The following is a 56,091-nucleotide window of genomic DNA, read 5'->3' as shown; positions in this document are numbered from 1 at the left end:
GGCGAGTCCGATGGCGCGTCCGGCGAGCGGGGACGTCACGGTGGTCATGGGAGGCCTCCCAGGGGCGGAGTTCGATCAGCCACCGTCTCTGTCTGTCCGGGACGGCGCACCGCTCAGAAGCGTAAGTCATAGGAAGAGCTGATTCCGCACGGGCTGGCGGACCTGCGACGCAGCGCAGGCAGTACGGCAGAAGGCCCGGACCGGCACGGAGCGTGCGGAGAAAACCAATTTGCCTCGCCCCAGCCCGGCCTGTACTCTCGTACTCCTGCCCAGCGCCGACGGCGCAGGGCGGCATCCGAGGAAACCAACTCCCTGTATTCGAGCCCGGGTTCGACATGTCCGCATGTGAACGAGTGGCGGAGAGCAGGGATTTCGTCTGGTAGCGTCGGAAATGCAAAACCACGAAGGGAAGCGCCCGGAGGGTCCCGGTGAAACGGGTCCGATGGAAGCGTCCGTTCTTTGAGAACTCAACAGCGTGCTAAAAGTCAACGCCAGATATGTTGATACCCCGCCCCCTGTTGGCGAGCACCTCGCCGCCGCCGGTCTGGACGTCGAGTCCGGCCTCGGCCCGCGCCATGCGTGCGGCCAGCAGCTTGGCGTAGCCCCAGGAGGGGCGCTCCTCGGTGGCACGGCCCTCGAACCAGGAGAAGTCCCAGCCCTCGGTCGGCACGGCCGCCCCTTCGGCGACAAGATCCCCGAACGTGGGCATGGCGCCCAGGATCGCAGGCCTCGCGGGCCGTACCGCCGGGGTGTTCGGGTGGGGCTGCCCGCCCGGGGCCGGCGGCCCGCGTGCGAGGCGGTTGGAGTGGGGGACATCACCGCCGGGCAGCCGGCTGGGCGTCGAACAGGTCAGCAGACCGATGCTGGAGTCGGACCGTACGAAGCGTGCGCTGGCGGAGAGCGCGGGGCGCGGGGGAGGGGACGGAGGCGGCCTCACGCTGCTGGCGTCCCTGTGGCGGAACGAGACGGCCGACGACGCGGCGGCCTGGCTGACCCGGCAGGGGTGGCCGGCGCGGCCGTACGGCCTGGTGGAGCTGGCCGCGGAGTGGGGCCGCCCGGTGCCGCCCGCGTTCGACCCGTCCCTCCCGTCCACGGCCCGCACGGCCCTGCTGCTCTCCGCACGCGCGTAACGCCTCTTCCCGCCGCCGCGGACCAGCCACGCGCCAGCGCAACCCTTCCCGCCGCCGTGGCGGAAGGTGGTTGCGCCGTCGCGAACACCGCTGGTGCGAGCAAGGACGTGGTCGCGGCACAGACAGAGGCTCAGCGCGCAGGCAGAGGCTCAGCGGCCGCGCACGAACTCCCACAGCGAGCTGATCATGTAGTCCAGCATCTCGTCCGTCAGCCCCGGGAACACCCCGATCCAGAACGTCCGTTCCGTGATGACGTCGCTGTTCTCCAGCGTCCCCGACACCCGGTAGTTCTGCCCCTGGTACGCGGGCTGCCGCGTCAGGTTGCCCGCGAACAGCATGCGGGTGCCGATCCGGCGCGACTCCAGGAAACTGACGATCTCGTTGCGGTCGAACCCGGCGTTCTCCTCGACGGTGAGGATGTACCCGAACCAGCTCGGGTCGCTGCCCGGCTGCGGCACCGGCATGACGAGGCCGGGGATCCCGTCCAGGCCCTCCCGCAGGCGCCACCAGTTGCGCCGCCGGGCCGCGTCGAACTCCGGCAGCCGCTGCAGCTGCGAGAGCCCCAGCGCGGCCTGTACGTCCGTCGTCTTCAGATTGAACCCGACGCGCGAGAACGTGTACTTGTGGTCGTAGCCGTACGGCAGCCCGCCGAACTGCTGGCAGTACCGCTTGCCGCACGTGTCGTTCTCGCCCGGCTCGCACCAGCAGTCGCGGCCCCAGTCGCGCAGCGACTCGATCAGCCGCGCCAGCCGCGGCCTGTCGGTCGTGACGCAGCCGCCCTCGCCCATCGTCAGGTGGTGCGCGGGGTAGAAGCTGACCGTGCTGAAGTCGCCGTACGTGCCGCACAGCCGCCCGTTGTAGAGGGAGCCGACGGCGTCGCAGTTGTCCTCGACGAAGAACAGCCCGTGCTCCTTGGCGAGCGCGGCGACCTCCGCGACGGGGAACGGGTTGCCCAGCGCGTGCGCGATCATGATCGCGCGGGTGCGCGGGCCGATCGCTTCCGCGACCCGTTCCACCGTGGTGTTGTACGTGCCCAGTTCGACGTCGACGAAGACCGGCGTCATGTGGTTCTGCAGGATGGGGTTGACGGTCGTGGGGAAGCCCGCGGCGACCGTGATGACCTCGTCGCCCGGCTTGAGCCGCTCGTCGCCCATCTCGGGCTGTGTGAGGGCGGTGAGGGCGAGCAGGTTGGCCGACGAACCGGAGTTCGTCAGATGCACCTTACGGCGGTGCAGCGAGCGGCCCAGCTGCCGTTCGAGCTCGATGGCGCTGGAGCCGACCGCGATCCGCATGTTGAGCGCGGCCTCGACCATGGCGACCCGGTCGTCCTCGTCCAGCGTGGCGCCGGACGGCATGACGAGTGTCTTGCCGGGAACGAACTCCCGCTGCTGCTCCTTCTCACGGTGGTACTTGCGGACGAGCTCCAGGATGTACTCCTGCGAATCACTCACCGTCGCCTCCCGGCAGTGCCACGGCGTGTGCGCCGGCCTTGTCCATCAGTGCGGCCAGCCGGAGGATCTCCTCGCCCTGCAGGCCGTTGTCCTCACCCGTGCGCACCGCGCGCGCGAAGGCCGCGAGTACGTTCCCGAACTGGTCGTCAGGCGGCAGGGTGCGCCGTTCCTGCCGGTCCTGCGTTTCGACGCGTATCACCGGAGGGTGCGTGGACGGCGGGGTGTACGCCCATTCCACGACGATCCGTCCGGCGCTGCCCCAGAGTTCGTACACGGACCGGTAGGCGTGCTCCATGCCCCAGGTCAGATGTGCGGTCGTGCCGTCCGGAGTGGTGAGCAGGGCGGCACCCGACAGGTCGACGTCGCCCTTCGCGTCCCTCCGTACGGCGGCGCCCAGCACCCGCAGGTCGTCGCCGAGGTGCAGCAGGGCGGTCGCGAACGGGTACACGCCGATCTCGGCGAGCGCGCCGCCGCTGACCGCGTCGTACCGCATGTCGCCCGCCGGCTTCGGCGGGAACGCGAACTCGGCGGTGAGGCTGCGGAGCTCGCCGATCGTGCCGCTGTCGAGGAGTTCCCGTACGGCGGTGTGCTGGGAGTGCCGTACGAACATGAGGCTCTCCATGAGCGTCAGTCCGAGCTCGTCCGCGAGCTTCACCAGCCGTTCGGCGTCAGCCAGCCCGCGGGTCAGCGGCTTCTCGCACAGGACGTGTTTGCCCGCGCGGAGGGCCCGTTCGACCCACTCGGCGTGGAGCATGATCGGCAGCGGTACGTAGACGGCCTCGACGTCGTCGCGTGCGAGGAGCTGCTCGTAGCCCTGTACGGCCTCGCCGCCGAACTCGTCTGTGAACTGCGCCGCCTTGCTCAGCTCGCGGCTGGCGACGGCCACCAGTTCCAGTTCCGGCCGTGCGGCCAGTGCGGGCAGCATCCGCCGCCAGGCGATGGAGGCGCAGCCGAGCACCCCGAGCCGTACCGGTGCGAGACCCTGACCGGAGGCAGGCGCGTCACCCGTGTCCGTGCCCGTGGCCATCAACGGGCCTCGCCGCGCCGTACGGAGCGGGCGCTGCCGCAGGGCGACGCCGGCTCCGCGCCGTGCGGCCGCCGGTGCGCCGGTACGGCCGGCGGTGCGGCGACTGCCTGGGCGGCTTCGGTGTCCCGCATGCAACAACCTCCCTCTCCCTGGGGTCATCCGGGGCCTCTCTCGGTGATCAGGCATGGTCACAGGGCGCCGCCGGTCAGCTGGCCTGCATACGCTTCCGGCCACCGGGGCCGGACCGTGAGGCGCCGTTGTGTACGCGCGGCTGTCGGGCACCGGGATGACCGAATCCTCCGCAAGGTGGATCGTGCGCCAGGCGGCCGAGCGGGAGCAAGCGAACGACTGCCGCTAACGGCTTGGTCAGAGGGATTTCCCTAAAGCTGTTCAGTCCTGGCCAAGGGAGCCGAGGGGAGTGCCGCAGCGCTCGCAGACAGCGGGCGGCGGCGCGGTGTCGGACAGCCGTCCGCACTCGGGGCACACGCGGTGCAGCGAGCAGGCGGACTCGCCGCCCTCCTCCGTGCCGCGCTGTGGCTCCTCCATACGGCCAGTATGGCGCGGCAGGTGTCAAGAGCGCGTACGGGGGCCGCCGCGCACGGGCGGTGCGCGGCGGCCCTCTTCTCAGCGGTGCACTGTCTTCTCGGCGGCGCACTGTGCGGTGGAACCCGGGCGCGCACCGTGCGGTGGTGCATCGGGCTCCGTTCGGTGGCGCCTGAGGCCGCGCCCTGTGGTCAGTAGCGCAGCCCGTGCCCGAACGCGTACAGCTCCTGCTCCGGGTCGTCGACGGAGGCGACCGCGACCGGCAGGCTGCCGCCCGGGTTCAGCTCGCCGTACAGCGCCCGCACGAGGGACTCCAGCGACGGGGCGCCGTGCGAGTAACCGGTCAGGTAGCCGGGGACGTCCGGGAAGCGGCGGATGTCGTACGGGTTGCGCAGGGCCACCACGACCACGGGCGTGCCCGTCTCCATCAGCGCCTTCACCAGTGCGGCCTGTGCGGCGCCGTCCTCCTTGCCCGCGGCGGCGGCGTTCGCGGAGACCACCACGAGGTCGGCGGAGCCGGCCGCGGCGACGGCCGAGTCGATCGCCGACTGCGCCGGGACGGCGCCGGTCGGCAGCGCCTGCGCGGTCTGGCCGGGGCGTGCGGACACCGCCTCGGCGAGCGTCTTGGTCGCCGTCGTGTCCCAGCCGGTGACGAGCACCGCGCGCGCGGTGGCGGCGGAGAGCGGCAGCAGCCCGTCGTTCTTCACCAGCGTGACCGTGCGGTCGGTGATCTGCCGCGCCGTGCTGAGGTGACTCCGCTTGCCGACGGTCCGTACGGCGCGCGATTCGCTCACGTACGGGAACGGGAACAGCCCGCGCCGCAGCTTGTGCATCAGCACACGCTCCACGGACTCGTCAACACGCTCCCGCGTGATCCGGCCGGAGCGTACGGCGTCCAGCACCGCCCCGTACGCGGTGTCCATCTCGGGCGCCAGCACCAGCTGGTCGCAGCCCGCCTCCAGCGCCCGTACGGGCGCCACGTCCGGCGGGAACTCGCCGGAGGCGCCCTGCATGTCCAGCGCGTCCGTCACGATCAGCCCGTCGAAGCCGAGTTCGCGGCGGAGCAGCCCGGTGATGATCGGGTGCGACATGGTGGCCGGCACGCCTGTCGGGTCCAGCGCGGGCACCACGATGTGCGCGCTCATGATGGTGTCGACGCCCCGCCGGATCGCCGCACGGAACGGCGGCAGGTCGATCCGGTCCAGCTCCTCCCGGGTGTGCCGGATCTCCGGCAGTCCGTGGTGCGAGTCGGTGTCCGTGTCGCCGTGCCCGGGGAAGTGCTTGGCGGCGCTGGCCACGTGGCCCCGGTGGTAGCCGCGGACGGCCGCGGTGACCAGCTCGGAGCAGAGCGCCGGGTCGGAGCCGAACGAGCGGACACCGATGACGGGGTTCGCCGGGTTGATGTTGACGTCGGCGACCGGCGCGTAGTTCTGGTTGATGCCGACGGACGCCAGCTCGGTGCCGATGATCCTTGCCGACTCCTGCACGTCGGCGGCCGAACGTGTCGCCGCCAGCGCCATGTTGCCCGGCAGCAGCGTCGCCGGCGCCGCCAGCCGGAAGACGGCGCTGCCGCCCTCCTGGTCGGTGGAGATGATGAGGGGGATGCGGCTGGCGCGCTGCAGCCCGTTGGAGAGCCGTGCCATCTGGCGCGGCTCGCGCACGTTGTCGGGCCCGCGCCGGGCGTCGAAGTAGATGACGCCGCCGGGCTGGTACTTGGCGAGCACGTCGGCGGGCGTGTCCACGCCGTACAGCTCGCGGTTCTTCGCGTGCGCGGTGCCGGCGGACTGGCCGTACACCTCGACGACGAAGAGCTGGCCGATCTTCTCCTCCAGCGACATCCTCCGGAGCAGCCCGGCGGCCTTACGGCGCACCGCCGCGCCGCTGCCGGCCGCGTCGTCCGCCGCGGCCGTCCCGGCAGCGGCGCCGCTGATCCCGAGTCCTGCCGCGACGCCGGCGGCACCGGCGAGGGTCTGTCTGCGACTCGGCTGCTGCATCGGAACGCTCCTCACATGGGCGGGTGAACTCATCCGTCTGCGCCGCCTCAACGGGCGGCGCCGGTGGGGGCTCAGTGGTACGGGTATCGGTACAGGTGTCGGTATGACTGTCGGTACGGGGGTTCGAGGCCGCCACATCGTCGCAGCGTGACAGGAGATCAGCCAGATGCCGCGCCAGCCTTTAAGGGTCTAGTCCTCTGACCGTCCGCGGCCCCGGAGGCCCGTTTTCGCCCGCGGCGATAAGCGGCGGGCGGGCCTGTACGCGCGGGCGGGCCGCGGGCACCGTGTGCACCGTGACCCTGGGTTTCAGCGGCGACGTCGCCGCCTATTACGCGGAGTTCCGCCGCGGCTATCCGCCGCCCGTCCTCGGCCACCTGTGCGCGGCCTTCGGACTGGGCGCCGCCGACACGGTGCTCGATCTCGGCTGCGGCACGGGCCAGTTGACGGTTCCGCTCGCCGCCCGCACCGGCTCCGTCATCGGAATGGACCCCGAACCGGACATGCTGAGCCACGCGCGCGCGGCGGCGGAAAACGACTCCGTACGGAACGTCATCTGGGTCCTGGGCGGCGACGCCGACGTGCCCGCGCTCGGCGCACTCCTCGGCGGCCGGCCGCTGGCGATGACCGTCATCGGGCAGGCACTGCACTGGATGGACCACGAAAGGCTGTTCCGTACGGTGCGGCCGCTGCTCCGCACAGGCGGCGGCATCGCCGTCGTCGCCAACGGGACGCCGCTGTGGCTGCAGGACTCCGACTGGTCGCGGGCGCTGCGCGGCTTCCTGGAGGAACACTTCGGGAGCAGCCTGGAGGCGTCCTGCGGCACCGGCACGCGGGACCGGGAGCGGTACGCCGAGGCGCTCCGCGCGGCCGGTTACGCGGAGGTGCGCGAGACGGACGTCGCGTACACCGACGACCTGGACTTCGGCCGGCTCCTCGGCGGCGTCTACTCCGCGATGTCTGCCGCGGACCTGCCCGCCCCCGACGAGCGCCCCGCGTTCGCCGCACGGCTGCGGGCCGCGCTGCCGCCAGGGGAGCGCTTCACGGAACAGGTCACGGTCACCACGCTGACGGGCCACGCCTGACCGGCGGGCGTACGGGCTGCCCGGCCTGCCGGGCGGCCTGACCGCCGGGCCGCCTGACCGCCGGGAGGCCTGACCTGCCGGGCGGCCCCGGCCGGCAGGTCACACGTCCCGCAGCCGCTCCAGCTCGCGCCGGTCCCGCTTCGTGGGCCGCCCCGTGCCGCGGTCGCGGCGCGGCACCGCCGCCAGCGCCTCGGGCGGAGGCGGCGGCGGGCTCTTGTCGACCATGCACTCGGCGGCGACGGCGGCGCCCACCCGCTTCCGTACGAGCCGCGACACCACCACGATCCGCTCCCGTCCCGCGTGCCGCAGCCGCACCTCGTCGCCGGGGCGCACCGCCTGAGCGGGCTTGACGCGGTCGCCGTTGACCCGCACGTGCCCCGCCCGGCAGGCCGCGGCCGCCAGCGAACGGGTCTTCGTGAGCCGTACCGACCAGATCCAGCTGTCGACCCGTACGCTCGTCGTCGCCTCGTCGGAAGCCATACGGCGATTCTAGGCGCGCCCCACGGAGAAGCGGCGGGCCCGGCGGGAAACCGTTCGACCCGCGGCACGCGCACCGCTAGCGTCGCCGTCCGTGACCCAGCCCGAGCCGGAGACGAGCACACCGCCGTGCGACCCCAAGGACGTTGTACGGCGCGGATACGACGCCGTCTCCCACGCGTACCGTGCGGACGACGCCCCGCCCGGCCAGTACGGCCCCTGGATCGACGCCCTCCGCCGCGAACTGCCCGACGGCGCCGCCGTGCTGGACCTCGGCTGCGGCTGCGGCGTCCCGGTGGCCCGCGCGCTGACCGCGGCGGGGTACGCCGTCACCGGCGTCGACCTCAGCGGGACGCAGATACGGCGCGCGCGCACGCTCGTACCGGGCGCCACCTTCCACCAGGGCGACGCCGCCGGACTGGACTGCCCGGCGGCCTCGTTCGACGCCGTCGTCTGCCTGTACGCGCTGATCCACATGCCGCTGGCGGAGCAGCCCGCGCTGCTGCGCCGTATCGCGTCCTGGCTGCGGCCCGGCGGCCGGTTCGTCGCGACGGCCGGCCACACCGCCTGGACCGGTACGGAGGACGACTGGCTGGGCGGCGGCGCCGCGATGTGGTGGAGCCACGCGGACGCGGCGACGTACCGGCGGTGGCTCACGGAGGCCGGACTCACCGTCGTACACGAGGAGTTCGTGCCGGAGGGCGAGGGCGGGCACACGCTGTTCCGCGCGGTCCGCGCCTAGACGGTTCCCCGGGGCATGCCCGAATCAGCGGTCGGACGGCCGAGAAGAAGCCTCAGGCGGCGATGTGGGCTGCGAGCCGGTCGGCGGCGGTGCGGGGCTCGCGGCCGAGGAGTTCGGACAGCAGGGGGCCGGCTTCGGCGAAGTAACCGGCGCGGGCGGCCTGGTACCAGGTGAGCATGAACCGGGCCGTCTGCTCCGGGACGCCGGCCGAGATCTGGTCGGCGACCCACTGCTCGTCGTCCACGACGGTGCGTTTGACGGTGCGGCCGGTGAGACCGGAGGCGATCTCGGCGAAATCGTCGAAGGTGACGGCGGCGGGCGCGGTGAGGGTGACGGGGCCGTCGAAGGAGCGGGTCCCGGCGAGGATGACCGCGGTGGCCTCGGCGGTGTCGGCGCGGTCGGTGTACGGCACGGGGCCGTCTTCCGGCTGGGCGATCTCGCCGGTCCGCTGCCACGGGCCGAGAACCTGGTCGAGCGGGCCGTATGCGCCGTTGCGCAGCGCCGTCCAGGCGACACCGGAGTCGCGGAGGATCGCCTCGGTGGCGGTGTGGATGTCCGACGGCGGGTACGGATTGCCGGGGACGGCGCCCTGCTGGCTCGTGTAGAGGATCCGCCGGGCGCCTGCCTCGACGGCGGCCTCGACGGCGGAGCGGTGCAGGCTGACCAGGTCGGCGGCCGGGTCGTTGCCGGACACCAGAAGGACCTGCTCGGCACCGGCGAACGAGTCGCGCAGCGCGGCCGGATCCTCGTAGGAGCCCCGCCGCACGCGCACGCCGCGGTCGGTGAGGTGCTGCGCCTTGGCGGGGTCGCGGACGCTGACGCCGATCCGGCCGGCGGGTACGCGCTCGAGGAGGTGCTCGACGGTGGCGCCGCCCAGCCCACCGGTGGCGCCGGTGACAACGATCATGTTCTCGGCCTCTTCCTGTGCCCGCGGCGCCGTCTTGGAGGCGGGCGGCACCATAAGTTGACCATGCTGGTCAGTTTCTCTCTCCGCCGACGACCGTAGGTATGCTGACCAGGGGAGTCAAGTTACGACGCGGGGCGACAGCGGGAGACGGTGAGGGCCTTGGCCGGTGCGGTGCCTACGGAACCCCGGCTGCGCGCCGACGCCAGGCGCAATTCCGAGCAGATCCGCGCCGCCGCGATCGGCGCCTTCCAGGGGCGTGGCCTGACGGTCCCGCTGGAGGAAGTCGCCAAAGCGGCAGGGGTGAGCAAGGCCACGGTCTTCAACCGGTTCGGCGGTCGGATCGGCCTCATCGAGGCCGTCATCGAAGAGGTCGTCGCCAGGGAGCTGCTCGCCGTCATCGACCACACTCGGACCATCGAAGACGTCGGCGAGCGGACCGCGTACTACCTCACCGCGATCCGCGACCTCCAGTACCGCCAGCCCGCCGTCAACGACGTCCTGCTGCAGACATATCCGAACTCGCGGCAGCTCATGGAGATCTGCCGGGCCGGGAGCGAGGCGAACGACGAACTCATCGCAGCGGGGCACGCCTCCGACGTGCTGCGGCCGGAGTTCACGGCGGGCGACCTCCAGGCACTCGTCGTCGACAACGCCCTCGCCCTCAAGCACGGCGAGCGGCCTCCCCGGGACGACTACGACCGCCGCACCACGTACCTTCTGGACGGAATCCGCGGGCGCCCGTCCGCTTCCGGCGGACGATGACAGCTGCCCTCGCCCTGTGGTGCCGCGCGGTCCGTACGGTCCGCGACCGGCGCGTTCCCGGAGCCCGTCAGCTCCCCTGTGCGCGCACTTCGGACGCCGCTCTCCGCGCCGCCACCAGGACGGGGTCCCACACGGGGGAAAACGGCGGCGCGTAGCCCAGGTCCAGTCCCGTCATCTCCTCGACCGTCATGCCCGCGGTGAGGGCGACCGCCGCGATGTCCACCCGCTTCCCGGCGCCCTCCCGGCCGACGATCTGCGTGCCCAGGAGCCGCCCTGTGCGCCGCTCGGCGAGCATCTTCACCCGCATCGGCTCCGCGCCGGGGAAGTAGCCGGCGCGGCCGGTCGCCTCGACGGTCACCGTCACGAACCGCAGCCCGGCGCGTTCCGCCTGCCGCTCCAGCAGCCCCGTACGGGCGATCTCCAGGTCGCACACCTTGCTGACCGCCGTCCCGACGACGCCGGGGAAGGTGGCGTAGCCACCGCCCGCGTTGGTGCCGATGACCTGCCCGTGCTTGTTCGCGTGCGTGCCCAGCGGGAGGTGCCGGGGGCGGCGCGTGACGCGGTCGAAGACCTCCACGCAGTCGCCGCCCGCCCACACGTTCCGCTGCCCCCGTACGCGCATCGCGAGATCGGTGAGCAGCCCGCCCGCGTCGCCCAGCGGCAGCCCGGCCGCCTCCGCCAGCGCCGTCTCCGGGCGTACGCCGATGCCCAGCACCACGATGTCGGCCTCGTGTTCGCCGTCCGCCGTGACGACCGCACGGGCCCGGCCGTCCGCGTCCGTACGGATGCCGGTGACGGCCGCACCCGTACGGACGTCGATGCCCAGCCCGGTCATCCCCTCCCGTACGAGGGCGCCCATGTCGGGGTCGAGCGTCGACATGGGCTGCTCGGCCCGGTCCAGCACGGTGACCCGGTGGCCGCGGCGGATCAGCGCCTCGGACATCTCCACTCCGATGTAGCCGGCGCCGACCACCACCGCGCGGAGCGTACGGCGCGCGCCGCCGTCCGCCCGTTCCGCCGCCGCCAGGCTGTCCAGGAGGGCCTCGCCGTCGCCGAGGGACTGCACCCCGTGCACGCCGTCCGCGTCCATGCCGGGCAGCGACGGCCGTACGGGGCGGGCACCGGTCGCGATGACCAGCTTGTCGAAGCCCGTCCATTCCTCCGCCCCGCGCGGCCCGCCGGCGGCGCCGCCCGCCGCGCCGTGCGCGCGCGTACGGACCCGCTGCCCGTCCAGGTCGATCGCGGTGACCTCCGTGTGCAGCCGCACGTCGATGCCGCGCTTGCGGTGCTCCTCGGGCGTACGGGCGATCAGCTCGTCGCGGCTGCCGACGTCGCCGCCGATCCAGTACGGGATGCCGCAGGCGGAGTACGAGGTGAAGGCGCCGCGCTCGAACGCGACGATCTCCAACTCGTCCTCCGTACGGAGCCTGCGCGCCTGCGCGGCGGCGGACATGCCCGCCGCGTCGCCGCCGATGATCACCATGCGTTCTGCCGCTGCCGCCACCGTGTGTCCCTTCGCCGGACGGTCCCGTGCGGATACCCCGTCGACGGGTCACGCTATGCGGCCGCCCGCCCCGCGCGCCGGTGGAAGCGCGCGCCGGGCGGGCGGCCGTTCACGGAGTCACTGCCTGGTCGCCGCGCCCGTCACACGCCTCCGGCCTTCAGCGCCGCCGCGATCCGTACGACGCGCTCCGCCTGCACGCGCGCCGCCGTACGGGTCGTCTCGTCCACCGGGCTCGCGCCCTGCGCGTCCACGTGGGAGGTGCCGTACGGGTTGCCGTCGGCGAACTTCGACGCGTCGGTGTAGCCGGGGGCCACCACGATGCCACCGAAGTGGTGGACCGTGTTGTAGAGCGCGAGGAGCGTGGACTCCTGGCCGCCGTGCAGGGTGGCCGAGGAGGTGAAGCCGCTGTACACCTTGTCCGCCAGCTTCCCCTCCTGCCACAGGCCGCCGAGCTGGTCGATGAACTGCTTCAGCTGCGACGTCACGTTCCCGTACCGGGTCGGGGTGCCGAAGACGACGGCGTCGGCCCACACCATGTCGTCCGGGCTCGCCTCGGGGATGCCGGCGCTGGCACGCGCGTGCTCCGCCCACGCGGGGTTGGAGTCGATGGCCTCCTGCGGTGCCAGTTCGGCGACCCTGCGGAGGCGGACCTCCGCACCGACGCGCTCCGCGGAGTCGGCGATCTCCTTGGCCACGGTGGCGTTGGTGCCGGTGGCGGAGTAGTAGATGACGGCAAGCTTGACGGGTGTGGCGGTGGCTGTGCTCATCGCTGGTGGCTCTCCGTTCCGTCGTGTTCGGACAGATCCATGGTGAATCAGGCTGCCCCGGTCGTACAAGCTTCAACCAGCCAACCATGAGTGAGCCGGGCGCGTACGGGCGGCCCGTAATCGCCCCCCGTACGGGTTGGCCGCGCACGGGTGGCCCCGTACGAGACAACCGCGCGCCCGCACCGTACGGGCATCCCCCTGCGGCAACTCCGTACGGAGCCACGCGCGCGCCCCTCCGTACGGCGGCATGCGAAAGGCCCGTCACTCCCCCCCGTAAGTGACGGGCCCTCCACGGAACGGGCACCCCGTACGGCGCGCGCCCTCCCCGGGACGCGCGCCGTACGGTCGTCGTGCCGGCCGGTGCACTCTCCGCCGCGCGGGTCGTGCACCGTGCGGTGCACGGTTCAGTGCATCGCGACCAGCACAGGCTCCTCGTCGGAGTCGCCGCGCCCGGCGCCGCCCGCGGCGGCCGGACCGGCGGTCTTCCCGCCCGCGTTGATGAAGGTGAACGCGATCAGCGCGGCCACCAGCAGGATGCCGACGGCCCACCAGATCGCCGTCGTGTAGCCCTCGACCATGCCCTGCAGGGTGACCAGCTGCTGCCCCTGCTTGGACGCTCCGGCCTGCGCCATGTGGTCGCTGACGTACGACGTGGTGGCGCTGGCGGCGATCGTGTTGAGCAGCGCTGTCCCGATCGCGCCGCCGACCTGCTGCGAGGTGTTGACCATCGCGGAGGCGACGCCCGCGTCCTTCGGGTTGACCCCGATGGTGGCCAGCGACATGGCAGGCATGAACGCCGTGCCCATTCCCAGGCCGAGCAGCAGCTGCGCCGGCAGGATCAGCCCCGCGTACGAGGTGTCCAGCTCCAGTTGCGTCAGCATCAGCATGCCGGTGGACGCGACCAGGAAGCCGGGGCCCATCAGCAGCCGCGCCGGGACGCGGGTCATCAGACGGGCGCCGATCTGCGTCGAGCCCACGATCATGCCGGTGATCATCGGCAGGAACGCGAGGCCGGTCTTGACCGGCGAGTACCCCTTCACGACCTGCAGGTAGTAGGTCAGGAACAGGAACAGCCCGAACATCGCGATGATGGCGAGACCCATCGACAGGTAGATCCCGCCGCGGTTCCGGTCGAGCAGCACCCGCAGCGGCAGCAGCGGGGCGCGGACCTTCGACTCGGTGAACACGAACGCGGCGAGCAGCACGGCCGAGGCCACGAACATGACGATGGTGCCGGTGTCCGACCAGCCCTCGGACTCGGCGCGGGTGAAGCCGTAGACCAGCGAGACCAGTCCGAGCGTGGACAGCACCACGCCGGGGATGTCGAGCGAGGAGCGGTTGCGCGCCTCGGCCGGCTCGTGGATCACGGCGAACGCGCCGAGCGCGGCGACGATGGCGAACGGGATGTTCACGAAGAACGTCCAGCGCCAGTCCATGTACTCGGTGAGCACGCCGCCCAGGATCAGGCCGACGGCACCGCCGCCGCCCGCGATGGCGCCGTAGATGCCGAACGCCTTGGCGCGCTCCTTGGATTCGGTGAACATCACCGCGAGGATCGACAGCGCCGCCGGAGCGAGCAGGGCGCCGAAGGCACCCTGGAGACCGCGCGCGCCGAACATCATCCACGGCTCGGTCGCCGCACCGCCCAGCGCCGACGCGCCGGCGAAGCCCAGGAGACCGGTGACGAAGGTGTTCTTGCGCCCCCACAGGTCGGCTATGCGGCCGCCGAAGAGCAGCAGACCACCGAAGGCGAGCGCGTAAGCCGTGATGACCCACTGCCGGTTGCCGTTCGAGATGTCGAGATCGGCCTGGGCGGAGGGAAGCGCGATGTTCACGATGGTGGCGTCGAGGACGACCATCAGCTGGGCTATCGCGATGAAGGTGAGCGCTTTCCAGCGCCGGGGATCGGGCTCTGTGACGGAATTTGGCATGGGAGTAACTACCTCACGGTACGAAACTGCTCAAACGGTGGAAAACGGACGGAAGTTGCGATGGCTGCCGTGACCGCGGACGGCGGTGGCTGCGGTCACGGTGCCGAAGTCGGTGACGGTGGCGATGCGGTGACGGTCTGGCGCCGGCGGCTGGCTGCTCGCCTGCTGTCGTCTCTTACTGACGGCCCCGGCCGGTGAAACTCATCGGCCGGGCGGCCCTTACGCGCGCTGCATGGGCACGGGGTTGCTCCTCAAGTCCTCGAGTGTGGCCGCGCTGCCGGTGAGCCGGGACCTCCTCGGCGTACGCAGCCCGTCGAGGAAGATCTGCAGGTGACGGTGGACAAAACGTTCGATCTCCGGGCAGCCGGTGCCCGGCAGCGGGCGCGCCAACTGGCTGAGCGCGACCATCAGATCGCCGAAGTCGACGTCGGACCGCAGCTCGCCGGAGCGGCGTCCCCAGTCCATCAGTGCCCAGGTCGCGTTTTCCAGTCGTTTTCTGGCGGCGACGATCTCCGGCGCGTCCCCGTCGATGTGGTGCGTCAGCATCGGGCAGAGCGCGCCGACCCGCTCGTCCGCGGCGTCGAAGACGAAGCGCCGCAACGCGTCGAACGCCTCCGGCACCTCTGTGAACGCCGCCTCCGCCCGCTCGGACACCCGGTCCATCACGGACAGCACGACGTGGTGGATCAGCGACTCGCGGTCCGGGAAGTGGCGGTAGAGAGTGGCGTTTCCCACACCCGCGTCCCGCGCGATCTCGTCGAGTGGCACCTCGGGCCCGTACAGGACGAACGCCTCCCGCGCGGCATCCACGATCCGCTCGCGGTTCCGCAGGGCGTCCGCGCGCAGCCGCGTCCCCGGCGTCCCGCTGACGGCCGCTGCTGTCATGACTGCCACGCTCCTCTCGCTCGTCCCGGCCGGTCCGTCACCGCGCCCCGGTCTGGATCCGGGGCCCGGTGAAATCCGGGGAAGGACTCCCCGGTTACGACGACGCCTGTGTAAACGGGGACGCCGTCCCCGGATATTTCGTTCAGTTCTGTGTGCTGCGTCACACGCCTACGCTGGGCCCATGCGCCTCACCGCCGCCGACCGCCGGGCCCGGCTCGCCCGCCGCCACCTGCTCGCGCCGGCCGCCCGCGCGCACCGTACGGAGGACGTCGCGGAAGCACTCGTCGGCCTGCACGTGACGGACGCGCCCACCGTGACGCTCTCGGCGTACGCGCGGCTCACCGAGCCGACCATGGCCGACATCGACCGTGCGCTCTACGACGACCGCACACTGCTGCGCATGCACTGCATGCGGCGCACGCTGTTCGCCGTACCGACGGAGCTCGCACCCGTCTTCCACTTCTCCACCGCGCAGGCCGTCGCCGCCCGCGAGCGCAGCTCGCTGCTGAAGCGCCTCCGGGAGGAGAACCCGGACTGGGATGCCGACTGGCTGGCCGCGGCCGAGCAGGCGGCGCTGGACGCCCTCGTACGCCTCGGGGAGTCCGCCGCGGGCGAGGTCGGCGCGGGCGAGGTCAGCGCCGAGGTGCCGGAACTGCGGGAGACGGTCACGCTGGCCCGCGGCAAACCGTACGAGGCGAAGCAGCGGGTCGGCGGCTGGGTGCTGCGGCTGCTCGCGATGGACGGACGGATACGCCGCGGGCGGCAGCAGGGCGGCTGGACCTCCGGGCAGTTTCGCTACTACGCGGCACCCGAGCTGCCGCCGCTGGATCCGCAGGAGGCCAGGGCGGAACTCGTACGGCGCTGGCTCGCCTCGTACGGGCCGGGGACGACGGACGACGTGAAGTGGTGGACCGGGTGGTCCGTCACCGACGTACGCAAGACGCTGGCCGCGGTGGGCGCGGTCCCCGTCGGGCTGGACGAGGGCGACGGCTGGGTGCTGCCCGGCGACCTCGCGGCGGGCACACCGGCGGACACGGGCGACGGTGCCGGGCCGCCCGAACCGTACGCGGCACTGCTGCCGGGCCTCGACCCGACGACCATGGGGTGGAAGCACCGCGACTGGTACCTGGACCCGGCCCACCGCCCGCTGCTCTTCGACACCAACGGGAACGGCGGGCCCACCGTGTGGTGGAACGGCGAGATCATCGGCGGCTGGGCCTGCCGCGCCGACGGCGAGATCGTCTGGCGGCAGCTCGCCGACCGCGGCGCGGAGGCCGCCGCGGCGGTCGAGGCCGAGGCCGCCCGGCTCCAGCACTGGCTGGGCGACGGATGCTTCGTGCCGGCCTTCCCCACGCCGCTCGCGAAGGAACTGACCCGCTAGCTCACGCGTTCTTCCTCACAGCTGCTTTTCAAAGCGCCGGACGTCGTAGTAGCGCCCGAACTTCCGCCCCGCCTGGGTGTACGTACCGCACGGCTCGAAGCCGAAGCGGCGGTGCAGCCGGACGGACGCCTCGTTCGGGAGGGTGATTCCGGCGTAGGCGCGGTGCACGTCCTCGCCGTCGAGGATCTCGAACAGCCGCTTGTAGAGCAGCGTGCCGATGCCCTGGCCGCCGGCGTCCGGGGCGACGTAGACGGTGCACTCGACGGAGGTGTCGTACGCCGCCTTCGGGCGGAAGCGGCTGCTGTGGGCGTAGCCGAGCAGCCGGCCCTCGCGGCTGGTTCCGGCCTCCCGGGCCTCTCGCGCAACCAAGAGGCGGTGTGGGCCGTCTTCACGGTGGGAGAGCAGCCAAGGGCGGCGCTCTTCGGGTGAGAAGGGCTCGATGTCGAACGTGACGGGCGTCTCACGGACGTAGTGGTTGTAGAGGTCCGTCAGAGCTTCGAGATCGCCCTCGTGTCCCGGCCTGACCACCGAATCCGCACTCTCTGTCACGGCCGTCCTCCCAGGTGGCGGTGCAGGGTACTGCATGATCCGAAAAAAGGATGTGCCTTCTGGGAATTCTGTCCGGATTCCCGTCGTTGTTTCCATCAGATGCGGGCACTCGAGAGGCCCCATCCAAGCCACCGACCAGTTAGTAGACCACGCAAGGGAGCACGCATGGCAACCCGTGCCGTCGCCCGTCGTCAGGCAGCCACCACCGGTGCCACCGACACGGCAAGCAGTGTTCGCGCCACCGGCGGCGGAGAAGTCGCGGACCGCGACCTGGTCGGCATGTATCTCGATGAGATCGCCCGCACACCGCTGCTGGACGCGGCGAAGGAGGTCGAGCTGTCGCTCGACATCGAGGCGGGCGTGTACGCGCGGCGGATCCTCGACGGGGCCGAGACCAGCCCTTCGGGCGACGCGCCCAGCGCGACCGCGAGCCGCGAGGAGCTGGAGGCGATAGTCGCGCAGGGTGAGCGGGCCAAGGACGTCTTCATCCGGTCCAACCTGCGGCTCGTCGTCGCCGTCGCCCGCCGGTATCCGCGCAGTGGACTGCCCTTGCTGGACCTGATCCAGGAAGGCAACGCCGGCCTGGTGCGCGCCGTCGAGAAGTTCGACTACCAGAAGGGCTTCAAGTTCTCCACGTACGCGACGTGGTGGATCAGGCAGGCCATCACCAGGTCGATCGCCGACCAGTCCCGTACGATCCGGCTTCCCGTCCACCTCGTGGAGGAGCTGGGCCGGATCCGGCGCGTGCAGCGCGAGTTCAACCGCGAGCACGGCCGTGAGCCGGAACACACCGAGATCGCCAAGGAGTTGGGCTCCACCCCGGAGCGCATCGCCGACGTGCTCGACTGGGCACGCGACCCGGTCAGCCTCAACATGTCCGTGGACGACGAGGGCGAGACGCAGTTCGGCGACCTCCTCGAGGACACCTCGGCCGCCTCGCCGGAGCAGTCCGTGCTGACGGTGCTGCGCCGCGAGGAGCTGGACGACCTCATCGGACGGCTCGACCCGCGCACGGCCTCCATCATCAAGGCGCGCTACGGCATGGTGGACGGCCGCGAGCGGACGCTCACCGAGGTGGGCAAGCAGCACGGCCTGACGCGTGAGCGGATCCGCCAGATAGAGAAGCACGCCCTGTTGGAACTGAAGAAGCTGGCCCGGGACACGGGCTTCGACGCGGCGGCCTGACCGGCCGCCGGACCAGCTGAGCCCCGATCGCCGCCCCCCGGTGATCGGGGCTCAGTGCTGCCCGGGAGCTGCCCCGGTGGGCGTCCGCTCGTTTCCGCCTGATTTCCGTCTGTGTCCGAACCCCGGGAAGAGCCCGGAAGAGAATGCCCGAGTGTGTTTACTTTGGCTTGGTGCGGCCGTACCCTTGCGCGCAGGTCACAAGAACGGGCATCGAACGGACATGAACCCACATGTATGCAGCTGAGCGACAGCAGGAGATCCTCCGCCTCGCCCACGAGAGCGGCCGGGTGGAGGTGCTGCCACTCGCTGCCGAGTTCGAGGTCACGGCCGAGACGGTGCGGCGCGACCTGAAGACCCTCGACCGCGCCGGACTGCTGCGCCGGGTCCACGGCGGGGCCATCCCCGCCGGACGGCTCGACTTCGAACCCGACCTCAGCGAACGCGAAGCCACCGCACCCGACGAGAAGGACCGCATCGCGAAGGCCGCCGTCGAGGAACTGCCGCAGGACGGCAGCGTGCTCCTCGACGCCGGCTCGACGACCGGGCGGCTCGCCGCGGCCCTCCCCGTCGGCTCCACGCTCACTGTCCTGACCCACGCCCTGTCCCTGGCCGCGCGGCTCGCCGACCACCCCGGCATCGACCTGCACATCGTCGGCGGCCGCGTCCGGCACCGCACCCGCGCCGCCGTCGACGCCTGGGCGCTCCGCACCTACGGCGAGATCAACGCCGACGTCGCCTTCATCGCCAGCAACGGCTTCTCCGCCGAGAACGGCCTCACCACCCCCGACCTCGCCGAGGCCGCCGTAAAACGCGCGGTCATGGGCGCGGCGCGCAGGGTGGTACTCCTCGCCGACTCCACCAAGTTCGGCCAGGAGCACTTCGCCCGCTTCGGCTCACTCGCCGACGTCGACGTGCTGATCACCGACACCGGACTCGACCCGGACGACGCCTCGGCGATCGAACGCCAGGGCACCCAGGTCAGGCGGGTGTGAGCGCCGTGACCATCCTCACCGTCACCCCCAACCCCAGCCTGGACCGCACGTACGAGATCCCCGAACTCCACCGGCACGCGGTGCTCCGCGCCGACGCGGACCGCGTGGACCCCGGCGGCAAAGGCGTCAACGTCTCGCGCGCCGTGGCCGCCGCCGGCCACCGCACGATCTCCGTGCTGCCGCTGGGCGGCCCGGAGGGCGCGCTGCTGGCCCGGCTGCTCGGCGAACTCGGCATCGAGGTCGCCGGCGTCCCCGTACGCGGCTCCACCCGCGTGAACGTCGCCCTCGCCGAGCCCGACGGCGCCCTCACCAAGATCAACGCGCCCGGCCCGGAAGTCACCGGGCGTGAGGCGGAGGCGCTGCTGGAGACCGCCCGCACGCAGGCCGCCGGGGCCGACGCGGCCTGGATCGCCTGCTGCGGCAGCCTCCCGCGCGGCCTCACCCCCGAGTGGTACGCGGAACTGGTGGCCCGCTCCCACCGCGCGGGAGCCCGTATCGCCCTGGACACATCAGGTCCCGCCCTGACCGCCGCACTGCGCGAGGGCCCGGACGTCGTCAAGCCGAACCGCGACGAACTGGCCGAAGCCGTCGGCCGCCCCCTCGCCACGGTCGGCGACGCGGTGAAGGCCGCCGAGGACGTACGGAGCCACGGCGCTCGCGCCGTCCTCGCCAGCCTCGGCGCGGCCGGCCAGCTCCTGGTCGACGGCGCCGGCACGTACTTCGGCAGCGCGCCGGTACGCGCCGTCCGCAGCGACGTCGGCGCCGGCGACGCCTCCCTCGCGGGCTTCCTCGCCGCGGGCGGCCGCGGCCCGGAGGCGCTCGCCGCGGCGGTCGCCCACGGCGCGGCGGCTGTCCAGCTGCCCGGCAGCGCCATGCCCACGCCCGCCGATCTGGACCGCGCAGCGGTCACCGTCACCACCGAGGTGCCCCTCGATCACCCCCTGTCCCACGGAGTCGTGCGATGAACCAGCTGATCACCGCGGACCTGGTCGTTCTCGGCCTGTCCGCCTCCACCAAGGAAGAAGCGACCCACGCGCTGGCGGAACGGCTCGCCGCGGCGGGCCGCGTCACAGACCTCGACGGGTTCCTCGCCGACGTGGCCGCGCGCGAGGAGCAGATGCCGACCGGCCTCGAGGGCGGCATCGGCATCCCGCATTGCCGCAGCGGCCATGTGACCGAGCCCACCCTCGCGTTCGGCCGCGCGGCCGAACCCGTCGACTTCGGCGCCTCGGACGGTCCCGCAGACCTGATCTTCCTCATCGCCGCACCCGACGGTGCCGACAGCGACCATCTGAGCATCCTGTCGGGCCTTGCCCGCCACCTGATGGACCCGAGCTTCACCGAAGCGCTCCGCGCCGCGGCCGAACCAGCGGCGGCGGCCGCACTGATACGCGGCGACGAGCCCGCCGCGTCGGACAGCCCCGAGAACACCCCCGAGAACACCCCCGAGGACACGCCCGCCGAGCCCCGCGAGCCCGCCCAGCCGGGCGAGCCCGGCACGGACCGGCCGCGCGCTGAGGACCCGGCACACCCAGCGGACGCACCGCGCCCCGAGGCCGGTCAGCCGCGTGAGCAGGACGGCACCGGAACCGGACCGGGGCCCGCCACGGCGGAGCCGTTCCGGATCGTCGCCGTCACCTCCTGCCCGACCGGCATCGCCCACACCTATATGGCTGCCGAGTCCCTGGAACGCGCCGCCGAGGAGGCCGGGGCCGCCATCGTCGTGGAGACGCAGGGGTCGGCCGGTTTCGAGCGGCTGAGCCCCGCCGTGATCGCCGCCGCCGACGGCGTGATCCTCGCCCACGACGTCGAGGTGCGGGAGAAGGAGCGGTTCGCGGGCAAGCCCACCGTCGACGTCGGCGTCAAGGCCGCCATCAACCGGCCCGGTGAACTCGTCGCCGAGGTCCGCGGCAAGGCGGACCGCGGCGACATCACCGGCCATGCCCCGGCCGCCCCCATGGACTCCGACGCGGCGCCCAGCGAGGGTTACGGCAGCCGGCTGCGCAAGTGGCTGATGACCGGCGTGAGTTACATGGTCCCGTTCGTCGCGGCCGGCGGCCTGCTCATCGCGCTGGCCTTCGCCATCGGCGGGTACGAGATCAACGAAGCCCCATCCGTCGCCGACCACTTCCTCTGGACCGAATCCGCCAGCTGGGCCGCCCTGCTGTACCAGATCGGCGGGCTCGCCTTCAGCTTCCTGATCCCGGTCCTGGCCGGGTACATCGCGTACGGAATGGCTGACCGGCCAGGTCTCGTGCCCGGGTTCGTCGGCGGGTCCATCGCGACCACCATCGAGGCGGGCTTCCTCGGCGGGCTCGCCGCCGGACTCCTCGCGGGCGCCGTGGTGATGGCCATCCAGCGAGTGCGCATCCCGGCACCCTTGCGCGGCGTCATGCCGGTCGTCGTCATCCCGCTGATCTCGTCCGCTGTCGTCGGCGCTCTGATGTTCGTCGTGATCGGCAAGCCGATCGCCTCCGCACAGGACGCCATGACCGACTGGCTCAGCGGCCTGTCCGGCACCAACGCCGTCCTGCTGGGCGGTCTGCTCGGCCTCATGATGTGCTTCGACCTCGGCGGCCCGGTCAACAAGGTCGCCTACGCCTTCGCCACCGGCGGCATCGCGTCCGCCGACCCCAGCCAGGGCAGCCTCAAGGTGATGGCCGCCGTCATGGCCGCCGGAATGGTGCCGCCGCTGGCCATGGCGCTGGCGACGACCGTACGCGGCAGCCTCTTCACCAGGACCGAGCAGGAGAACGGCAAGGCGGCCTGGGTGCTCGGCGCGTCCTTCATCACCGAGGGCGCCATCCCCTTCGCCGCGGCCGACCCGCTGCGGGTCATCCCCTCCGCGATGGCGGGCGGCGCCGTGACCGGCGCCCTGTCGATGGCCTTCGGCAGCACCCTCCGAGCCCCGCACGGCGGCGTCTTCGTCGTGCCCCTGATCGGGCAGCCGCTCCTCTACCTCGTGGCCGTCGCGGCCGGTACGGCGCTCAGCACCGCCCTCGTCATCGTGCTCAAGGGGTCGCGCAAGGACGGGCCACAGGGCACGGGAACACCGGCGCAGCGGACCGAGGAGGACGGAAAGGTCGCTGTCGCGGCCTGACGTACCCCCATGTCGCGGCGCACTCGTACGCGGTGACGGACCCGTACCCGACGGACCCGTGCCCGGCGAGGGGCCGCCCGCACCCCGCGGCGGGCCCGTGCTCTCTGAGGGACCGGTGCTCAGGGTCTGCCGTAGAGCTCGCGGTACGACGGGAACATCCCGCCGTCCCCGTCGACGCTCTCGGCGGCCAGCACCCCCCGTACGACGGAGCGGGTAAGCACGTCCGCACCCGCACCCAGCAGTTCGTTCAGGGCGGGGCCGTCCACGGGGTGGCGGCCCGTCGCCAGGGTGAAGACGCTGTCCCCGTCGTTGAGTAGATGCGCCGGGCGGACCGCCCGGGCCAGCCCGTCGTGTGCCGTCCCCGCGAGCTTCTGGGCCTGGGCCCTGGTCAGGTCGGCGTCGGTCGCCACGACCGCGAGCGTGGTGTTCAGCGACGGCCTGACGGTCGCCGCCAGCCGACGCGCCGACTCCTCCCGCGCCTCGCCCAGCCGGCGCTGCGCCTCGGCGTGCCGCTCCGGGGCCGGGAACTCCGGGCGGCCCGGTTCCCAGAACTCGCCGTACAGGGCGCCCGTGTCCGGGGCCAGCACCGAACCCGCGGCGTTCACCGCGGCCAGTGCCGCGACGGTCACCCCGGAGGGCAGCACCGTGCTCGCCGAGCCAACGCCGCCCTTGAGGCCGCCCGCGACCGCGCCCGTCCCCGCACCGGCATTGCCCTGGCGCACCGTCGTGGTCGCGTTCCCGGCCGCTTCGCGGCCCAGCGCCGCGTCCGGCCGGGCGTGCCAGTCGCCACCACGGCCCAGGTCGAAGAGGCAGGCCGCCGGGACCACCGGCACGACATGCGCCGGGTCCTCGTCGAGGCGGAAGCCACGGCCCTGCTCCTCCAGCCACGAGACGACCCCGGAGACCGCGTCCAGCCCGAAGGCGCTGCCACCGGTCAGCACCACCGCCTCGACCCGCTGCACCAGATTGCGCGGGTCCAGCGCGTCCGTCTCCCGGGTGCTCGGGCCGCCGCCCCGTACGTCCACCGCGGCCACCGCGCCGCCCTCGGGCGCGAGCACCACCGTGGTCCCCGTCAGCCAGCCGTCCCCGGTCCGCTGGGCGTGTCCGACCAGCAGGCCCTGTACATCCGTCAGCGAGTCCATGGGGGCAATGGTGCCCGTACCCTTGAGGCATGAGTACCCGCCCCGAGCCATCCGAGCAGTTGGTCTTCGACGACCCGTTGAGCCAGGAGTCGTCGGACACGGCGCGGCTCTGGGGGAAGGACGACGAGGACGGCTGGGGCGAGCGGCCCGCAGCCGACGGCGGTGGCGCGTCGGACCTCGCCCGGTTCCTGGACGAGAAGCCGCCGCACCACCTCTGAGCCGCCGCCGCTGCGGTCTGGGCCGCTACTTCCGGGTGGATACCCCGCCATCGGGCGCTGCGCCATCGCTGTCCGGGCCGCCGTCGACGCCCGCTCGCTGGGCGCCCAGCGTGACCGCCGCGTCGTGCGCCCCGGTCCGCTGCGTGACGAGCGCGTCGCGGATCTCCGTGAGCAGCTCGACCTCGGTGGGTCCGGTCTCCGTCTCGACGATCGGGTTCCGCGCCGCCTGCCGCTCCTTGTACTTGTTCATCGGCAGGATCATGAGGAAGTACACGACCGCCGCCGTGATCAGGAAGGTCAGCGACGCGCTCAGCACCGTGCCCCAGCTGATCGGGACACCGCTGACGATCTCCCCGGTGGCCGGGTCCACCTCGCACGGACCGCGCAGACACGAGCGGTAGTCTTCCAGGTTCTTGGTGCCGATCGCTCCGACCATGGGGTTGATGAACCCCTTCACGACGGCGTCGACGATCTTGCTGAAGGCAGTACCGACCACAACGGCAACGGCCAGCTCCACGACATTGCCCCGCATCAGGAAGTCTCTGAACCCTGACAGGAGCCCCGGCTTGTCGTCGCTCAACGGAATGCCTCTTCTCGTACCACTGCAGCCCACGGGAAACGGAACGGCGAATACCGTGCACGATCTTTGACAGGAATGTCCAATCCCGAATCCGGCGAATCAGCACAGCGTCACCGCCAGACGGGAGCTCACGGTCGCACCGGCCAGCTTGACGGCGGTTTCACGGGCGACCGCGAGCACGACGAGCGCCCCCTCACTCCCGTGCGCGCCGGCCTCGGGGACCGCTTCGACGCGGGCACCGCGCGCCACCACCCGGGCCGGGCCCGAGTCCGGCGGGCTCGCGATCACGTCCACGCGGTCGCCGGGGCGCAGCAGCCGTACGGTCGCCGCGTCCGCGATACGGACCGGCGCCGACACCCTCCCGCCGCCCGAGGGGCCGTGCCGGCCGCCCGTACGGTCCTGTCCTGCCCGGGCGCCCGCCTCGCGGGCCGGGGCTGGGCCCGGTGGCGCGTGTGCGTCCGGCCCGGCGGTCGGGCCCGTCGTCGGCTCCGTACGGGCGTCGCGGCCCTGTGTCGCGGTCGCCGCGAGCGCCGCGGCCGCCACCGCGAGTCCGGCCGCCAGGGTCCGCCGTCGTCGTCGGACGGCCCGGCGCAGCCGGTGCCGGCCGTCGCCGCGCCCGCGGCCCGCGCGGATCGGCCCGAACTCCGGCACCGCGCCGCCGGTGGGGCGTCCGCGGCCGGGCCTGGAACTCGAGGTGGGACCGGATGTGGGACCGGATGTGGAACGAGAGATTCGGGGCATGACGAACACCGCCTGCATTGAGGGGACTTGGACATCAGACCCCACCGTGCACGGTTTCGCCGGATCCCGCTCCAGCCTGTGGACTACTCAGCGGTTGTGGAAAACTCGGTCACCCACAGAGGTAACTAGCGCCCCGTCAGGCCCCTGCGCCCCTCCGGCCCCACCGCCAGGACCCCGCCCCGGGCGGAGGCCAGTGTCAGGGCAGCCGGATCCCAGGATCGAATCCGTCCAGCGAGTCGGCGCACCCGCAGCGCCGCTCGGCCGGCAGCCCCGTCACCGCGTCGAAGAGCACGTCCCGCAGCCGCCCCACGTTCTCCCCGAACACCTTCAGCACCTCTTCGTGTGAGACGCCGTCACCCGTCTCCGCGCCCGCGTCCAGGTCGGTCACCAGGGCCAACGTGGCGTAGCAGAGGCCGAGTTCACGGGCGAGGATCGCTTCCGGATGGCCTGTCATGCCGACCACCGACCAGCCCTGCGCCGCGTGCCAGCGCGATTCCGCGCGAGTGGAGAAGCGAGGGCCCTCGACGACGCACAGCGTGCCGCCGTCCACCGGTTCCCAGCCGCGGCCGCGTGCCGCCGTCAGCGCCGCGTCCCGCCCCGACTGGCAGTACGGGTCGGCGAACGACACGTGCACCACGTTGGGCTGTGAGCCATCGGGCAGCGGCTCACCGTCGAAGTACGTCTGGACGCGCGCCTTGGTGCGGTCCACCAGCTGGTCCGGAACGAGCAGGGTGCCGGGCCCGTACTCCGGCTGCAGCCCGCCGACCGCGCACGGCGCGAGCACCTGGCGTACGCCGGTCGCGCGCAGCGCCCAGAGGTTGGCGCGGTAGTTGATCCGGTGCGGCGGCAGATGGTGCTTGCGTCCGTGCCGGGGCAGGAACGCGACCTTTCTGCCGCCGAGTTCACCGAGGAAGAGCGAGTCGCTGGGCGGTCCGTACGGTGTCTCGACTGTGATCTCGGTCACGTCGTCGAGAAACGAGTAGAAGCCGGAACCGCCGATGACGCCGATCTCTGCCTGTTCACTCATGCGCTCACCCTACGGTGGCGTGTTCGAGCGTGTTCCGTCAGGCCGCGGATGTGCTGGTCGTGCTCTTGCTGCCGCTCTTGTCCGAGGACGAAGAGGACGCTCCCGAGCCCGAGTCCGAGCCCGAGCCCGATCCGGACGAGCCCGACGGCGAGGAGCCGTTCGACGACGAGTCCGAGGACGAGGGCGACGACCCGTTGGACGACGAATCCGACGACGACCCGGAGGACGAGCTCCCGGACGAGCTGCTCGACGCGGTGCTGCGGCTGTCGTTCCGGTAGAACCCGGAGCCCTTGAAGACGATGCCGACCGCAGAGAACACCTTCTTCAGACGGCCCTCGCAGTTCGGGCACTCCGTGAGCGAGTCATCGGTGAACTTCTGCACCACCTCGAGGCCATCGCCGCACTCGGTGCACTGGTACTGGTAGGTCGGCACTTCTTCCTCCTGGCACTCTTCCCTGTGGAGTGCTAACGACGCTCTATCGTGCAGTATTTCCGCTGCATAGTCCACCGGGCGTGGATCACAGTCTGGGTCATCCCGCTCCCGGAGCCGGCGGCGGACCGCTCTCCCGCCCGGCCCTCTCACCGTGGCCCTACCCGCGGCCCTCACCGCGGCGCCGCCGTGCTGCCGCCCGTGCCCAGCCAACCCGCCAGCTTCCCGCCGCGGCCTACCGCCAGCAGCCGCCGTTCGACCGCGTCCTGCACCGCGTCCGTCGCCACCACCAGCAGCTCGTCGCCGCGCTTGAGCATCGTCGTCGGCAGCGGCACGAAGCTCGTGCCGTCCCGTACGACCAGGGTGACCGCCGCGCCCGGCGGTAGCCGCAGCTCGGTGATCTCCACTCCGTGCATCCGCGACCCCTCCGGGATGGCCACCGACATCAGGTGGCCGCGCAGCCGCTCCAGTGGAGCCGATTCGATGTCCACATCCTGTGGATCGCCGGTGTCGCCCAGCCGGAGCGTACGGGCGAGCCAGGGCAGTGTCGGGCCCTGGACGAGGGTGAAGACCACGACCAGTACGAAGATGATGTTGAAGATCCGTTCGCTGCCCCGCACTCCGGTCACCATCGGGATGGTGGCCAGCACGATGGGCACCGCGCCGCGCAGTCCCGCCCAGGACAGCAGTGCCTGCTCCTGCCACGGCGGGCGGAACGGCAGAAGGCTGAGCACCACCGACAGCGGTCGCGCCACCAGTGTCAGCGCCAGCCCGATGACGAGTGCCGGGCCGATGTCGTCCGCCAGGTCGTGCGGTGTCACCAGCAGGCCGAGCAGCACGAAGAGGCCGATCTGCGCAAGCCACGCGAGTCCGTCGGCAAAGCCGCGTACGGCGGGCCTGTGCGGCAGTTTCGCGTTGCCGAGGAGCAGCGCGGCGACGTACACCGCGAGGAAGCCGCTGCCTTGCGCCGACGCGCCGCCCGCGTACGCCAGTACGCACAGGGACAGCACCGCGATCGGGTAGAGCCCGGAGGCGGGCAGCGCCACCCGCGGCAGGGCGTACGCGCCGAGTTTGCCGACGAGCAGACCGATCACCAGGCCGATCGCCAGCTGAAGCAGGATCTCGCCCACGAGCACGTACCAGACGGGAGAGCTGTGGCCGATCTCCGAGAATGCGACGACGAGAATGACCACCGGTGCGTCGTTGAATCCGGACTCCGCTTCCAGCGTGCCCGTCAGCCGCTGCGGCAGCGGGACCCTGCGCAGTACGGAGAACACCGCCGCCGCGTCCGTCGAGGAGACGACCGCGCCCATGATGAGCGCCGTCTGCCACTCCAGTCCGATCATGAAGTGGGCGGCGCACGCGACGACTGCGACGCTCACGCCGACGCCGACGGTGGCGAGCGCGGCGGCGGCCGGCACGGCCGGGCGGATGTCCCGCCACTTCGTGCCGAGTCCGCCCTCGGCGAGGATCACGACGAGCGCGGCGTAGCCGAGGACCTGGGTGAGTTCGGCGTCGTCGAAGGCGAGGCCGAAGCCGTCCTGTCCTATGGCGACGCCGATTCCGAGGTAGATGAGGAGGCTGGGGAGGCCGGTCCGTGCCGAGAGCCGGATGGCGCCCATTGCGACAAGCAGGACGACGGCACTGATCAGCATGAGCTGATTGAGGTGGTCGATACTCAGGGGCCGCTCCTCCCGCTAGTTCGTTCGCATGGCTAACAATTTACCATCGCTTGAATCTTGGACCCGCCGGGAGCCGCGGTGACGCACCCGCACCCATGCTGTGCCCAACTCCCTTGAGTCCCTGTCGGGCAGCTCACCGGTTCGGCCTATGGTTGCTCCAGCACTGCCCAGGACCACCGTGCCCCTCGAAGGACAGCGATGCCCGCCAAGAAGACCTCGCGACGCGCCCGTCTGATCGTTATCGCAGTCGTGTTGCTGCTCGTGGGGGGCCTCGCCTTCGGCACGTACTGGAGCATCGTCACCGTCCGCGAGTCCTTTCCGCAGACGACGGGTTCGCTGAAGATCAAGGACCTGACCGATCCGGTCACGGTCAAGCGCGACGGGAACGGCATCCCGCAGCTGTACGCCGACAACCCCCACGACCTGTTCCTCGCACAGGGGTTCGTGCAGGCGCAGGACCGCTTCTGGGAGATGGACGTCCGGCGCCATACGACGTCCGGGCGGCTGTCGGAGATGTTCGGCGAGAGCCAGGTGAAGACAGACGCGTTTCTGCGCACCCTGGGGTGGCGCAAGGTGGCCGAGCGGGAGTACGAGCAGCTCCCCGCGAAGACCAAGGAGTACCTGCAGGCGTACGCGGACGGCGTGAACGCCTATCTGGCCGACCACAAGGGCTCCGCCGCCTCCGTCGAGTACGCCGCGCTCGACCTCAAGCACGACTACAGCCCGGAGCGCTGGGACCCCGTCGACTCCGTCGCCTGGCTCAAGGCGATGGCCTGGGACCTGCGCGGGAACATGCAGGACGAGATCGATCGCGCGCTGATGACCAGCCGCCTCAAGAAGGACCAGATCGAGGACCTGTACCCGGAGTACCCGACGGCGCGCAACAAGCCCATCGTCGAGGGCGGTTCGGTCGACGAGACCACCGACGACTACGAGCCGCAGGGCAGCGGCCCCTCTCCCGGCACCGCGCCGGGTACGGGTACAGACACGGGCACCGGTACGGACACGGGCACCGGTACGGGTACGGGCACCGAGTCGGGTGTCGTCCCCGGCGCGCAGGACGCCGTGGAGGGCGCCCGTACGCAGCTCGGCTCGACCGCCAAGGCGCTGGACGACGTGCCGGGCATGCTCGGCCCGAACGGCAGTGGCATCGGCTCCAACTCGTGGGTCGTCTCCGGGAAGTACACGACGACCGGCAAGCCCCTCCTGGCCAACGACCCGCACCTGGCGCCCCAATTGCCCTCCGTCTGGTACCAGATGGGCCTCCACTGCACGACCGTCGACGCGAGCTGCCCGTTCGACGTGTCCGGATTCACCTTCGCCGGGATGCCCGGCGTCGTCATCGGCCACAACCAGGACATCTCCTGGGGCATGACCAATCTCGGCGCGGACGTGACCGATCTCTATCTGCAGAAGATCGAGGACGGCGAGTACCTGTACGACGGCAAGCAGGTGCCGTTCAAGACCCGCAAGGAGGTCATCAAGGTCGCCGGGGGCGAGAGCCGGGAGATCACCGTCCGCGAGACCAACAACGGGCCGATCATCTCCGACCGCGACGACGAGGCCGCCAAGGTCGGAGAGGAGGCGCCCGTCGGCCTCTCCGCGCCGGATCGCGGCGACGGCTACGCCGTGTCCCTCAGATGGACCGCGCTGACCCCCTCCAAGACCATGAACTCGGTCTTCAAGCTCAACGCCGCCACCGACTTCAAGGAGTTCCGCGCGGCCGCCCGCGACTTCGCCGTCCCCTCGCAGAACCTGATCTACGCCGACACCGAGGGCAACATCGGCTACCAGGCGCCCGGCAGCATCCCCGTACGGGGCAAGGGCGAGGGCCGCTATCCGGCGCCCGGCTGGGACCCCGACTACCGCTGGAAGGGCTACATCCCGCAGTCCGCGCTCCCCTGGGAGTACAACCCCGCGCGCGGCTACATCGTCACCGCCAACCAGGCGGTGACCGATTCGGACAAATACCCCTACCTGCTGACGCACGACTCCGGTTACGGCGCCCGCAGTCAGCGCATCAACGACCTCATCCAGAAGAAGACCGAGGACGGCGGGAAGATCTCCACGCAGGACATGCAGGACATGCAGATGGACAACAGCAGCGAGATCGCCAAGCTGCTGGTGCCGTACCTGCTGGAGATCGACATCCAGGACGGCTACGTGCGCGAGGCCCAGGAGCTGCTCCGCGGCTGGGACTTCACCCAGGACTCGGACTCGGCCGCCGCCGCGTACTTCAACGCCGTCTGGCGCAACCTCCTGCAGCTCGCGTTCGGCAACAAGCTCCCCAAGGAGCTGCGCGTCGAAGGGGAGTGCCTGCGGGTGCCTCCCGCCGACGAGTCGGCGCCGCTGGAGGACCTGGACGGCGACTCGGAGCTCGTGCGCGAATGCGGCAAGCGTCACGCGGACGCGGCGCAGCCGGACGGCGGCGACCGCTGGTTCGAGGTCGTACGCAAGCTGCTGAAGGAGCCGGAAAGCCACTGGTGGAAGACCACCGGGAACAGGCTCGACCGGGGCGACAGGAACCGCGACGAGCTGCTCGCGCACGCGATGAAGGACGCCCGCTGGGAGCTGACGTCCAAGCTCGGCAAGGACATCGACACCTGGACCTGGGGACGGCTGCACCGTCTGATGCTCAAGAACCAGACCCTCGGCACCGACGGGCCCGGCTTCGTGCAGTGGCTCCTCAACCGCGGCCCCTGGGACCTGGGCGGCGGAGAGGCCGCCGTGAACGCCACCGGATGGAACGCTGCCGGCGGCTACGACGTCATCTGGGTGCCGTCGATGCGGATGGTGGTCAACCTCGCCGACTTCGACGAGTCCCGCTGGATCAACCTCACAGGCGCCTCAGGGCACGCGTACCACCCCAACTACGTGGACCAGACGGACAAGTGGGCGAACGGCGAGCAGCTGCCGTGGGCGTTCACCGAAGGGGCCGTGGAGAAGGAGACGGACGACAAGATGGCGCTGACGCCGTAGGGGTGGCTCCCTCGGGTGGACAGCTCCGGGGTGAGGCGTCCGCGGTCCGCGGACGGGTGTCACGTAGGGCGCCTCCCTACGGCTGCGCCACGCGGCAGCCCTACGGATGCTCCGCGCGCATCCCTACGGCTTCTGCGTCCGCCTCCCTACGGACGCTCCGCCCGCCGCCCGAAGCGGTGCACGCCCGACGGCGTGACCGCCGCCGTCACCGGCCGGTCGTGCGGCTCCGCGGGCACCCGCGGCAGCACCTCTCCGTCGTACAGCAGCACCACCAGCGGCGGCGCCGCCCCCGCCGCGGCCAGCCGGGCCAGCACCCGGTCGTACGAGCCCCCGCCGCGCCCCAGCCTCATCCCGGAGGCGTCCACCGCGAGCCCCGGCAGCAGCACCGCGTCCGCTTCCGTCACCGCGGACGGCGTCAGGTGCGGCTCCGCGGGCTCGAGCAGCCCCCGCCCGCGCGCGGCGGGCATGAGCGCGTCCGCGCCGCCGTACACGCCCCAGGCGAGGTCGTCGTCCGGGAGCAGTACGGGCAGCAGCACCCGTACGCCCGCTTCGCGCAGCGCGTCGAGCAGCGGGCGGGTGCCGGGTTCGCGTCCGACGGAGACGTACGCGGCGACTGTGCGTGCCCGTGCGAGTTCCGGCAGTTCCCGTGCGCGTTCGGAGAGAACCAACGGTGCTTTTTCCGCGTCCTCCTGGGACAGCCGTGCTCGCGCCGCCAGGATCTGCCGGCGCAACTCGCGCTTACCAGGCTCAACATCACTCATGCCGCAGGACCCTCATCTTCCCCACATACGCACACGTTATGGTGCTCAACATGACTAGTTCACGTAACAGGATCAGCAAGGCTGTCATCCCGGCAGCGGGTCTCGGCACCCGCTTTCTGCCCGCCACCAAGGCGACGCCGAAGGAGATGCTCCCGGTCGTCGACAAGCCCGCGATCCAGTACGTGGTCGAGGAGGCCGTGACCGCCGGCCTCTCCGACGTCCTCATGATCACAGGCCGCAACAAGCGCCCCCTGGAAGACCACTTCGACCGCAACTACGAGCTCGAAGAGGTCCTGCGCACCAAGGGCGACGCCGCCAAGCTGACCCGCGTCCAGGAGTCCAGCGACCTGGCCACGATGCACTACGTGCGCCAGGGCGACCCGCGCGGCCTCGGCCACGCCGTGCTGTGCGCGGAGCCGCACGTGGGCGACCAGCCGTTCGCCGTGCTCCTCGGCGACGACCTGATCGACCCGCGCGACCCGCTGCTGGCCCGGATGACTGCCGTGCAGGAGGAGTACGGCGGCAGCGTCATCGCGCTGATGGAGGTCGATCCGGAGACCATCCACCTGTACGGCTGCGCCGCCGCGTCGCCCACCGGGGACGACGACGTCGTGAACGTCGCCGACCTGGTCGAGAAGCCCACCGCGGCGGAGGCGCCCAGCAACCTCGCGATCATCGGCCGCTACGTCCTCGACCCCGCCGTCTTCGAGGTGCTGCGCAAGACCACACCGGGCCGCGGCGGCGAGATCCAGCTCACGGACGCCCTCCAGGCACTCGCCTCCGACCCCTCCCTCGGCGGCCCTGTGCACGGTGTCGTTTTCCGCGGACGGCGCTACGACACCGGGGACCGGGGCGACTATCTGCGCGCCATTGTCCGGCTGGCATGCGAACGTGAGGACCTGGGCCCGGACTTCCGGGAGTGGCTGCGTGAGTATGTGAGCAAGGAGATGTAGGGAATTGAGCGAGACCTGGTCGGTCGACGAGCACCTGGAGGACATCCTCCGCGGCGTCCGTCCGCTGGAGCCGATCGAGCTTCAACTGCTGGACGCACAGGGCTGTGTGCTCGTCGACGAGATCACGGTGCCCGCCTCGCTCCCGCCCTTCGACAACAGTTCCATGGACGGCTACGCCGTGCGTACGGCCGATGTCGAGGGCTCCACACGGGAGTTCCCCGCGGTGCTCACCGTCCTCGGTGACGTCGCGGCGGGCAGCGCCGACCTGCCGGCCGTCGGTCCCGGGCAGGCAGCCCGGATCATGACTGGCGCTCCGCTGCCGCCCGGAGCCGAAGCCGTCGTCCCCGTCGAGTGGACTGACGGAGGCACCGGCGGCGGCCCCGCCGACGCGATGACCGCGCGGACGGCTGACCCCGGCGGCGCCACCGGAGAGGTCCGCGTCCACCGTCCGGTCACACAGGGGCAGTACGTACGGGAGCGCGGCAGCGACGTCCGTGCGGGCACCGTCGCCCTCCCTGCGGGCACGGTCCTCGGCCCGCCGCAGCTCGGCCTGCTGGCGGCGATCGGCCTCGGCAAGGTCACCGTACGGCCGCACCCGAGGGTGGTCGTCGTCTCCACGGGCAGCGAACTCGTGCAGCCGGGCGAGCCGTTGGAGCACGGCCAGATCCACGACTCCAACAGCTTCGTGCTGACCGCCGCCGCGCGCGCGGCGGGCGCCATCGCGTACCGCGTCGGCGCCGTCGCCGACGATCCCGACACGCTCCGCGCGACCATCGAGGACCAGCTGATCCGCGCCGACATCGTCGTCACGAGCGGCGGCGTGAGCGTCGGCGCGTACGACGTGGTGAAGGAGGCGCTCAGCGGCGTCGACGGCGCGGACGGCAGCGTCGAGTTCCGCCGGCTGGCGATGCAGCCCGGGAAGCCGCAGGGCTTCGGTCTCGTCGGCACGGAACGCACTCCGCTGCTCGCCCTTCCCGGCAACCCGGTCAGCTCGTACGTCTCCTTCGAGCTGTTCGTCCGCCCGGCGATCCGCGCGCTGATGGGCCGCGAACCCGTACGCCGTCCGACGGTGCCCGCCGTGCTCACGGGCGACACCGTGCTGCACTCGCCCGCCGGCAAGCGGCAGTTCCTGCGCGGCGCGTACGATCCGCCGCCGCCCGGCGAGAAGGCGGGTACGGTCCGCGCGGTCGGCGGCGCGGGCTCCCACCTCATCGCCTCGCTCGCGCAGGCGGACGCGCTGATCGTGATCCCGGAGGACCGGGAGGAAGCGGCACCGGGGGAGGAGCTCGAGGTGATCCGCCTCGACTGACCGCGCGTCGGTGGGCGGTCCGGTGGCCGCTCTGCGGCGCGGGCGGCCCGGTGCGTGCCCGCGGCCGCGCTCCCGCGCGCGGCGCGCGAACGGTACCGTGTCTCCGCACAGAGACCGGACCGGGAGAACGATGAGCAGCGCCGAGCAGCACCACCTCACCCATGTTGACGAGGCGGGCGCGGCCCGCATGGTCGACGTCTCGGCCAAGAACGTCACCGCGCGCACCGCGCGCGCGGCGGGCCGCGTGCTCGTCTCCCCCCGCGTGGTCGAGCTCCTGCGCGGCGAGGGGATGCCGAAGGGCGACGCCCTGGCCAGCGCCCGTATCGCCGGCATCATGGGCGCGAAGAAGACCCCCGAACTGATCCCCCTGTGCCACCCGCTGGCGCTGTCCGGTGTGCAGTTGGACGTGTCCGTCGCCGACGACGCGGTGGAACTCGCCGCCACCGTGCGCACCACGGACCGTACGGGCGTCGAAATGGAGGCCCTGACGGCGGTCACCGTCGCCGCGCTGACCGTGATCGACATGGTCAAGGCCGTCGACAAGGCGGCGGTCATCACCGACGTACGGGTGGTGGAGAAGACCGGCGGCGCTTCCGGCGACTGGGTCCGCCCGGAGCAGCCTGAGCACACGGAGCACGCTGCGCACCGGGAGCAGCCTGAACATACGGAGCCGCCTGTGCATACGGAGCAGCCTCAGCGAACCGACAGCCCTCCGCGGAGGGAGACGCGGTGAGCGCCGCACAGGAACCCGGCCGCGCATCCGCCCCGTACCGCGCGCTGGCCGTCACCGCGTCGAACCGCGCCGCCGCAGGCGTCTACGCGGACACCGGCGGCCCTCTGATCACCGAGGCGCTGACCGCGCTCGGCTTCGCCGTCGACGGCCCGCGCGTGGTGCCCGACGGCGAACCCGTGGAGGCCGCCCTGCGGGAGGCGTCGGCGGCGGGCTACGACGTGGTGCTGACGACGGGCGGCACGGGCATCTCGCCCACGGACCGTACGCCGGAGATGACCCGCCGCGTCCTCGACTACGAGATCCCCGGCATCCCGGAGGCCATCCGCGCCGAAGGACTCGCCAAGGTCCCCACGGCGGCCCTCTCCCGTGGCACGGCGGGGGTCTCCGGACGCACACTGATCGTGAACCTGCCCGGTTCCTCCGGCGGAGTACGGGACGGACTGGCCGTCCTCGGCCGGCTGCTGGTACACGCCGTCGACCAGGTACGCGGCGGCGACCACCCGAGAGGGGACGACACCAACTGAACGCGCCATGGCCGGTTGTGCTGACGGACGGCGCCACTGCCCTCCGTCCCATAAGGCTGCGCGACCAGCGCGCCTGGCGCGAGGTGAACCAGCGCAACCGGGACTGGCTGCGCCCCTGGGAGGCGACCATCCCGCCCGCGCTGCCCGGCCAGTACCCGCCGCGCCGCCCCACGTACCGGCAGATGGTGCGGCACCTCCGCTCGGAGGCGCAGGCGGGCCGGATGCTGCCGTTCGTCGTCGAGTACGAGGGGCGGCTCGTCGGACAGCTGACTGTCGCGGGCATCACGTGGGGCTCGATGTGCTCGGGCCATGTCGGCTACTGGATCGACCGCGCCGCCGCCGGCCGCGGCGTGATGCCGACGGCGGTGGCGCTCGCCACGGACCACTGCTTCCGTACGGTGGGGCTGCACCGTATCGAGGTGTGCATCCGACCGGAAAACGCCCCGAGCCGGCGGGTGGTGGAGAAACTCGGATTCCGCGAAGAAGGGGTGCGGCCGCGTTATCTGCACATCGACGGCGCCTGGCGCGACCATCTGGTCTTCGCGCTGACGGCGGAGGAGGTTCCCGAAGGGCTGCTGACACGGTGGCACCGGGCGAGCCCGCCGGCACAACAGAAATAAAATGCATGTTCGATATTGCGCACCGAACTTCCCCCGGCCGCACAACAATTGGGCACAAATAGCGACGCCGGTCTTCACGGGTCGAAGAAAAGACCGTGTTATCAGCAAGATCGTGCGACACACCGTGCTATTCAGTCGATGCGCTGACGCAATCCCCTCTACCGTATGAGGGTGAGCAGCAGTGGCCTCATCTACGCAGTCATCGTCGGGGCCTGGGCCGCCTACCTGGTGCCGATGTGGCTCCGTCGGCAGGACGAGCTGAACGAGGCGCGTCCGACGGAACGCTTCAGCACCGCCATCCGGCTGCTGTCCGGAAAGGCGGCGATGGAGCGCCGTTACGCGAAGGACGCCGAGCGGCGCGAAGCGCAGGACCCCGAGTCCGGCGCCCTGGACGTCTCCGGGCCGGACGGCGTTTCCGACGATGACGATGTGGACCGGAGCGCCCCGGACTCGGCGGCCGAAGACGCGGTCGACGTCCGGGCTTTCGCCGATCCCAAAACGATGGTCCGGGCCCCCGTTCCGGCGGACGACGACCAGGACTCTGTTACCCGCGAAGGTGAGACCGCACAGGGCGCCGACCGCGGAAACGGCAACCGTACGGACGCCGATCGTACGGACGCGGAACGCGCGAGCGCCGAGCGGAAGAACGCGGAACGCAAGAACGCCGAACGGAACAAGCGCGCCAAAGTCCTGGCACGCCGCCGGCGCACCACGATGGTGCTCTTCCTCGCTTTCACATTCGGCGCGATCGTCGCCGCCGTCGGCGGGCTCGCCTTCCTCTGGGCCCCGGCCGCCCCGGCGGCACTGCTGAGCGCGTACATCGTGCACCTGCGTACACAGGAGCGCCGCCGCTTCACGTTCACCATGGACCGGCGCCGCGCGGAGGAGGCCGCCCAGCAGCTGCGCGCACGGCGCAGCCGTACGGGCCGCCCCGGCGCTGCGTCGCACGCCCCCGAACCGGAGCCGGAACTGGACGCGGAGCCCGCCCCGGCGCAGGTGCCTCCGGCACGGCGCGACGGGGCACCGGCCGCGTCCGCGGCAGGCCACTCCGCCGTGCACTCCGCTGCGCAGGCGCCGGCCGGGGCGCCGGAAGCGGCGCCGTCGGCCGACCGGCGTGCGCTCGTCGAGCAGACGGACCACGCGGAATGGGTCGACCAGGAGCGCGCCTGGGGACGGGAGCAGCCGGAGGGTGAGGGCTGGGACCCGGTGCCGGTTCCGCTCCCCACGTACGTCAGCGCCCCGGTCGCCCCCCGTACGGCACGCGGAGTGGACCTGGACGCGCCTGACACCTGGAGCTCGGCCCGCTCCAGCACGGCGGGCACGTCCACGGGCGGCACGGGCACGGGCGCGGACTCGCAGGCCCAGGGCCCGGCGCAGGCCCCGGCACAGCGCCCACAGGCCGGCACGGGCCGGGACCGCGGCCGCACCCCGCTCTTCGACCAGTATGCCGACGAGGACCGCCCCCGCGCCGTCAACGAGTGACGGCCGGGGCCGCGCCGCCACCCACGGCCCACGGCCATCCCGGATCCCGGCCGTGACCAGCGCGGTAACTGATTTCCGCGGGGCCCGACGGGGATGCTAAGGTTTCCACCGTCGCAAGGGCCTGTGGCGCAGCTGGTAGCGCACCTCGTTCGCAACGAGGGGGTCAGGGGTTCGAATCCCCTCAGGTCCACCCCAGCGCAGAGCCCCCGCCGGAGATCACCGGCGGGGGCTCTTTCGTGCCGCCGTACGGCAGCGGTTGGAGTTCCTAGGTCCGGCGGGGTGCCGTAGCGCGTGGTGAGCGCGCAGTCGGAGACAGTCCACCGGTCGCCCGCCGTGCGGCTGTTCAACCCGCGCCTGGCGCTCGAGGAGCGGGCCACGCGGTACCGGTCAGCAGCACTGCCAGGTGAACATCGCGCGGTCGAAGCGGCGCTCTGCCAGGTCTTGCGGGCGGATGAGCCAGTACAGGGCACCGGTGTCGCCCCACATCATGCCCGCGTCGTCGTCGCTGTCGAACTGGGCCAGCAGCACCCAGTTGGCGATCTCCGCGTCGAGGGCCGGGTCGTCCCAGGACATTGCTCCGTCCATGACGGCTTCCGCGACTTCGATCTCCACCGGATTCTGGACCGACCCGGCATGGCCGCCGATCTGGTGGCCCACGTCGCCGTCGAACTCCCACAGGGCGTCGAGGAAGTCCTGCGAGCACACCGGATGGTCGTACCGATTGCCCAGCGGGGCTCCGGGGGCGAAGGCGTCACGGATCCGGGGATGCCAGGGCTCAGCTGCGGTCAAGCACGGCCGGGCGGTCAGCGGGACCTCCGAGTACACCTCAAGGCCAGGGGGCGCAGCACGCTCCGTACGGGTCTCCGCGGCCGGTGTGTAAAGAACGCGCGCTCCTGCCTGGCTCTCGCGATCGTCGGGCAGGACGAGAGCCTCGCCGCCGTCCAGCTGGCCGTCGAAGTGGAAGAAGGACAGAGTGCCGTCGGCTGGAAGATCGATGTCCACGGCGCCGGCGGGCAACGCGGCGCAGTCCAGCGAGGCAACGAACGCAAGGGGCCCGTGGCCTTCCCACGAAGGCCACTCCACGTGTGCCGGCAACCGCGGCAGACCACCGAGCTTGCCCACGACGGAGTCCGGTCCCTCAGCTGCTGCCAGACGGAGAGCCGGGCGGAGCAGACCGACCCACCGCTCCGCGACATCGGGGGGCAAGTGCTCGTCGGCCAGGGCACGCAGGGCCTCGGGGGATCCGTGTGTCATGCGTTCGATCATGCACCGGCCCACTGACAGCCGGTCCGTCAGCCCCGCAGCCGGGGAGAGAGCCGCCGGTGAACACCCGGCTGACGGCCGTGCGTTGGCCGGGCGCCGCAGGGGAGGCCCTACGAGGGGTCGCCGGCCGTGGTCACCTTGATCTCTTCGGTGAAGCGGCCCCAGTTCCCGTCGGGGAGCTTCGCGCGCACCTTCACGGCGTACGTGGTGCCCGCTTTCTTTCCCACAGGGAGGCTGATCGTGCCGGTGTCCTTCGGTGCCGCTTCGCCGAGAGTGAGCTTCGAGCCGAACTTCCCGTTCACGTACACCTCGTACTCGGTGATGTCGCCGCCCTCTTTCGGCGCGTTCCAGGTCAGGTCGAGGTGGTGGCGGCCGTTCTCGGTGCGCGCCGTCGCCTGAAGGTCCGCCGGCACCTCGGACCGGGTGGCGCCTTCGGGCTCCGCCTTGGTGGTCACGGTGACTGCCGGGCTGGCAGGGGACGCGTTGTCGGCGGCGTCCCGGGCCTTGACCGTGAAGGTGTAGCGGGTGCCGGGGCGGAGTGTGGTGACGGACGCGGTGGTCTTGGCACCGTCCACACTGTGGATCTTGGTTCCGGCCTGGTGGATGTCGTAGGAGGTGACTTCGTTGTCGTCCTTCGACCGCTTCCAGGTCAGCGTGGCGGAACGGGGGCCGTCCGCCCGGCCGTCGAGTCCGTTGGGCCGCGAAGGTGCCTGGCTGTCGTCGGCGGCTGCGGAGGGGGTGGTGACGCGGGGGGCCGCGCCGGGCTTCGAGAGGTTGCCGGCGGCGTCCCGCGCCCGTACGGAGAAGGTGTAGGAGGCCGACGCCTTGAGCCCGGTGACGTCGACCATGTGGCGTTCGGCCGGCACGTTCTTGACCTTGACGCCGTCGCGGTGCACCTCGTAGCGCCGCACGTCTCCGGCGTCGGCGGACCGGTCCCACATGACGTGCACCGACGTGGAGCTGCTGGTGTGGACGGTCACGCCGGTCGGCGCGGGAGGCGCCTCCGTGTCACCGTCATCGGAGCCGCAGGCGGTCAGGGGCAGGGTGAGGGCCAGGAGGCAGGCGGTGGTGCTCAGCGCGGTGAGCGGGGGAGTGGGCCTCACTGAGCCGCCTCTCATCGTGCGGGCAAAGGTCTAGACTTATATCGCACAGTTGTCGCGTACATTCAAGGCTTCCCGCGCAGCTGGGCGCAGCGGAAAACCCCTCCCTTCGGCGCGACTTGGAGCCTCCGTGTGCTTGCGGCGAGGTCAGAGGGCTCGACTGGGGAGGAGTGCGGCGAAGGGGCGTCGGCGCGGCCGGGGACGCCGAAGCTCCGCTCTCACGTACGTCCGGAGGGCTGGGCGGCCTCCCAGGCGGCCTCGATCATCCGGAAGATCTCGTCCAACGCGGCCTCCGGATCGGCCGCTTCACGCGCCACCGAGTACGCGTCGATGGCGAACCGCGCGATCGTCCGGCAGGCCGTTGTGGTCTGCGGCAGGCCGGGATCGGCGGCGAGGGCGGCCGCCAGTGACTCCGCGTGGCGCAGTCGCATCGACTCCTCGTACTCCCGCAGGGCGGACGATGCCTCGATCATGCGCCAGACCGGAGCGGCGCCCTCTGCCGTGCAGTGCCGTACGAGCGCCTGGATCTCGCGGCGCAGCGCGGGGATGAGCGGCTCGTGCGTCGCCCGCCCGGTGACCGCCTGTGTGAGGCGCTGCTCGAAGTCTTCGTCCTGCTCGAACACCAGGGCCTCTTTCGAGGCGAAGTGAGAGAAGAGCGTGGTGACGGCGACGTCGGCCTCGGCGGCCACGTCGCGGATGCCCACCGCGTCGTACCCGCGTTCCAGGAAGAGCCGCAGGGCGGTGTCGGCGATCTTCTGGCGGGTCGCGGCCTTCTTGCGCTCGCGGCGTCCGGGCGTCACGGTCATGGCGTAACACTATCAAATACGAAACTGCATCCGTTTCTAAAAGCTAACCGTTAGTGTTACGGTCGCCTGCATGAAGAGAGTGAGCTTTGCCGAGTTCGGCGGTCCGGACGTGCTGCGACTCGTGGACGCGGAGGAGCCCCACGCGGGCCCCGGCCAGATACGCATCGCCGTACGGGCGGCAGGTGTGAACCCCGTCGACTGGAGGATCCGCGAAGGGCAGTTCCGGGAGGCCCACCCGATCGAGCTGCCGGCCGGAGTCGGACTGGACGCCGCCGGGGTGGTGGACGAGGTCGGCGAGGGCGTCGAAGGGGTGGACGCCGGCGACCACGTGTTCGGTGAAGGGGCGGATACCTACGCCGAGTTCGCCGTGCTGTCGGCCTGGGCCCGCATGCCCGGAGGGCTGTCGTTCGAGGAGGCCGCCGGGTACCCCTCCGTGGTGGAGACCGCGCTGCGCGTCCTCCGCGAGGTCGGTGTGCGGCCCGGGCAGACGCTGCTGGTCAGCGGTGCGTCCGGGGGCGTGGGTTCGGCGGTGCTGCAGATCGCCCGCGACCGGGGCATCACCGTGATCGGTACGGCCGGGGCCGCGAACCAGGACTACCTGCGCGGCCTGGGTGCCCTCGCCACGACGTACGGCGAGGGCTGGGTCGAACGGGTGCGGCGGCTCGGCCGTGTCGACGCCGCCCTCGACCTGGCCGGTTCGGGCGTGATCCGCGAACTCGTCGAGCTCACCGGGGACCCCGGGAAGGTGGTCTCCATCGCCGATCTCGCCGCGCCGGAGCTCGGTGTCAGGTTCTCCGGCGTGGCCGGGAGCGTTCCGGAAGCGCTCGCGGAGGCCGCCGGCCTCATCTCGAGGGGGAAGCTCCACATCCCGGTCGAGAAGTCGTACACGCTCGCGGAGGCCGCGGCGGCGCACATCGACAGCCAGGCCGGTCACACGCGCGGGCGCCGGGTGGTGTTCGTCTGAGCCCGTACGGCTCCGGCCGCGTGGGCCAGGCGGTGTGCCGAAGGGGCACCGCGCCGCCACAGGGCAGGCGCTGAGGCGGCTCTCACCCCCCGTGGGTGAGAGCCGCCTCAGGCGTTCACGGGTGCCGTTCGGCCAGGTCTGCCGTGGGGTAGTCGACATAGCCGCCGGCGCCGCCCGTGTAGTACGTGTTCGGGTCGCCCGGTGCCAGTTCACGGCCGAGGGCGAGGCGGGTGACGAGGTCGGGGTTGGCGATGTAGTGGCGGGCGAAGGAGACGGCGTCGGCGGTGCCGGTTTCGGTGAGCGCGCCGGCGGTGGCGGGGTCGAAGCCGTGGTTGGCGATGAGGGGGCCGCGGAAGAGGCGGCGGTAGCGGGCGAAGGCGGCGGGGTCGGGGGCGGGGCTCGGCCGGACAGCTTCCCCGGGCGGTACGGCTTGGACTCGCTGCCGGAGTCCAGCCCGTAGTCGAGCACGCGGTGGTCGGTGCCGTGGCCGCCGGGCTGCTCGTAGGCCGAGTACGCGGTGTGCGAGGAGTCGGTCCACCCCTCGAAGATCACCACGTGGCGGGTGGTGTTGGAGCCGTCGGCGTCGATGAGCAGGTCACCGGCCCTGAGGTCGCCGAGCGAGATGGGGGTGGCGCGCAGTCCACCGTGTCGTACGAACCCGCGTCCACCGTGCGCCAGTTGCGCCCGCCGTCGAGGGTCACGTCGGTGCCCGTCGGGCCGACGGCCAGTGCGGCGTTACGGGTGTGGGGCAGCCAGGCGCCGCCCGAGCAGGATCCCGTACAGGACGCTCCCGAGGTCGGCGGGCCGCAGCAGTCCGCGGCCGGGCTGCCCGCCGTGGGGCATTCGCTGCGTGCGGCGCGGCAGCAGATGGGGGTGCGGCGTACGGCCCTCACGCTGCTCCGGGTCAATCAGAAGGACGGCTTCGACTGTCCCGGCTGCGCGTGGCCCGAGCCGGAGCACCGGCACACGGCGGAGTTCTGCGAGAACGGCGCGAAGGCCGTCGCCGAGGAGGCGACGCTGCGCCGCGTGACGCCCGCGTTCTTCGAGGCGCACCCGGTGGCGGAGCTCGCCGAGCGTTCCGGTTACTGGCTGGGGCAGCAGGGCAGGCTGACCCGCCCGATGTATCTGGCGGAGGGCGCCAGCCACTACGAGCCGGTGTCCTGGGAGCGCGCGTTCGACATCGTCGGCGCGGAGCTGACCTCGCTGGACTCCCCCGACGAGGCCGTCTTCTACACCTCGGGCCGCACCAGCAACGAGGCAGCGTTCCTCTACCAGCTGTTCGCCCGCGAGTTCGGCACGAACAACCTGCCGGACTGCTCCAACATGTGCCACGAGTCCTCCGGTTCGGCGCTCACGGAGACCCTCGGCGTCGGCAAGGGCAGCGTCCTGCTGGAGGACATCCACCAGTCGGACCTGATCATCGTCGCCGGGCAGAACCCGGGCACCAACCACCCGCGCATGCTCAGCGCCCTGGAGAAGGCGAAGGCGAACGGCGCGCGGATCATCACCGTCAACCCGCTGCCCGAGGCGGGGATGGAGCGGTTCCGCAACCCGCAGACCGCGCGCGGTCTGGCGGGCGGCGGCACCCTGCTGACCGATCTGTTCCTGCAGGTCCGGATCGGCGGCGACCAGGCCCTGTTCCGCGCGCTGAGCCGGCTGGTGCTGGAGGAGGGCGGCACGGACGACGCGTTCATCCGGGAGCACACGTACGGCTTCGAGGAGTACGCCGCCGCCGCGCGCGCCGCCGACTGGGAGGAGACGCTGCGGGCGACCGGCCTGGAGCGTACGGAGATCGAACAGGCGCTCCGTATGGTGCTCGATTCCGAACGCACCGTGGTGTGCTGGGCGATGGGCCTGACGCAGCACAAGCACTCCGTGCCGACCATCCGGGAGATCGTCAGCTTTCTGCTGCTGCGCGGCAGCATCGGCCGCCCCGGCGCGGGGGTGTGCCCGGTGCGCGGCCACAGCAATGTGCAGGGCGACCGCACGATGGGCATCTTCGAACGGCCCGCGCCCGAATTCCTGGACGCGCTGGAGAAGGAGTTCGGGTTCGCGCCGCCGCGCGAGCACGGGCTGGACGTCGTACGGTCCATCCGCGCGCTGCGGGACGGGCAGGCGAAGGTGTTCTTCGCGATGGGCGGCAACTTCGTGTCGGCCTCGCCCGACACGGCCGTCACCGAGGACGCCATGCGGCGGGCGCGGCTCACCGTGCACGTCTCCACGAAGCTGAACCGCTCGCACTGCGTCACCGGCGCCCGCGCGCTGATCCTGCCGACGCTGGGCCGCACCGAACGTGACCGGCAGGGCGGCGGCGACCAGTTCGTGACCGTGGAGGACTCCATGGGCATGGTGCACGCCTCGCGGGGCCGGCTGGACCCCGCCGACCCGGCGCTGCTGTCCGAGCCGGCGATCGTGTGCCGGCTCGCGCGCCGGGTGCTGGGCGCGGGCTCGCGTACGCCCTGGGAGCGGTTCGAGGAGGACTACGCCCTGATCCGGGACCGGATCGCCCGTGTCGTGCCCGGGTTCGAGGACTTCAACGCGAAGGTCGCGCGCCCAGGGGGGTTCACTCTGCCGCACGCCCCGCGGGACAGCCGGAGCTTCCCGACCGCCACGGGGAAGGCCAACTTCACGGCGGCGCCGCTGGAGTACCCGCGGCTGCCCGAGGGCCGCCTGCTGCTGCAGACGCTCCGCTCGCACGACCAGTACAACACCACCATCTACGGCCTCGACGACCGCTACCGCGGCATCCGGAACGGGCGCCGCGTCGTCCTCGTGAACCCGGAGGACGCCGCCGCGCTCGGCTTCGCCGACGGCAGCTACGCCGACCTGACCAGCGAGTGGCGGGACGGCACCGAGCGCACCGCGGAGGGCTTCCGCGTCGTGCACTACCCCACCGCGCGCGGCTGCGCGGCGGCGTACTACCCGGAGACCAACGTGCTGGTGCCGCTCGACGCCACCGCCGACACCAGCAACACCCCGGCCAGCAAGTCCCTGGTGGTCCGGCTGACTCCGGCCTGAGCGGGTACGGGCGGTCCGAACGGCCCGAACGGTACGCGCAGTCTGAGCGGTACGCACGGCCCGGCCCCGTACGGCGACCCGCAGGCCGGGGGCCCGGTCGCCCTCTGATAGGACTGTCGCAAACGGTGCCAGGACAACAGGACAACGGTCCGGCCGAGGGTGATCGGAGCAGGCAGGGCATGGGCGAGCACGGCACGACGAAGTTCCCGCCGGAGATCCTCGACGAGTGGAACGGCCTGGGCGTCGACCTGGTCGCGCTGTTCTCCGCGGGGCACCTCGGCGAACGCATGGGCGTGCGGGTCCTCGAGGCCGCTCCGGAACGCGTCGTCGGCACGCTGCCCGTCGAAGGCAACACCCAGCCGTACGGGCTGCTGCACGGCGGCGCGTCCGCCGTGCTCGCCGAGACCCTCGGCTCGGTCGGCGCCATGCTGCACGGCGGCCCGCGGAAGGTGGCGGTCGGCGTGGACCTCAACTGCACGCACCACAGGGCCGTACGGTCCGGAATGGTCACCGGCGTCGCCTCGCCGGTGCACCGGGGCCGGACGACCGGCACGTACGAGGTCGTGATCACGGAGGAGTCCGGCAAGCGCGTGTGCACCGCGCGCCTCACCTGCATGCTGCGCGACGCGGAACCGCCCGCCGCGGACTGACCGTACGCCGAGCCCGTACGCCGTCCGCGCCCTGGCACCCGGCCCCGGCACCCGCTAGCTTTCCCCTGCATGGGGGACACGCCGGGCCGCGAGCACGAGCCCGAGGTGCTGGCCGCCCACGACGCCCCCGGCCTGACCGAGCGCTGGGCACTGCTCCCCCGGCGGCTGCGGCACGCCGTCGCCGCCGGCACGGTGGTGGTGGCGGCCGTCGCGGCCGGCTCCGTCTACGCGGTCAGCCAGCGCCCCGACCCGGAACCGGCGCCACCGGTTCCCTACCCCGCGCAGATCACCTCGATCACTCTCCGGAAGATCACCTCGGACGCGGCCGACGACCGCGCGTTCACGATCTCGCTGCGCGCCACGACGACCAGCGCCTCACCCGTCACGGTGGAACGCGTCGGCCACGGCTATCACAGCATTGACCTGCGGCTCGACCCGCCGCCCCCGATCGTCGTGACGAGCGCCAAGCCGCGGCAGCTGACCGTACGGGCCCGCGTCACCTCGTGTACGGGACTGCCGCTCGACGCGAGCATGCCCTACCTCGATGTCACGCTCCGTAACTCGCGTGCCGAACAGAAGCTGAGCGTGATCCTCGGCGAACGCTACGCCCGTGGACTGAGCCGTCAACTCCGTACGCTATGCGGACTCACCCCGGCACAGTGAGTCGCCCACTGCTAAGCAGAACTGCGGTTTCGCTGTCCGATACACGGTCGTTTCCCGAGGGAAACAAGCAAGATCCGCTAAACATTGCCCGGCATTGGCCGGGTCATAACAAGAAAGTCACATCCTCGTCTGGACCACTGCCGCACCGCCGCCTTGAGCCATAGAGTCACGGCCAGTCACCGCGCCGCCGGGCGCGAACTGCAAGCTCAGGTCAGTACCACCCCAGTACGGCCCGGCGGGCTTTTCGGCCCACTTACGGTAGTGCGCCGCGCCAGGGGAAAGGACTGATCGTGCGTCAGCGATCCTTGCTCATCATCACCACCGGGGTCACCGTGGGGGCACTCGCGTTGTCCGCCTGCGGATCCCGCGACGACGACAACGGAGGCGGCAGCGGCGGCGACAACAAAGTCGTCACCATCGGGCTCGACGCCCCGCTGACCGGAGACCTGTCCGCACTTGGCCAGGGCATCAAGAACTCCGCCGAACTCGCGGTCAAGACCGCGAACAAGAACAAGGAAGTCGACGGGATCACCTTCAAGCTCGTCGCCAAGGACGATGCCGCCCAGGCGTCCACGGGCCAGCAGAACGCCACCGAATTCACCGGCGACGACACCATGATCGGTGCCGTCGGCCCGCTGAACTCCGATGTCGGCCAGTCCATGCAGAAGGTCTTCGGCAACGCCGACATGGTCCAGGTCTCGCCCGCCAACACGAACCCCGCTCTCACGCAGGGGAACGAATGGCAGTCGGGCAAGAAGGAACGCCCGTTCAAGACGTACTTCCGCACCTCCACCACCGACGCCGTACAGGGCCCGTTCGCCGCCCAGTACATGTTCAACAAGAAGAAGCTCAAGAACGTCTACGTCATCGACGACAAGAAGACGTACGGCGCCGGCCTCGCGGGCACCTTCGCCGACGAGTTCAAGAAGCTCGGCGGCAACGTCGTGGGCACCGACCACGTCAACCCCGAGGACAAGGACTTCGGCTCCGTCGCCACCAAGGTCGCCGCCTCCAAGGCCGACTTCGTGTACTACGGCGGCGAGTACCCGGCCGCCGCCCCGCTCGCCGCCCAGATCAAGCGCGCGGGCGCCAAGATCCCGACGGTCGGCGGCGACGCCCTCTTCAGCGCCGAGTACATCAAGATCGCCAAGAAGAACGCGGAAGGCGACATCGCCAGCTCCGTAGGCGCCCCGCTGGAGACGCTGGACACCGCCAAGGCGTTCATCAAGAACTACAAGGAAGCCGGCTACGACCAGGCCTACGAGGCCTACGGCGGCTACTCGTACGACAGCACCTGGGCGATCATCGAGGCCGTCAAGGCCGTCGCCGAGAAGAACGACGGCAAGCTGCCCGACGACATGGACGACGCCCGCGGGCAGGTCGTCGAAGCCATGCAGAAGGTCTCGTTCGACGGCGTCACCGGGCAGGTCGGCTTCGACAAGTACGGCGACACCACGAACAAGCAGCTCTCCCTCTACGAGGTGAAGAACGGCAAGCACGTACCGATCGAGAGCGGCACGTTCGAAGGCTGATCCCCGGGCACACACGCCCAACCAGCATCGCCAGGGCTGCGCGGGGGCGCACACCAGCGCCCCCGCGCAGCCATATCTGACACCCATCCCCGGAGGCCCCGCGGTGAACGATCTGCCGCAGCAACTCGCCAACGGCCTGCTACTCGGCGGGCTGTACGGACTCATCGCAGTCGGCTACACGATGGTCTACGGCATCGTCCAGCTCATCAACTTCGCACACGGCGAGATCTTCATGATCGGAGGCTTCGGCGCGCTGACCGCGTGGCTGTGGCTGCCCGAGAGCACCAATCTCCTCGTCGCCCTGCCCCTCATGCTCATCTTCGCCGTCGTCTGCTCCGTGCTCGTCGGCATCGGAGCCGAACGCTTCGCCTACCGCCCCCTGCGCGGCGGCCCGAGGCTCGCGCCCCTCATCACCGCGATCGGCCTGTCCATCGCGCTGCAGCAGGCCATCTGGGCCTTCTACCCCGACGGCACCAAGTCCCGGTCGTTCCCGCAGTTCCACGGCGAGTCCCTGGACTTCGGCGCCTTCACGATCGGCCGCGGCGACCTCTTCCTGTTCATCGCCGCACCCCTGAGCATGATCGCCCTCGGCTTCTTCGTGGCCAAGACCCGCACCGGCCGCGCCATGCAGGCCACCTCGCAGGACCCCGACACCGCCAAGCTCATGGGCATCAACACGGACCGGATCATCGTCACCGCGTTCGCCATCGGGTCCGCGTTCGCCGCCGTCGCCGCCATCGCACACGGCCTCAAGTACGGCGAAGTCAACTTCAAGATGGGCTTCATCGCCGGCCTCAAGGCGTTCACCGCCGCCGTCCTCGGCGGCATCGGCAACATCTACGGCGCCATGATCGGCGGCGTCGTCCTCGGCCTCGCCGAGGCCATGGCCACCGCCTACATCCAGGACATCCCCGGCATGTCCCAGCTCGGCGGCGGCAGCTGGAAGGACGTCTGGGCCTTCGTCCTGCTCATTCTCGTACTGCTGCTACGGCCACAAGGCCTGCTCGGCGAACGCGTCGCGGATCGGGCGTGATACCCATGACCACCACCACACCCGCCGCCAAGGCAGACCGCGAACCCGCCGGCCCCGTACCGGGCCTGCTCAAGCTGCCCGCCAACGCCGCCCGCTGGGCCACCCTCGGCGGCGCCGCCGGCACCCTGCTCAGCACCTTCCTCGCCTGGACCTGGACCGAGGAGTTCCCGGGCAACCTCACCGTCGACTTCTACCCCGGCGGCCTCCAGGTCCTCGTCCTCATCGGCGCCGCCCTCACCCTGATCTTCGCCCTGTCCACCATGGGCATCCGCGGCCTCGGCTGGCTCACCCCGGGCGGCAAGAACTCACCCGTACTGTTCCTCGCCGCGGGCACGTTCGCCACCACCTGGTACACCGTCATCGCCATCACCGAGAAGCTCGGCGGCCTCGTCAACCTCGAGCCCGGCGCCTGGGTCGCCGCCGTCAGCTCCGCCGTCCTCCTCACCGGCGTGCTCGGCCTCCCCGCCGACACCCCCGGCGACGCCGTACGGCCGCCCACCTCGGCACACCAGCGACTGCTCCACAGCTTCAAGGCACCCACACCGGGCCGCGGCCGCGAACTGCCCTCCTGGGCCGAGATCCTGATCATCGCCGCCGCCGTCGGCGTCGGCCTGCAGGTCTTCGCGTACGGCATCGGCACCCCGTACGGCGAACTCTTCGTCGGCTACCTCGTCATCGCCGGATTCGGCCTCGCCGCCATCTCCCGCGCCGGACTCAACCGCCGGCTGTCCTCGCTCGCCGCCAGGCACCGCAACGTCACCGTCGCGGCCGCCTTCATCGCCGCGTTCATCTTCCCGCTCACCCAGAGCAGCGAGGCCTACGCCACCCTCGGCGCGTACATCCTGATCTTCGCCACCGTCGCCCTCGGCCTGAACGTCGTCGTCGGCCTCGCCGGCCTCCTCGACCTCGGCTACGTCGCCTTCCTCGGCGTCGGCGCGTACGCCGCCGCCCTGGTCTCCGGCTCGCCGTACTCCACCATCGGCGTCCAGTTCCCCTTCTGGGCCGCCGTCCTCACCGGCATCGGCGCCTCCCTCGTGTTCGGCGTCGTCATCGGCGCCCCCACCCTGCGGCTGCGCGGCGACTACCTCGCCATCGTCACCCTCGGCTTCGGCGAGATCTTCCGCATCGCCATGCAGAACATGGACGGCACCTCAGGACCCGACGTCACCAACGGGCCCAACGGCATCCCGAACATCCCCGACCTGGAAATCCTCGGGTTCAACCTCGGTGAAGAACACACCATCCTCGGCTTCGAGCTCGGCCGGTTCTCCAACTACTACCTGCTGATGCTCATCTTCACCGGCATCGTCGTCCTCGTCTTCCGCCGCTCCGACCAGTCCCGCATCGGCCGCGCCTGGGTCGCCATCCGCGAAGACGAGACCGCAGCACGCGCCATGGGCATCAACGCCTTCCGGCTCAAGCTCATGGCGTTCGCACTCGGCGCCACCCTCGCCGGCATGGCCGGCACCGTCCAGGCGCACGTCACCTTCACCGTCACACCCACCCAGTACAAATTCGTCGAAGTCGTGCCACCCAACTCCGCGTTCCTCCTCGCCGCCGTCATCCTCGGCGGCATGGGCACCGTCAGCGGACCCCTGATCGGCGCGGCACTCCTCTACCTCATCCCGGAGAAGCTCGAGTTCATGGCCGACTACCAGCTGCTGCTGTTCGGCATCGCACTCGTCCTGCTCATGCGGTTCCGGCCCGAGGGCCTCGTCGCCGACCGCCGCAAGCAGCTCGAGTTCCACGACACCGGCCAACTCGACGTACCCAAGAAGGCCGACCTCAGCAAGGCGGGGGTGTGAACCGCATGACCACCACCACCAAGACCCCCGCAGCACCCGGACCCGCCCCAGCCGCCGGCGGCACCGTACTCGACGCCACCGGCGTCACCATGCGCTTCGGCGGCCTCACCGCCGTACGGAGCGTCGACCTCACCGTCGACAGCGGCGAGATCGTCGGACTCATCGGCCCCAACGGAGCCGGCAAGACCACCTTCTTCAACTGCCTCACCGGCCTCTACGTGCCCACCGAAGGCACCGTGAAATACCGCGGCAAGGTCCTGCCGCACCGCTCCCACCTCGTCACCATGGCCGGAGTCGCCCGCACCTTCCAGAACATCCGGCTCTTCGCCAACATGACAGTGCTGGAAAACGTCCTCGTCGGACGCCACACCCGCACCAAGGAAGGCCTCTGGTCGGCACTCCTGCGCGGCCCCGGCTTCCGCAAGGCCGAACAGGACTCCGAGAACAAGGCGATGGAACTCCTCGAGTTCACCGGCCTCGCCGCCAAACGCGACCACATCGCCCGCAACCTCGCGTACGGCGAGCAGCGCAAACTCGAGATCGCCCGCGCCCTCGCCTCCGAACCCGGACTGCTCCTCCTGGACGAGCCCACCGCGGGCATGAACCCGCAGGAGACCATGGCCACCCAGGAACTCGTCCGGTCCATCCGGCAGCAGGGCATCGCCGTCCTCGTCATCGAGCACGACATGCGGTTCATCTTCAACCTCTGCGACCGGGTCGCCGTCCTCGTACAGGGCGAGAAACTCGTCGAGGGCACCCCCGAACGCGTACAGAGCGACGAACGCGTCGTCGCCGCGTACCTCGGCACCCCCTTCGAAGGCGAACCGGGCGAAAGCGAGGCCGCGGAGGTACGGGCGGCGGAGACCGGCAAGCAAGAAGCGGCGGAGGCCGGCCAGGAAGAAGGTGAAGACCAGTGACCGCGCTTCTCGAGGTCGAAGACCTGCGGGTGGCCTACGGCAAGATCGAAGCCGTCAAGGGCATCACCTTCAGCGTCGAAGCAGGCCAGGTCGTCACCCTCATCGGCACCAACGGCGCCGGCAAGACCACCACCCTGCGCACCCTCTCCGGACTGCTCAAACCGCTCTCCGGAAAGATCATGTTCGACGGCGAACCGCTCGACGGCGTCGGCGCACACAAGATCGTCGCCAAGGGCCTCGCCCACTCCCCCGAGGGCCGCAGGCTCTTCCCGCGCCTCACCGTCACCGAGAACCTCCAGCTCGGCGCCTTCCTGCGACGCGACACCGAGGCCGTGGAGAAGGACATCCAGCGCGCCTACGAGCTGTTCCCCATCCTCGGCGAACGCCGCAAACAGGCCGCGGGCACCCTCTCCGGCGGCGAACAGCAGATGCTCGCCATGGGCCGCGCCCTCATGTCACGGCCCAAACTGCTCATGCTCGACGAGCCCTCCATGGGCCTCTCCCCGATCATGATGCAGAAGATCATGGAGACCATCAGCGAACTCAAGGCCGAAGGCACCACCATCCTGCTCGTCGAGCAGAACGCCCAGGCCGCGCTCTCCCTGGCCGACCACGGCCACGTCATGGAGGTCGGCGAGATCGTCCTCTCCGGCACGGGACAGGACCTCATGCACGACGAGTCCGTACGCAAGGCGTACCTCGGCGAGGACTGAGCGCACCGCGCGCACCCGCACGTACAGGGAGGGCCGCCCCGGCGATCGGGGCGGCCCTCCCTGCGCGTGCGCGGCCGTACGTCCCGTACGTCCCGTACGGCCGCGCGCCGCTACGACTGCTGCTTCTTCTCCTCCGCGTCCTGGATCACGGCCTCCGCGACCTGCCGCATCGACAGCCGCCGGTCCATCGACGTCTTCTGGATCCACCGGAACGCCGCCGGCTCCGTCAGCCCGTACTGCGTCTGCAGCACACTCTTCGCCCGGTCCACCAGCTTCCGCGTCTCCAGCCGCTCCGCCAGATCCGCGACCTCCTGTGTCAGCACCCGCAGCTCCGTGAAGCGCGACACCGCCATCTCGATGGCGGGCACGATGTCGCTCTTGCTGAACGGCTTCACCAGATACGCCATCGCCCCCGCGTCCCGCGCGCGCTCCACCAACTCGCGCTGCGAGAACGCGGTGAGCATCAGCACCGGCGCGATGCTCTCCTCCGCGATCTTCTCCGCCGCGGAGATGCCGTCGAGAACCGGCATCTTCACATCCAGAATGCACAGATCGGGCCGGTGCTCCCGGGCCAGCTCGACCGCGGCCTGCCCGTCCCCGGCCTCGCCGACGACGGTGTAGCCCTCCTCCTCCAGCATCTCCTTGAGATCCATCCGGATCAGGGCTTCGTCCTCCGCGATGACGACCCTCGTCGTCTGCGGCGGCACGTGCGCGCTCTCCTCCTCGGCAACGGGCTCGGTGTCGCTCTGGCCCGGCTCGTGGGTGGGCTCGGGGATGTCCGCGGTGCTCACTGGGCTCCTCGTTTCCGCACAGGTGGGAGTCCCGAGCCTACCCAGATCCTGTAAGCTGTTGCCGCAGTGGGTGGCTGTACCTTCGATCCGCTGGCCCCGGTAGCCCAATTGGCAGCAGGCAATGGATTCAAAACCCATACAGTGTCGGTTCGAGTCCGACCCGGGGCACTTTCCTTTGATTCCTTGATATCGCCGCGGCATCGGGGGACGGAAGATGTACGACCTCCCCACCCGCGAGCGCGCTCTCGCCCTCGTTCGTCAGGGCCGCAGCCTCAACTCCGTGAGCAGAGAGACCGGGGTTTCCCGCGCGGCAATCCGCTCCTGGCAGCAGGAAATCCGTCCCGCCCGGCCCGCTGCGGCGTGCCCCCGCTGTGCTCCCGAGCCGCGCCTTCCCGATGAACCGGCGGCGTACTGCTATCTGCTGGGCCTCTACCTCGGCGACGGCTGCATCAGCCGGCTCGGGCGCACATACTCGCTCCGTATCGCGTGCGCCGACGCCTGGCCCGGCCTCATTGAAGAGTGCGAGCAGGCGTTACGGGCGGTACGGAGCGGGAATCGTACGGGCCGCGTGCGGCAGCAAGGCTGCGTATCGGTATGGGCGTACAGCAATCACTGGCCGTGCCTCTTCCCCCAGCACGGCCCCGGCAGGAAACACGAACGCCGCATTCGGCTCGAGCCGTGGCAGCAGGAGGCGGTGGACGCGTATCCGTGGGAGTTCATCCGGGGTCTTGTGCACTCCGACGGGTGTCGCGTCGCCAATTGGACGACGCGGGTCGTCGCCGGGGAGCGGAAGCGGTACGAGTACCCCCGCTACTTCCTCACCAACAAGTCCGAGGACATTCTCCGTATCTACTCCGAAACCCTTGCCAAAGTGGGCGTGGAGTCGCGGATCACGCGCCGGGGCGGAGCTCCGTACAACGTGTCCGTGGCCCGTCGCCCCTCCGTCGTGCTCATGGACGCACACGTCGGGGCCAAGCACTGACCGGCGCGGGTGGGGCACGGGCGGGGGCGGAGTGCCCCAAGTGCCGCCCCCCGAGCGCGTAAAGGCACCTGCGGCGCGTTGCCGGGGTGCGGGAGCATGGGGGCATGTCCGTATTGACGCGCGATGAAGCGCAGATCCGTGCCCGGGTTCTCAGTGTCGACCACTACTCGATCGATCTCGATCTGACGCGTGGCGAGGAGGTGTTCGGTTCCACGACCGTTGTCCGGTTCACCGTGCTCGAGGAGGGTGCGGACACGTTCGCGGAGGTGCGGCCCGTCGTGCTGCGCGAGGCGGTGCTGGACGGGCGGGAGTTGGAGGTGCCGGCGGGGGTGCCGGGCGGGCGGCTGCCGCTGCGGGGGCTCGCGGCGGGTGAGCACGAGCTGCGCGTGGTGGCGGACATGCCGTATTCGCGCGTGGGCGAGGGGATGCACCGGTTCACGGATCCGGCGGACGGGCGGACGTATCTGTACACGCAGTGCTGTATGGACGACGCGCCGCTGGTGTTCGCGTGCTTCGACCAGCCGGATCTCAAGGCGGTGTTCGAGGTGTCGGTGACGGCGCCGCCGGAGTGGACGGTGCTGGGGAACGGTACGGCGGCGCGGTCGGACGCGGGGCGCTGGGAGTGTGCGGCGACGCCGCCGATCAGTACGTATCTGATGGCGGTGGCGGCCGGGCCGTACCACTCGGTGCGTACGGAGCACGCGGGGCTGCCGTTCGGGCTGCATGTGCGGCAGTCGCTGGCGGAGTATCTCGACGCGGACGCGGAGGAGTTGCTGTATGTGACGCGGCGCTGTTTCGACCGGTATCACGAGATTTTCGACGAGCCGTATCCGTTCGACTCGTACGATCAGGCTTTTGTGCCGGAGTTCAATTCGGGGGCGATGGAGAATCCGGGGCTGGTGACGTTCCGGGACGAGTTCGTCTACCGTTCGGCGGTCACGGACACGGAGCGGCAGACGCGCGGCATGGTGATCGCGCACGAGATGGCGCATATGTGGTTCGGGGATCTGGTGACGCTGCGCTGGTGGGACGACATCTGGCTGAACGAGTCGTTCGCGGAGTACATGGGTTATCAGACGCTGGCGGAGTCGACGCGTTTCTCGGGGACGTGGACGGAGTTCGCGATCGCGCGGAAGGGGTGGGGTTATGACGCGGATCAGCGTGATTCGACGCATGCGGTGGCGCCCGCTCCGGACGGGGTGCCGGACACGGCGGCGGCGCGGCTGAACTTCGACGGGATCTCGTATGCGAAGGGGGCCAGTGCGCTGCGGCAGTTGGTGGCGTGGCTGGGTGAGAAGACGTTTCTGGCGGGGATCAACGATCATTTCGCACGGCATCGTTTCGGGAATGCGACGCTGGCGGATTTCATCGATTCGCTGGGGCGTGCGTCGGTGGACCGTGATGTGCACGCGTGGGCGGAGCGGTGGCTGCGTACGACCGGGGTGGACACGCTGACGCCGGTGGTGGACGAGGGTGAGGGGCAGTGGTCGCTGGGGGTGCGGCACGTGGGTGGCCGGCCGCACCGGCTGGGGGTCGGGCTGTACGACCAGGCTGCGGCGGACCGGCGGCGGCTGGTGCTGCGGGAGCGGCTGGAGAAGGACGTGCCGGGGGGTGGCGGCGCGGAGGGGGACAGGGGCGATGTGGATTCGCTGCATGTGGCGGACGGACCGCGGCCTGATCTGGTGCTGCTGAACGACGGTGATCTGACGTACGCGAAGGTCCGGTTGGACTCGGTGTCGTGGGACACGGTGCGGGAGTCGCTGTCGGGTCTGCCGGACGCGTTGTCGCGTTCGGTGGTGTGGAACGCGGCGCGTGACATGGTGCGGGACTCCGAGCTGCCGCCGGGTGAGTATCTGGAGGCGGTGCGGAGGCATCTGCCGTATGAGACGGATGACGCGGTGGTGCAGGGGGTGCTGGCGTTCGCGCGTACGCAGGTCGCGGACCGTTTTCTGACGGGTGGGGCGCGTACGGCGGCGCTGGAGCTGCTGACGGAGACGTGCCGGCAGGTGCTGGCGGGGACTGCGGACGGGTCGGCGCCGGGTGTCCGGCTGACGGCGGTGCGGGTGTTCGTGGACAGTGCGACGTCGGCGGAGGAGTTGCTGGGCTGGCGTGCGGCGGGTTCGGTTCCGGGTGGTCCGGAGCTGGATCCGGAGCTGCTGTGGCGGCTGTTGCACCGGCTGGCGGTGCTGGGCGCGGTGGGCGAGGCGGAGATCGCGGACGCGCTGGCGGCGGATCCGAGTGCCACGGGGCAGGAGGGGGCGGCG

Annotated in this window: 52 protein-coding genes, 2 tRNA genes and 3 pseudogenes (2 of these 57 cut by a window edge); 30 read left to right on the top strand and 27 right to left on the bottom strand. The window is 71.2% G+C overall.

Annotation, left to right across the window (positions count from 1 at the left end):
- Together DVA86_RS23720 and DVA86_RS23715 are read right to left on the bottom strand one after the other, a co-directional pair.
- Positions 1–48, bottom strand: the 5' portion of a protein-coding gene (locus tag DVA86_RS23720; RefSeq protein ID WP_208881254.1) for a PTS sugar transporter subunit IIA. 402 nt of this gene lie to the left of the window's left edge; the window shows 48 of its 450 coding nt (coding positions 1–48); its start codon is at positions 46–48; the stop codon falls past the left edge of the window.
- 472 nt (positions 49–520) lie between these two features.
- Positions 521–709, bottom strand: a pseudogene (locus DVA86_RS23715) (SAM-dependent methyltransferase); the annotation flags it as partial.
- Here DVA86_RS23715 and DVA86_RS23710 point away from each other — a divergent pair.
- On the top strand, positions 708–1,130 hold the full coding sequence (locus DVA86_RS23710; protein ID WP_208881253.1) for a class I SAM-dependent methyltransferase: 423 nt from the start codon (positions 708–710) through the stop codon (positions 1,128–1,130). The pseudogene DVA86_RS23715 and the gene DVA86_RS23710 sit on opposite strands and share 2 nt — an antisense overlap.
- Positions 1,131–1,279: 149 nt before the next feature.
- Here the strand turns inward: DVA86_RS23710 and rfbH are convergent, their stop codons facing one another.
- From rfbH to DVA86_RS23690, 5 genes are all read right to left on the bottom strand, one after another.
- Positions 1,280–2,581, bottom strand: coding sequence for a lipopolysaccharide biosynthesis protein RfbH (gene rfbH, locus DVA86_RS23705; protein ID WP_208881251.1), 1,302 nt, complete (start codon positions 2,579–2,581; stop codon positions 1,280–1,282).
- Positions 2,574–3,608 (bottom strand): Gfo/Idh/MocA family protein, encoded by a 1,035-nt coding sequence (locus DVA86_RS23700; RefSeq protein WP_208881250.1) that lies wholly within the window; start codon positions 3,606–3,608, stop codon positions 2,574–2,576. The genes rfbH and DVA86_RS23700 overlap by 8 nt, the downstream gene beginning before the upstream one ends.
- Entirely contained in the window at positions 3,608–3,739 is a 132-nt protein-coding gene (locus tag DVA86_RS35980; RefSeq protein ID WP_281279314.1) for a hypothetical protein, read from the bottom strand. The genes DVA86_RS23700 and DVA86_RS35980 overlap by 1 nt, the downstream gene beginning before the upstream one ends.
- Before the next feature lie 259 nt (positions 3,740–3,998).
- Positions 3,999–4,154 (bottom strand): hypothetical protein, encoded by a 156-nt coding sequence (locus DVA86_RS23695; RefSeq protein WP_245997045.1) that lies wholly within the window; start codon positions 4,152–4,154, stop codon positions 3,999–4,001.
- Positions 4,155–4,342: 188 nt separating this feature from the next.
- On the bottom strand, positions 4,343–6,145 hold the full coding sequence (locus DVA86_RS23690) for a glycoside hydrolase family 3 protein (protein WP_208881248.1): 1,803 nt from the start codon (positions 6,143–6,145) through the stop codon (positions 4,343–4,345).
- A gap of 293 nt (positions 6,146–6,438) precedes the next feature.
- Between DVA86_RS23690 and DVA86_RS23685 the strand changes: the two genes are divergently transcribed.
- Positions 6,439–7,227, top strand: a complete 789-nt coding sequence (locus tag DVA86_RS23685; RefSeq protein ID WP_208881246.1) for a class I SAM-dependent methyltransferase — start codon at positions 6,439–6,441, stop codon at positions 7,225–7,227.
- A gap of 99 nt (positions 7,228–7,326) precedes the next feature.
- Here the strand turns inward: DVA86_RS23685 and DVA86_RS23680 are convergent, their stop codons facing one another.
- Positions 7,327–7,707, bottom strand: coding sequence for an RNA-binding S4 domain-containing protein (locus tag DVA86_RS23680; RefSeq protein ID WP_208881244.1), 381 nt, complete (start codon positions 7,705–7,707; stop codon positions 7,327–7,329).
- 91 nt (positions 7,708–7,798) lie between these two features.
- Here DVA86_RS23680 and DVA86_RS23675 point away from each other — a divergent pair, with 91 nt between their 5' ends.
- The gene (locus DVA86_RS23675; protein ID WP_208881242.1) at positions 7,799–8,446 is read left to right on the top strand and encodes a class I SAM-dependent methyltransferase; all 648 of its coding nucleotides are present in this window, start codon (positions 7,799–7,801) and stop codon (positions 8,444–8,446) included.
- 52 nt (positions 8,447–8,498) lie between these two features.
- Here DVA86_RS23675 and DVA86_RS23670 read toward each other — a convergent pair whose 3' ends face one another.
- Entirely contained in the window at positions 8,499–9,353 is an 855-nt protein-coding gene (locus DVA86_RS23670; protein ID WP_208885077.1) for an NmrA family NAD(P)-binding protein, read from the bottom strand.
- A gap of 171 nt (positions 9,354–9,524) precedes the next feature.
- On the opposite strand from DVA86_RS23670, the gene DVA86_RS23665 reads away from it, so the two are divergent.
- A complete protein-coding gene (locus DVA86_RS23665) occupies positions 9,525–10,115 on the top strand; it encodes a TetR/AcrR family transcriptional regulator (protein WP_245997042.1) in 591 nt (196 codons plus the stop codon).
- A gap of 67 nt (positions 10,116–10,182) precedes the next feature.
- Here DVA86_RS23665 and DVA86_RS23660 read toward each other — a convergent pair whose 3' ends face one another.
- From DVA86_RS23660 to DVA86_RS23645, 4 genes are all read right to left on the bottom strand, one after another.
- A complete protein-coding gene (locus DVA86_RS23660; RefSeq protein WP_208885076.1) occupies positions 10,183–11,598 on the bottom strand; it encodes an FAD-dependent oxidoreductase in 1,416 nt (471 codons plus the stop codon).
- A gap of 161 nt (positions 11,599–11,759) precedes the next feature.
- The gene (gene wrbA / locus DVA86_RS23655; protein ID WP_208881238.1) at positions 11,760–12,386 is read right to left on the bottom strand and encodes an NAD(P)H:quinone oxidoreductase; all 627 of its coding nucleotides are present in this window, start codon (positions 12,384–12,386) and stop codon (positions 11,760–11,762) included.
- A 404-nt stretch (positions 12,387–12,790) separates the two neighbouring features.
- The gene (locus DVA86_RS23650) at positions 12,791–14,317 is read right to left on the bottom strand and encodes an MFS transporter (protein WP_208881236.1); all 1,527 of its coding nucleotides are present in this window, start codon (positions 14,315–14,317) and stop codon (positions 12,791–12,793) included.
- A 219-nt stretch (positions 14,318–14,536) separates the two neighbouring features.
- Positions 14,537–15,202, bottom strand: a complete 666-nt coding sequence (locus DVA86_RS23645) for a TetR/AcrR family transcriptional regulator (protein ID WP_208881234.1) — start codon at positions 15,200–15,202, stop codon at positions 14,537–14,539.
- Positions 15,203–15,383: 181 nt separating this feature from the next.
- On the opposite strand from DVA86_RS23645, the gene DVA86_RS23640 reads away from it, so the two are divergent.
- Positions 15,384–16,583, top strand: a complete 1,200-nt coding sequence (locus DVA86_RS23640) for a winged helix DNA-binding domain-containing protein (RefSeq protein WP_208881233.1) — start codon at positions 15,384–15,386, stop codon at positions 16,581–16,583.
- Between the two features lie 15 nt (positions 16,584–16,598).
- On the opposite strand, the gene DVA86_RS23635 is transcribed toward DVA86_RS23640, so the two are convergent.
- Positions 16,599–17,168 (bottom strand): GNAT family N-acetyltransferase, encoded by a 570-nt coding sequence (locus tag DVA86_RS23635; RefSeq protein ID WP_208881231.1) that lies wholly within the window; start codon positions 17,166–17,168, stop codon positions 16,599–16,601.
- A gap of 129 nt (positions 17,169–17,297) precedes the next feature.
- Between DVA86_RS23635 and DVA86_RS23630 the strand changes: the two genes are divergently transcribed.
- The 4 genes from DVA86_RS23630 (at position 17,298) to DVA86_RS23615 (ending at position 22,409) form a co-directional block, all read left to right on the top strand.
- Entirely contained in the window at positions 17,298–18,317 is a 1,020-nt protein-coding gene (locus DVA86_RS23630; RefSeq protein ID WP_208881230.1) for a sigma-70 family RNA polymerase sigma factor, read from the top strand.
- 230 nt (positions 18,318–18,547) lie between these two features.
- Positions 18,548–19,309, top strand: a complete 762-nt coding sequence (locus DVA86_RS23625) for a DeoR/GlpR family DNA-binding transcription regulator (RefSeq protein ID WP_208881229.1) — start codon at positions 18,548–18,550, stop codon at positions 19,307–19,309.
- Positions 19,306–20,274, top strand: coding sequence for a 1-phosphofructokinase (gene pfkB, locus DVA86_RS23620; RefSeq protein WP_245997039.1), 969 nt, complete (start codon positions 19,306–19,308; stop codon positions 20,272–20,274). The genes DVA86_RS23625 and pfkB overlap by 4 nt, the downstream gene beginning before the upstream one ends.
- Positions 20,271–22,409, top strand: coding sequence for a fructose-specific PTS transporter subunit EIIC (locus tag DVA86_RS23615; protein ID WP_208881228.1), 2,139 nt, complete (start codon positions 20,271–20,273; stop codon positions 22,407–22,409). Before pfkB ends, DVA86_RS23615 begins: the two co-directional genes overlap by 4 nt.
- A 119-nt stretch (positions 22,410–22,528) precedes the next feature.
- Here DVA86_RS23615 and DVA86_RS23610 read toward each other — a convergent pair whose 3' ends face one another.
- Entirely contained in the window at positions 22,529–23,602 is a 1,074-nt protein-coding gene (locus tag DVA86_RS23610; RefSeq protein WP_208881226.1) for a P1 family peptidase, read from the bottom strand.
- Between DVA86_RS23610 and DVA86_RS23605 the strand changes: the two genes are divergently transcribed.
- Entirely contained in the window at positions 23,581–23,769 is a 189-nt protein-coding gene (locus tag DVA86_RS23605; RefSeq protein WP_208881224.1) for a hypothetical protein, read from the top strand. The two genes, DVA86_RS23610 and DVA86_RS23605, sit on opposite strands and share 22 nt — an antisense overlap.
- Positions 23,770–23,794: 25 nt before the next feature.
- On the opposite strand, the gene DVA86_RS23600 is transcribed toward DVA86_RS23605, so the two are convergent.
- The 5 genes from DVA86_RS23600 to DVA86_RS23580 all read right to left on the bottom strand — a co-directional run bounded on the left by DVA86_RS23600 (position 23,795) and on the right by DVA86_RS23580 (position 28,202).
- Positions 23,795–24,301 carry an MscL family protein gene (locus DVA86_RS23600; RefSeq protein WP_425470997.1) on the bottom strand — a complete coding sequence of 169 codons (507 nt, stop codon included), beginning with the start codon at positions 24,299–24,301 and terminating at the stop codon, positions 23,795–23,797.
- A gap of 147 nt (positions 24,302–24,448) precedes the next feature.
- Positions 24,449–25,090: a hypothetical protein gene (locus DVA86_RS23595; RefSeq protein ID WP_208881221.1), complete on the bottom strand. Its 642-nt coding sequence runs from the start codon at positions 25,088–25,090 to the stop codon at positions 24,449–24,451.
- A gap of 196 nt (positions 25,091–25,286) precedes the next feature.
- Positions 25,287–26,117, bottom strand: coding sequence for an S-methyl-5'-thioadenosine phosphorylase (locus tag DVA86_RS23590; RefSeq protein ID WP_208881219.1), 831 nt, complete (start codon positions 26,115–26,117; stop codon positions 25,287–25,289).
- A 37-nt stretch (positions 26,118–26,154) separates the two neighbouring features.
- Entirely contained in the window at positions 26,155–26,550 is a 396-nt protein-coding gene (locus DVA86_RS23585) for an FmdB family zinc ribbon protein (protein ID WP_208881217.1), read from the bottom strand.
- Between the two features lie 170 nt (positions 26,551–26,720).
- Positions 26,721–28,202 carry a potassium/proton antiporter gene (locus DVA86_RS23580; RefSeq protein WP_208881215.1) on the bottom strand — a complete coding sequence of 494 codons (1,482 nt, stop codon included), beginning with the start codon at positions 28,200–28,202 and terminating at the stop codon, positions 26,721–26,723.
- Positions 28,203–28,427: 225 nt separating this feature from the next.
- Here DVA86_RS23580 and DVA86_RS23575 point away from each other — a divergent pair, with 225 nt between their 5' ends.
- Positions 28,428–31,208 carry a penicillin acylase family protein gene (locus DVA86_RS23575; RefSeq protein WP_208881214.1) on the top strand — a complete coding sequence of 927 codons (2,781 nt, stop codon included), beginning with the start codon at positions 28,428–28,430 and terminating at the stop codon, positions 31,206–31,208.
- A gap of 146 nt (positions 31,209–31,354) precedes the next feature.
- On the opposite strand, the gene DVA86_RS23570 is transcribed toward DVA86_RS23575, so the two are convergent.
- Positions 31,355–31,969 carry a 5-formyltetrahydrofolate cyclo-ligase gene (locus DVA86_RS23570; RefSeq protein WP_208881212.1) on the bottom strand — a complete coding sequence of 205 codons (615 nt, stop codon included), beginning with the start codon at positions 31,967–31,969 and terminating at the stop codon, positions 31,355–31,357.
- Positions 31,970–32,019: 50 nt separating this feature from the next.
- On the opposite strand from DVA86_RS23570, the gene galU reads away from it, so the two are divergent.
- The 7 genes and pseudogenes from galU to DVA86_RS23535 all read left to right on the top strand — a co-directional run bounded on the left by galU (position 32,020) and on the right by DVA86_RS23535 (position 37,780).
- A complete protein-coding gene (gene galU / locus DVA86_RS23565) occupies positions 32,020–32,922 on the top strand; it encodes a UTP--glucose-1-phosphate uridylyltransferase GalU (protein WP_208881210.1) in 903 nt (300 codons plus the stop codon).
- A gap of 4 nt (positions 32,923–32,926) precedes the next feature.
- Entirely contained in the window at positions 32,927–34,231 is a 1,305-nt protein-coding gene (glp, locus tag DVA86_RS23560; RefSeq protein ID WP_208881209.1) for a molybdotransferase-like divisome protein Glp, read from the top strand.
- Positions 34,232–34,361: 130 nt separating this feature from the next.
- Positions 34,362–34,841: pseudogene (gene moaC, locus DVA86_RS23555) on the top strand (cyclic pyranopterin monophosphate synthase MoaC); the annotation flags it as partial.
- 119 nt (positions 34,842–34,960) lie between these two features.
- A complete protein-coding gene (locus DVA86_RS23550) occupies positions 34,961–35,488 on the top strand; it encodes a MogA/MoaB family molybdenum cofactor biosynthesis protein (protein WP_208881205.1) in 528 nt (175 codons plus the stop codon).
- Positions 35,485–36,108, top strand: coding sequence for a GNAT family N-acetyltransferase (locus tag DVA86_RS23545; RefSeq protein WP_208885069.1), 624 nt, complete (start codon positions 35,485–35,487; stop codon positions 36,106–36,108). Before DVA86_RS23550 ends, DVA86_RS23545 begins: the two co-directional genes overlap by 4 nt.
- 165 nt (positions 36,109–36,273) lie before the next feature.
- Positions 36,274–37,590 (top strand): gephyrin-like molybdotransferase receptor GlpR, encoded by a 1,317-nt coding sequence (locus tag DVA86_RS23540; protein WP_208881203.1) that lies wholly within the window; start codon positions 36,274–36,276, stop codon positions 37,588–37,590.
- A gap of 117 nt (positions 37,591–37,707) precedes the next feature.
- A tRNA-Ala gene (locus DVA86_RS23535) sits at positions 37,708–37,780 on the top strand.
- A 197-nt stretch (positions 37,781–37,977) separates the two neighbouring features.
- On the opposite strand, the gene DVA86_RS23530 is transcribed toward DVA86_RS23535, so the two are convergent.
- The 3 genes from DVA86_RS23530 to DVA86_RS23520 form a co-directional block, all read right to left on the bottom strand.
- Positions 37,978–38,844 carry a YwqG family protein gene (locus tag DVA86_RS23530; RefSeq protein WP_208881201.1) on the bottom strand — a complete coding sequence of 289 codons (867 nt, stop codon included), beginning with the start codon at positions 38,842–38,844 and terminating at the stop codon, positions 37,978–37,980.
- Positions 38,845–38,963: 119 nt separating this feature from the next.
- Positions 38,964–39,956 (bottom strand): fibronectin type III domain-containing protein, encoded by a 993-nt coding sequence (locus DVA86_RS23525; protein WP_208881199.1) that lies wholly within the window; start codon positions 39,954–39,956, stop codon positions 38,964–38,966.
- Between the two features lie 215 nt (positions 39,957–40,171).
- Positions 40,172–40,759, bottom strand: coding sequence for a TetR/AcrR family transcriptional regulator (locus tag DVA86_RS23520; protein WP_208881197.1), 588 nt, complete (start codon positions 40,757–40,759; stop codon positions 40,172–40,174).
- A gap of 70 nt (positions 40,760–40,829) precedes the next feature.
- Here DVA86_RS23520 and DVA86_RS23515 point away from each other — a divergent pair, with 70 nt between their 5' ends.
- Entirely contained in the window at positions 40,830–41,723 is an 894-nt protein-coding gene (locus DVA86_RS23515; protein WP_208881195.1) for an NADP-dependent oxidoreductase, read from the top strand.
- Between the two features lie 115 nt (positions 41,724–41,838).
- Here the strand turns inward: DVA86_RS23515 and DVA86_RS35465 are convergent, their stop codons facing one another.
- Together DVA86_RS35465 and DVA86_RS35460 are read right to left on the bottom strand one after the other, a co-directional pair.
- Positions 41,839–42,261 carry a beta/alpha barrel domain-containing protein gene (locus tag DVA86_RS35465; protein ID WP_245997034.1) on the bottom strand — a complete coding sequence of 141 codons (423 nt, stop codon included), beginning with the start codon at positions 42,259–42,261 and terminating at the stop codon, positions 41,839–41,841.
- A 10-nt stretch (positions 42,262–42,271) separates the two neighbouring features.
- Positions 42,272–42,490 (bottom strand): annotated as a pseudogene (locus tag DVA86_RS35460) (hypothetical protein); the annotation flags it as partial.
- On the opposite strand from DVA86_RS35460, the gene DVA86_RS23505 reads away from it, so the two are divergent.
- From DVA86_RS23505 to DVA86_RS23470, 8 genes are all read left to right on the top strand, one after another.
- Positions 42,465–44,741: an FdhF/YdeP family oxidoreductase gene (locus DVA86_RS23505; RefSeq protein ID WP_208885066.1), complete on the top strand. Its 2,277-nt coding sequence runs from the start codon at positions 42,465–42,467 to the stop codon at positions 44,739–44,741. The pseudogene DVA86_RS35460 and the gene DVA86_RS23505 sit on opposite strands and share 26 nt — an antisense overlap.
- 179 nt (positions 44,742–44,920) lie before the next feature.
- The gene (locus DVA86_RS23500; RefSeq protein ID WP_208881193.1) at positions 44,921–45,391 is read left to right on the top strand and encodes a PaaI family thioesterase; all 471 of its coding nucleotides are present in this window, start codon (positions 44,921–44,923) and stop codon (positions 45,389–45,391) included.
- A 69-nt stretch (positions 45,392–45,460) separates the two neighbouring features.
- Positions 45,461–46,054 (top strand): hypothetical protein, encoded by a 594-nt coding sequence (locus DVA86_RS23495; RefSeq protein ID WP_208881191.1) that lies wholly within the window; start codon positions 45,461–45,463, stop codon positions 46,052–46,054.
- Between the two features lie 290 nt (positions 46,055–46,344).
- A complete protein-coding gene (locus DVA86_RS23490) occupies positions 46,345–47,586 on the top strand; it encodes a branched-chain amino acid ABC transporter substrate-binding protein (protein WP_208881189.1) in 1,242 nt (413 codons plus the stop codon).
- Positions 47,587–47,689: 103 nt separating this feature from the next.
- On the top strand, positions 47,690–48,619 hold the full coding sequence (locus DVA86_RS23485; protein WP_208881188.1) for a branched-chain amino acid ABC transporter permease: 930 nt from the start codon (positions 47,690–47,692) through the stop codon (positions 48,617–48,619).
- Between the two features lie 5 nt (positions 48,620–48,624).
- Positions 48,625–50,424: a branched-chain amino acid ABC transporter permease gene (locus DVA86_RS23480; protein WP_208881186.1), complete on the top strand. Its 1,800-nt coding sequence runs from the start codon at positions 48,625–48,627 to the stop codon at positions 50,422–50,424.
- Positions 50,425–50,429: 5 nt separating this feature from the next.
- Positions 50,430–51,341, top strand: coding sequence for an ABC transporter ATP-binding protein (locus tag DVA86_RS23475; RefSeq protein WP_208881184.1), 912 nt, complete (start codon positions 50,430–50,432; stop codon positions 51,339–51,341).
- Entirely contained in the window at positions 51,338–52,054 is a 717-nt protein-coding gene (locus DVA86_RS23470) for an ABC transporter ATP-binding protein (RefSeq protein WP_208881182.1), read from the top strand. Before DVA86_RS23475 ends, DVA86_RS23470 begins: the two co-directional genes overlap by 4 nt.
- Positions 52,055–52,164: 110 nt before the next feature.
- Here DVA86_RS23470 and DVA86_RS23465 read toward each other — a convergent pair whose 3' ends face one another.
- Positions 52,165–52,761, bottom strand: a complete 597-nt coding sequence (locus tag DVA86_RS23465) for an ANTAR domain-containing response regulator (protein WP_425470996.1) — start codon at positions 52,759–52,761, stop codon at positions 52,165–52,167.
- A gap of 177 nt (positions 52,762–52,938) precedes the next feature.
- On the opposite strand from DVA86_RS23465, the gene DVA86_RS23460 reads away from it, so the two are divergent.
- The 3 genes from DVA86_RS23460 to pepN all read left to right on the top strand — a co-directional run.
- Positions 52,939–53,013 (top strand) — tRNA-Leu (locus DVA86_RS23460).
- Positions 53,014–53,059: 46 nt separating this feature from the next.
- Positions 53,060–53,827 carry an LAGLIDADG family homing endonuclease gene (locus tag DVA86_RS23455; protein ID WP_208881181.1) on the top strand — a complete coding sequence of 256 codons (768 nt, stop codon included), beginning with the start codon at positions 53,060–53,062 and terminating at the stop codon, positions 53,825–53,827.
- A gap of 104 nt (positions 53,828–53,931) precedes the next feature.
- Positions 53,932–56,091, top strand: partial view of an aminopeptidase N gene (gene pepN, locus DVA86_RS23450; protein WP_208881179.1) — the 5' portion only. It continues 378 nt past the right edge of the window; the window shows 2,160 of its 2,538 coding nt (coding positions 1–2,160); it begins with the start codon at positions 53,932–53,934; the stop codon falls past the right edge of the window.

The sequence above is a fragment of the Streptomyces armeniacus genome (genome assembly GCF_003355155.1).
Classification (GTDB): Bacteria; Actinomycetota; Actinomycetes; order Streptomycetales; family Streptomycetaceae; genus Streptomyces; species Streptomyces armeniacus.
This window is presented reverse-complemented; position numbering and strand designations above follow the sequence as displayed.

Excerpts from the sequence above, each read along its gene's own strand:
- DVA86_RS23615 (WP_208881228.1), top strand. The coding sequence starts at position 20,271 with ATGAACCAGCTGATCACCGCGGACCTGGTCGTTCTCGGCCTGTCCGCC.
- DVA86_RS23520 (WP_208881197.1), bottom strand. The coding sequence starts at position 40,759 with ATGACCGTGACGCCCGGACGCCGCGAGCGCAAGAAGGCCGCGACCCGC.
- galU (WP_208881210.1), top strand. The coding sequence starts at position 32,020 with ATGACTAGTTCACGTAACAGGATCAGCAAGGCTGTCATCCCGGCAGCG.
- DVA86_RS23695 (WP_245997045.1), bottom strand. The coding sequence starts at position 4,154 with ATGGAGGAGCCACAGCGCGGCACGGAGGAGGGCGGCGAGTCCGCCTGC.
- DVA86_RS23610 (WP_208881226.1), bottom strand. The coding sequence starts at position 23,602 with ATGGCTCGGGGCGGGTACTCATGCCTCAAGGGTACGGGCACCATTGCC.
- DVA86_RS23530 (WP_208881201.1), bottom strand. The coding sequence starts at position 38,844 with ATGACACACGGATCCCCCGAGGCCCTGCGTGCCCTGGCCGACGAGCAC.
- DVA86_RS23700 (WP_208881250.1), bottom strand. The coding sequence starts at position 3,608 with ATGGCCACGGGCACGGACACGGGTGACGCGCCTGCCTCCGGTCAGGGT.
- DVA86_RS23630 (WP_208881230.1), top strand. The coding sequence starts at position 17,298 with ATGGCAACCCGTGCCGTCGCCCGTCGTCAGGCAGCCACCACCGGTGCC.
- DVA86_RS23605 (WP_208881224.1), top strand. The coding sequence starts at position 23,581 with ATGAGTACCCGCCCCGAGCCATCCGAGCAGTTGGTCTTCGACGACCCG.
- DVA86_RS23660 (WP_208885076.1), bottom strand. The coding sequence starts at position 11,598 with ATGGTGATCATCGGCGGCGACGCGGCGGGCATGTCCGCCGCCGCGCAG.
- DVA86_RS23575 (WP_208881214.1), top strand. The coding sequence starts at position 28,428 with ATGCCCGCCAAGAAGACCTCGCGACGCGCCCGTCTGATCGTTATCGCA.
- DVA86_RS23540 (WP_208881203.1), top strand. The coding sequence starts at position 36,274 with ATGAGGGTGAGCAGCAGTGGCCTCATCTACGCAGTCATCGTCGGGGCC.
- DVA86_RS23650 (WP_208881236.1), bottom strand. The coding sequence starts at position 14,317 with ATGCCAAATTCCGTCACAGAGCCCGATCCCCGGCGCTGGAAAGCGCTC.
- DVA86_RS23580 (WP_208881215.1), bottom strand. The coding sequence starts at position 28,202 with ATGCTGATCAGTGCCGTCGTCCTGCTTGTCGCAATGGGCGCCATCCGG.
- DVA86_RS23600 (WP_425470997.1), bottom strand. The coding sequence starts at position 24,301 with ATGCGGGGCAATGTCGTGGAGCTGGCCGTTGCCGTTGTGGTCGGTACT.
- DVA86_RS23590 (WP_208881219.1), bottom strand. The coding sequence starts at position 26,117 with ATGAGTGAACAGGCAGAGATCGGCGTCATCGGCGGTTCCGGCTTCTAC.
- DVA86_RS23595 (WP_208881221.1), bottom strand. The coding sequence starts at position 25,090 with ATGCCCCGAATCTCTCGTTCCACATCCGGTCCCACATCCGGTCCCACC.
- DVA86_RS23645 (WP_208881234.1), bottom strand. The coding sequence starts at position 15,202 with ATGACAGCAGCGGCCGTCAGCGGGACGCCGGGGACGCGGCTGCGCGCG.
- wrbA (WP_208881238.1), bottom strand. The coding sequence starts at position 12,386 with ATGAGCACAGCCACCGCCACACCCGTCAAGCTTGCCGTCATCTACTAC.
- DVA86_RS23670 (WP_208885077.1), bottom strand. The coding sequence starts at position 9,353 with ATGATCGTTGTCACCGGCGCCACCGGTGGGCTGGGCGGCGCCACCGTC.
- DVA86_RS23495 (WP_208881191.1), top strand. The coding sequence starts at position 45,461 with ATGGGGGACACGCCGGGCCGCGAGCACGAGCCCGAGGTGCTGGCCGCC.
- DVA86_RS23625 (WP_208881229.1), top strand. The coding sequence starts at position 18,548 with ATGTATGCAGCTGAGCGACAGCAGGAGATCCTCCGCCTCGCCCACGAG.
- DVA86_RS23515 (WP_208881195.1), top strand. The coding sequence starts at position 40,830 with ATGAAGAGAGTGAGCTTTGCCGAGTTCGGCGGTCCGGACGTGCTGCGA.
- DVA86_RS23475 (WP_208881184.1), top strand. The coding sequence starts at position 50,430 with ATGACCACCACCACCAAGACCCCCGCAGCACCCGGACCCGCCCCAGCC.
- DVA86_RS23480 (WP_208881186.1), top strand. The coding sequence starts at position 48,625 with ATGACCACCACCACACCCGCCGCCAAGGCAGACCGCGAACCCGCCGGC.
- DVA86_RS23640 (WP_208881233.1), top strand. The coding sequence starts at position 15,384 with ATGCGCCTCACCGCCGCCGACCGCCGGGCCCGGCTCGCCCGCCGCCAC.
- DVA86_RS23570 (WP_208881212.1), bottom strand. The coding sequence starts at position 31,969 with ATGAGTGATGTTGAGCCTGGTAAGCGCGAGTTGCGCCGGCAGATCCTG.
- DVA86_RS23500 (WP_208881193.1), top strand. The coding sequence starts at position 44,921 with ATGGGCGAGCACGGCACGACGAAGTTCCCGCCGGAGATCCTCGACGAG.
- DVA86_RS23690 (WP_208881248.1), bottom strand. The coding sequence starts at position 6,145 with ATGCAGCAGCCGAGTCGCAGACAGACCCTCGCCGGTGCCGCCGGCGTC.
- DVA86_RS23455 (WP_208881181.1), top strand. The coding sequence starts at position 53,060 with ATGTACGACCTCCCCACCCGCGAGCGCGCTCTCGCCCTCGTTCGTCAG.
- DVA86_RS23710 (WP_208881253.1), top strand. The coding sequence starts at position 708 with ATGGCGCCCAGGATCGCAGGCCTCGCGGGCCGTACCGCCGGGGTGTTC.
- DVA86_RS23680 (WP_208881244.1), bottom strand. The coding sequence starts at position 7,707 with ATGGCTTCCGACGAGGCGACGACGAGCGTACGGGTCGACAGCTGGATC.
- DVA86_RS23635 (WP_208881231.1), bottom strand. The coding sequence starts at position 17,168 with ATGCAGTACCCTGCACCGCCACCTGGGAGGACGGCCGTGACAGAGAGT.
- DVA86_RS35980 (WP_281279314.1), bottom strand. The coding sequence starts at position 3,739 with ATGCGGGACACCGAAGCCGCCCAGGCAGTCGCCGCACCGCCGGCCGTA.